Raw genomic sequence first — 56,523 nt, forward strand, 5'->3', positions numbered from 1 at the left:
CCCGTTAAAAACACGCGGAGCAAGGTTCAAAACATGGGTCAATTCTCGATGACAATATCCGGCAATGCCGGGTCACTTCTCAGTGCAAATCAACAGCAATAGCATTGTCTCAAGTGACATGCTTCACCGCTTGAACAGGCTGCATTCATGGGCGATGAATGATCCTGCGAAACACCCCGCTGTTACCGTACAAGGAGACACTGTTCGCCTTTGTATAAGACAAATTCCGAGGCTGTACGGCGACCTCAGAGCAAGCCTAAAAGTGTCGGGCGATGGGGTGACGAAAACATTCTCGATCATGTGACGAGATCGGGGGAGCCAGAGCAAAAATTCCAATCTAGGAAATCGTTGGTGTCGTAGACGGCGTTAGCGATTTTTGTTTTTTTGTCCAGAAGCTAACGCCGTTCTGTCCAGAAGGTGCCGCCGCGCCACAGAAATGTGATCGTACGGGCTATCGAGTGCGAAGATACGGGCGCGGACCGCAACCTTACAATTTCAGCTACCGAAAACGGTGTCTATTTTGAAAACCGCATAGGCGGGACAGTAGAGTTACGTGTGCAGGTTATGGATATGATGGGAACATAGTGACCATCTCGGCAGCTACTGATGGCATCTACTTCGAGAACAGCGTGAGTGGTAGCGTTACCATTAACTTTGAAGCGACCACTCAAATACGAACATAACTCATTCTTCCAGTGGTCAGAAAGCCAAACATCACGGTCTATGCGTCGAGTATTGACAATATCGTTAGAAGAGAATTCACCAAGCATTATTGTAGGTTCCTATCTATTTCGGTGTAGCCGCCGAGATCTGCTCGGCAATCAATGCATCAAAACTCGGTAGGGTCGGTGTCAACATACGCTGGGTTAGAACCCAATTTCGTTGTTGGGCTTCGGTCTGCACGTTGCGTGTACCGGTTCGAATCACGTGATCAAGCGCTTTTTCCCATGATTGTGGATTGCCTTCTACAAGAGTGAGAAATGGCGCTTCAATCCGATACTGCGGCAGATCAGACGCGACAATGGGTAAGCCCAAAGCGGAATATTCCAGTACTTTCAGATCGCTTTTGCATCGATTGAAATGATTGTCGACTAACGGTGCTATAGCGAAGTCACATCGCGAAGCAATTTCGCGCAACCAAGGAACAAAACTAATGTATGGCTTTATTCTTGAGGGCGGGTCAATCTGCTCGATCCAAGGAATCTGGCGGATCAGATCAGTGTTCTGACTTATGCCAACTACGGTTAGCCTAAATGTCGGATACCGCTTGCTGATATTTGCAAGTGCCGGCAATATCATTTCAAGGTCGGCATCATGGGTTGGTGTTCCCATGTACAATGCTCGGATAAATCCATCATTGCGGCGGGGCAACGGGGCTGCGTTCCAGAGATTGCTGCTAAGCATGTTGGGAACGATTTCAATCCTTCCAGCTATGCCGTCATAAATATTGGACAACTGTTCGGTGGATACTGTCACTACGCTCGCAGACTGCAACAGCGCTTCGATAGGGGCCTTATATGTCTCATAGTTTATCGCACTGTCGGAGCGTTGAGCATGGCCGAGTAGGTCATCGTCAATATCATAGATGAATGGAATGCAAGACGATCTCAGCGCATCGATGACGCTGTCCGTCATTTCGGGTGGGATCGCTGTTCGTTGGATAATGGCTGCATCAATTGCTCCGCAGTTAGCTGCCGCCAACAACGTTTCTGGTAACATGCGAATGTAAAGCATCGATCGATCTAAAGTGTTCTGAGTTCTCTCCCAAACACGAATGTATGTAGAAGCATTAGCAATGTTTAAGTTTGGTGCACTTGGACACACCACTGCGACGCACTTCGATCGCTCAGAATGTACCGAAGGTTTTCTGTTATTTAAAACATCGCGATATATATCATAGTACTTCGATGCCATTACCCTCACGGTATTGGCTTTGCCATCGCCTGCTTGCCACCGCGCAAGCGCCGTTCGAACTTTATGCTGTTCCGATTGATCAAGCGTTACTCGGATAATCTCGCGGTAAAGATTGTCTATATCAAAATGACTCAATACCCACCCGCAACCGCTATCGGTCACGCGTTCTGCAAGCGTCGGAAAATCGAATACAATTGAAGGTAAACCAACACTCCACAGTTCCGTAAGGGTATGGCAGTAAGTTTCATCCCAGATGGAAAAAACAGCGCCGAGGTGTGGTTTTATTTCGGCCGCTTTTGCCGCGAATGACTCTCTCGCATAACGACCATGGTTGATCAGCCTTGGATGAGACCTACCCAGATGATCTTGAATTCCGCCGAGAACATGAAATTCGATCTTACCATCTGTATCTTTGTCGAGAAGGCTGTAAATTACGTCCAGGCCTTTAGCAGTGTTTATGTTGCCAGGGACCAGTATTCGGATTGGGGAGTCGTGGTGCGCATGTTGGCTAATATTCAGAAATTCTCGGAAATCTCTTCCATGAGGGATAACGAAAAACTTATCGCCGTCAAGCTCTGGCATTTTATCTAGAATTAGCGATCGAGCATGTGACGATGTCGTGACGAATGCATCTGAGGCAGACAGCGCTTTCGCAAATTTTCTGCGCCACGTGTCTAACCAAGTTCCCGTTGGCAACGGCATTGAGTCGATAGGCCACAGCGATTCACGATTGGCGGCCCCTGCCGTTGTAAAGGTCTCTCCAAGGAATTTACCTTCATCGTCAAGAAGCTTGATTGTAGGCGATATCGCATAGTAATCGTGAAACGAGGTAATTGTCTTACGCCCTAGCTTCTTCGCTAATGTTGGCAATGAAAGGCTGTGCCACGCAAGGTGGCGGATGTGAACCAGATCAATGTCGAATTCGAAAAGCCAACTGAAGACTACAGCATCATACTCTGCCGAGAAATGAGATACCGGGCTAACAGCGGTTTGAAGTCGGTGCGAGCGAACCACTTTGAATTCACCATCCACCAAATGGCTTAGTTCGATGATTTTGCGGTCGCAGCGAAGGAGCCAAGCATCTATAGAACCATTGACACCGGTAATTAGGTCCCTGTTGGTCTGAGGTGTGCCACCTGTTGTAGTGGAGATTACGAACATTACTCGCGGTAAGGAAATCTGGCCATCTAAGCTCTTTTTTTGCGCGATATAACCGTTGAACCGGGCAATACGGATTTTCTCGCTGGAACCAAAAACAGCAATGGACGCTTTGTATTCTGGGTAGCGTTCGCGAAGTACCGCGGCTCCCTCTTCGAGCAATTGGTGTTTATTTTCTCCGAAACTCTTGGACCTATCGTGGAATACATAAGTTCTATCGTCAATAATATGTTTCCAACCGGCATGCAGCGCACGCATGCAAAAGTCGTTCTCCTCACCGTAGCCGCGCGGAAACGCTTCGGAATCTAAATTACCGACCTCATCGATGCAGGCTCTTTTGATAAACAAACAAAAACCATTGCCTGTGGGAACTACAGGGTAAACACCAGAACTAGTTCTTCTAAATGATTTGGCGAATGCAATCTCATCCACTCCCACCGGCAATTCGTTATCGTTGCCAATCTTTGGAGCTGAAAATGCACCAGCTCTATCGGACATTGGTGTCACTGTCGCAACGCGCGGCGACGATGCCGCAGCCATAAGCAGACCGTCAAGCCAACCGGGGGTGACTCTCGCATCGGAGTTAAGCAGTATCACGTCGTCTCTGCCGGCTTCCAATATCCCTCTGTTTGACGTTTTCGTAAAACCTAAGTTTGCTTCGTTGCGAAGTATGGTAACGCGCGCATTGTTTTTTTGTCTGTCCAGAATAATTCCTATTTCTGGATCTGGCGATTTGTCATCAATGATAAGAATTTTGGCGTATTCTGGTGTCCACCTGAGAAGTCGATCTATGCATATCTCCAAATCCCTTGGTGCATTGTAAACAGGTACGACTATAGTAATTCCGTTGCGCACAAGATCATCGGGGTGGATGCTATACGATCGCCGACGTTCTTCATTCTTTAGCACGACCTCATCTGATCGGCTTCCGTCTGGAAACTGGAAGCAAATCTGATAGGAGCCTTCCCCCATAAGATGTATTGGGTTATCGATATTAAAGCCGCCCAATCCAGAAGATATTCCTTTTGCCTGAAGGTCGCTTCTGGCATTGTCGGACAAGTAATCACCGAAAACAGAATCATTAATTAGCAGCGTCAATTTGACAGCCGTCGAGATGTTCGCTTCATCGACGCACCAACCTCTAATATGTGATGGTGAGATTGAATCGATAACGAGACGATACCGATTTTGTATGATCTGCGGCTCTAGCTCTACGGCTGGGGTCGGGTCCTGGGCCGCAACGCTAGTTGCCTCGGTATTTTGAACGGGCGCGTAGCTACGCCCTTCACTCCTACCCCACATAATATAATGAAGCAGGGGGTTCGCCCCAGTCGTTGCAACATCGGGATTTGCATCCAAATAGCCCAAAGAACTAAAGCCAGGGCTAGGATCGCGACCTTCGAGGCCCCCAAATTGTAGATAATGAGAAGCTGCGCTGACCCCAGATGCCTTAACGTCTGGATATGTCTCTAAATACCAGGCTTCATCAAAAAAGTGGTCATTTCGAATGGTTTTTGCATTTTTCCAAGTGCGGTATACGGCAATGTTTCTCGGAAGAAAAGTGAGGTGAGATTTTATGTACCTTAACATATGAAATTGTAGCCCCGCACACCATAAGAATTACGACTAATTTAGGGCAGTCATAGCAGCCAAAATTGGCTAGTCAATGATACGAAGGGTGAAATATCCTAGGTTGTATTGAGATTGCCATAAAACCAAATTAGCTAGTGCTAAATTGCCGGCATGGATAGGTGTGCAACTATTGCATCAGCACATAGTTGGGTTGAAGTATAGAGATTGCTTAAAAAAAGATAATCATAGAAATTAAAATATAAGCTATCACAAATAGATTGACGCCCGCGTTAAGCGTGACCGTCGGTGTCCTTTTCAATATATTCCGAGTGACCTGATGTATTTTTATGTCGGCTCTTCCGAGCACTACAGAGGCCAATGTGGCAGCGCCTACGCATAGAAAGTAAGTAATTTCCGGCCATTTGAAACTTGGTAAATGACGAACGACCAATAGTATTACGGGCACATGGATCAGATACATTGCGTAACTCCAATCCCCTAAGCTCTTCAGTGCGCGGGCAGAAGCACCCCGAAAAACCGGCGCTGTAGTCTGTAGCGCAGCTACAATTAGAAACGCAGAACCGACTCCCGAAGTGATGCGGGCGAAGTATGCTGGTACAAAGAACGTTAAAGGAATGCTCAAACAGAAGCCCGCGATCATGAGCATAGGAGTTCGCGGGATACGGCTCAAAATGACGGGAACGATCAAACCTGCCGCAAATCCTGCATTCGCCGTCATAAAGAACATTTCCGCTATATTGGCCCGCCCAATTCGTGGCATGGGGGCGCCATATCTTGCCAATAATAACGCAATCCAACATGCGGCAAATAAAGGAAGGAATTTCCGGAGGTTTAAACTTATAAAGCCGAAAACCAAGAGGTAAAAAAACATCTCGTGAACAAGTGTCCATTCAACATTTAACACATAGAAAATAGGTCCTGCCGGAACGAGGGTTATGGATACCCAATTGAATTTTTCAATTAATCGGAACGGATCTGAAATTAGTGCAAAAAGGGTAGCAATTAACAAGGCTGGATAGATGCGAATTATTCGAGCTGCCAAGAAGGCATGTGCATTTTGCCTGCTTGATAATTCCACCATAAGATAACCTGAGAGGGCGAAGAAAATCGCCACGCCATACAGGCCTAAGAAATGATGGAAAACGTCATAAAGTCCAGCGCCTAGGTGTGCATGCACATAATGTGCTGCATGATACAGCATTACGGACATAGCAGCGAATGCGCGAATATATTGTAGATTTTCATTGAATTTGAGCGGGGTGTCGGTTCGCGCTACGGAATTAAAATTCATATCGCCGCTCTTGCTGGAATGTGTTTTCTTCTTAGCGGGCTACAACGTGGCTACAGGTAGGTCAATTGTGACAATTTGTTTCTGGACTTTATGCATGCGCCTGTTGCCGAATGCCAAAATTGCCGCGGTTTCTCTATCATCTGCGATTCATAACAAATGTTAAAAGAGCCAGTCCGCCCACCGCCGCAATCCCCAATGCCGCAATCGATAAAAGAACATTAAACCATACCATAGCTGCCCCGCGTTCATGACGCGGGCTAATTAATCCAAACACACCTATCAATGCAAGCCGCCAATTGAGGCGGTTTTTCTTTGCCGAAAGGACAAAAGAAAACCCCGGACTAGCCGGGGTTATAGCTATTGCCGCCGTCTGGTGTCCCAGAAAAGCATTGAAATGACACAAAGCAGCGCAGCGAGGATCGTACCTTCAATTAGAAAATACCAGTCCATCGTTCTGCCTCATACCGGAACGCGGCCACCGCCATTGCCATGCGAGGTCATCCACGGCATAGCAGCCTCTGGATTTTCGAGAATGTTGCGTTTTCGAGCGAAGCCTTCAAAGGCGTTTTGCGCCACGATTAGCGGTTTCTGCCCGCTGTGAGCGTCACAACAGGCGCTCCATGCCACTTCATAGATAATATCGCGATCATCCTGTGGCCATTCATAAAGAAAATCGATTGCGTCAATAGGGCCTGCGATTTCCCTGATCAGAAATTTGCCGTCCTTTACAAAAACTGGACTGTCAAACAAACGGTCGCTCATCGAAACCTCCATTTGATCGAACGAAGTGTGTTGGAATGACGGCTCCGATTTAGTGATGCTGCACCGCGTTTCAAGGCTCTGAGAATGAAAATTTTTAGTGTCGGCGAACGCTCGCAATAACCCTCGGCAGTCCTAGGGCTGCCGGCCATCCAAAAGATAAACAGCCCATGAAATTCGTTTCCGACTGGAAGCGGGTGCTCGCGCGTGCGTGGAGCATCCGTCTGCTTGTGCTCGCCGGAATTTTGTCCGGCCTTGAAGTCGTGTTGCCGTTGATCGGTGACGCTCTCCCCATCCCAACCGGCGCGTTTGCTGCTCTGTCGCTGATCATCACGGCAGGGGCCTTTGTTGCGCGCATCGTTTCACAGAAGGAATTCAGAAATGAAGAGTAGATTGAAGAAGTCTGGCGCCGTCATGGCGGCGGCGGTCGCCCTTGTTGGAGCATGGGAAGGCGTGAAACTTGCCGCCTATCCCGACAAGTTTGCAAACGGCCTGCCTACTGTCTGCTTCGGTGAGACGCGAGGCGTAAAGCTTGGCGACCGATATACGATGGATCAGTGCAAGGCGATGCTCGGCAACGCTCTGGTTGACTTCGAAGCTGGTATGCGCAAATGCCTGACTGCGCCGGACAAAGTGCCGGACAAGCCCTATGTCGCCTTTCTCTCGCTGTCCTACAATATCGGCACCGGAGCATTCTGTCGCTCATCCGTGGCTCGATATGCCAATGCTGGCGACTATCGGCGGGCCTGTGATGCGATCTCGCTTTATAACAAAGCAGGCGGTCGAGTTGTGAACGGGTTGGTCAATCGCCGCTCCGACGAGCGCAAGCTCTGCCTTGAAGGGCTGAACTGATGCTCGGCCTTCTGGATTATCTCAAGATCGGGGCAGGGCTGGCGGCGGGTATCGTGCTGATGCTCGGCTTCAACGCCTTGATCCATGATCCGATGATCGAGCGCGAGGCGCGGCAGGGTTACGTTCAGGAGGCGCAAGTCATCGCCGCCGAAGCAAAAGCCGCAGAAATGCAGCGCCAGATCAAGGCAGGCGAATATGTCATCTCGGCCTATCAGGAACAGCTTTCCAATGCACGCGCGGCAGAAACAGCCAGAGCAGAACAATCAGAACAGGAGATAGCAGCCTATGAGAAACGGCTTGCTGATGAAGGCCGCTCTTGTCGGCTTGATAGCGCTGACATTGACTGGCTGCTCAAGCCTTGATCGCCAGTTGAAACAGGCGGCAACTGTGCAGGGCGTGGCACAGGCTCGCGTCACGCTCCCGGCCTATCCAGAAGACTGCCGAACGAAAGAGCCTCATGCGGAACTCAACGAAGGCACAGAAATCCGCTCGATCCTGAAACGAGAACGCGATGCGCTCGACCGGCAGAACGCAAGAACTGATCGTTGTGCAGGGTTTTATGACGAACTGGCGAGGGGAATGAAATGAGTGAGGACTTGAAATGGCTCATGGGAACTGCAGTCACTCTGATTGTCTTCTTCAGTGGCGCGCTGATCGCGGCCTTTCGCTCTCTTTCCAATTCTCAGAAGGCGGGAGACGATCAACTTCATGACAGGGTGAACCGGGTTCGAGATGAATATGTCCGGCGCGTCGATCTTGATGACCACGTGAAGCAGTTGCGCGACGGCATGAAGGAGATGCGCGACGAAACCCGGGAAGGGCTGAAAGAGACGAATAAGCGTCTTGACCAGGTGTTGGCTGTGTTGGCCTCAGATAAAAAGGTCTGATCAAAAAGAACCCCGCAGCGAAAACCGTGCGGGGTTAAGGCTACTGAGCCCTTCTCTCCCAAGGGCAACAAAAATTTACCCATCCGGTCAAAAAAGTAAACCCCGGTCAGTGTGCATGCAAAGACCGGGGCTGCGCAAGTTGGGTTTCCATCGGTTTGAAAAGCTTGCGCTCAAATTATGATATGCAAACAAAGCCTTACGTCAAGCGCGTGTCGGTGCAGAATTATCACTTCCCTTGCCAGATCATTGCAAGTGCAATCAGTGCTAAAATAGACGTAGATACGGCTTCGACTAAGATGATCCAACTCATTTGCGTTCCCCATACACAATTGAATGATCTTTGGCTCAATCATGTTGGCGAGACATGCCAAACTCCCCCGGAGCCAATGAAGCGGTTCTTATAATGAATACTTAAAAAAGTGTAAACCCGTTGACCTTTCACAAAGTCAACGGGTTTACATGCTTCCATGCGGTTTAAAAGGACCCTGCCCCTACGGTGTAACGGGGGCAGGGTAGGCGCCAATTTCCCAAGCTTGGTATATGGTCATTGACACCAACGGCTTATAACTGCGTGCTCAGGGTAAAGTTCCTTCTTCATCGTTCGAATTGGCATGCAGTGCAGTCACATCGTGGCGAACGAAAAATTTCTGATGAGCTAGCCTTGCGGCAAGTTCGGAAAGCTTGGCCTTATCGCGAAGACCGTTTCGGTAGAGCATGAGTATGCAAGACGCGAGTTCACTGCCCGAATAATTCTGGTCACTTTCTTCCAGCAGAACGGCTGCGTTCGTAAAGCAGCTGCGCAGAAAATCGACTTCGGCAGGTGTATATATGCGGCTCGCTTCGTTGAAAAACGGCATGTCAGCCTCCCTATACTAAGGTGGTAAGCATACCCAGTTAAAAATAACCAAAAAGCCAATCCATATCAATAAGCGTTATGTCACTCAGGCACCATGCAATAATGAACCCGCCATTATTTTAGCTGACGGGGTATGTGCATGAAGAAGCGAGCCGCGCCGTTAATAGACGCACGGGCATTGCCTGAATGGGCAACAGAACCGGCGAAGCGAGGGGAATATTCCAATTTGCGGATCCGTGGTTATTCCTCCGGGTCCGTCCCTGTCACGCTGCGGTGCATGTTCTCAGCAACTATCCTGATCGCTGTCGCCGCTTCCTCCTCCGACCATCCGGCTTCTACAGCGTCCTGGATGAGTTCGGGCACGCCGATCACCTGAGTGCGGGCTATGGCCGCAGTGACCTCGGCGTCTCTGGCGCCCGAAACTACTGCTCGCTCGACCAGTTCTGCGATTCCTTGCGAAACTGCCTCTTGGCAGTCGATTTCACGTTCTGGATAATCACCGGGCTGTTTTGGTCCAAACATCAAATCCTCCCTCGATTAGTTCTAGGAAGGTAGGGCGCTTTTCGCTACCGTCCACAGCATCCATGGTGTGAAGGACGGTTAAAATTACATAATAGAATCAATGCGCAGTTATTCCGCCACACCTTTCGCTTAACCGATTGTTTTAATTGCATAAACATCAAAATATTGCAGTCCTGCCGGGATCGCCACTTCTTCTCAACTTCCTTTCCGTTCATTTTGGCGTCCGCGATCATTTCGCAGGAATTATGCCTTGCATTTCGCACGTCCGGACCTGCGAGCCAGTCTGTGGGCGTCAGAACTTGGAATACCTCGAAGGTGAGAATCGCGCTTAAAAGCGCCGGTATTCTCATCGGAAAGGGTTGTTATGAGAGTTTTATTTCCAGTTATTTCGCTCGCTATCATTATTTTCACGCCCGTGGCTTATGCAGCGACCGACGCACAAGCCGATGGATGTGTTATCGCTCGTCCGCAGAAATGTTGTCCCAATCCAGAAAAGCCTGACTCGCTTATTTGTTTTCCATATACCGGTAGAACTTGAGCCAGGCTCAATACCGGCGGCGGCAGTAAATCCGGCGATATTCGGTGGATATAGTCCGATTTTCTTTCTTGTTTGCAGCTTTTGCGCGTATTTCAGCAAAGCTTAAATAAATGGAAGAGGAGAGGGCATGCGTTATATTCCAACGGCGGTGGCCGGGTTTGTCGGTCTGGTCTTGCTCAGCTTTGTTCTGGGTTCGTGGTACACGATCGACGAAGGTGAACGCGGTGTTATTCTGCGCTATGGCGCTGTGGCTGGTGTCGCGCAGCCTGGGCTGGGGTTCAAGATTCCCATGATCGATTCCATCGTGCGCGTTTCGGTACAGTCGAAAGCCGCGATCTATAATCAGATGGAAGCCTATAGCCGTGACCAACAACCGGCTACCATGAACCTGTCGGTCAATTATCGTATTCCGCCGGATCGCGTGGAGGAAGTCTACGCCAATTACGGCGGTGAGGATGGTCTGCTTTCGCGTCTGGTGGAGCGTCGCGTCTTCGAGGAAAGCAAGACGGTGTTCGGCAAGTTCAATGCCGTGACCGCCATTCAGGAGCGCAGCCGTCTCAATCAGGAGATCGCAGAAGCCATCCAGAACAGTGTGCGCGGACCGGTGGTTGTCGATAGTGTTCAGATCGAGAATATCGATTTCTCGGACGCCTATGAACAGTCCATCGAGCAGCGCATGCTGGCAGAGGTGGAAGTGCAGCGCTTGCGCCAGAACGCCGAGCGCGAAAAGGTGCAGGCGGAAATCACTGTGACGCAGGCCAAGGCGCAAGCCGATGCGCGCCGCGCGGAAGCCGAAGCTCAGGCCGATGCTGTGCGTCTTCAGGCTGAAGCCGAATCCGAAGCCATTCGCCTGCGCGGTGAGGCGGAAGCAACCGCTATCAAGGCACGCGGCGATGCGCTGCGTGACAATCCGGGTCTGGTGTCGCTGACCCAGGCCGAACGGTGGAACGGGCAACTGCCTTCGACCATGTTGCCGAACAGCTCGATCCCGATGCTGAATCTCACGCCGCAGACGGTATCTGAATAAACGAAGAATGGCGGGGTTTTGCCCCGCCATTTTCTTGACCTGTTCGTCACATTATCGCGGTTCGTTGCCGCGCGGACGTATATAGGCACGCGGGCCGCCATAGCCGCCGGGACGACCGCCGTGCCAGCCGGGACGATCCCAGTTTCGGTTACGATAGCGATAATCCGGACGTCCTCCCCAGTGGCCGCGACGATAATAGTAATCATCGCGATCGTTGAGCGCTGAGCCGATTGCCACGCCCGCGATCAGCGGGATACCGATCAGGGCGGCATTGCGTCCGAAATCATCCGAATAACCGCTGCCGACTGTTCCTTCCCGGAACGCGATATAGCGTGACGCAGACCAGCCATAGGTCGAGCCATAGCTCACCTGACACCAGCCGTAACCCGAGGTGCAACCATGCACCGTCACGGGCGCGCCGCCCGGAATAGCGCCCATGGAAGGATAGCTGGTGCTTGGCCCTGTACGGATATTGAGATTGGCAGTGGAGATTGCATTTGCGGCCTGCGCCGCGCCTGCCGATAAGACTCCCACTACAACGAGAGCAGCTTTCAAAGCGAGTTTCATCGAACATCTCCCTGAATGATCACGATGAATGACTGTATTCTTTTATAAAACGAAGGTGTCGGACGAAAGTTCCTCTTCTGAACTTGGTAAATAATTGAAGGTCAAGGTGCCGAAGGAGAGGACCAATTTGCATCGCAAATAAAAAGCGCCGGATTATCCGGCGCTTCTGAATGCGATTTTTTCGTTCGTCTTGGCTTAACGTCTGCAACGCGCAACGTAAATCTGGCCATGACGGTTGCGATATTGGCAATTGCCATTACGCAGTTCGCGCACCAGCAGACCGCCGAGGGCGCCAGCACCCGCACCGATCAGGGCGCCACGTCCGCCACCGGCAATGCCGCCGATGATGGCGCCTGCGCCAGTGCCTATTGTAAGATCTTTTTCAGTGGTGGTGCAGCCCGAAATTGCCATCAGCGCCACCAGCCCAAGTGCTACTTTCCGCATTTCTCTCTCCTCCATGAACCCGATAATGCAATAAGAACGATTCGCATTGAAATCGGTTGCTTGAAATTAAAGGAGAATTTGCAGGGAAAACAGTCACTAGCGGCGATAGCGCAAAATGACTGCAATCGCCAGAACGGCGAGCCCGATGGCGATGAAACCCTGAATAATGAAAACCGCATTCATCATGATGTTATCCTTCGGCGCTGGCTGCGTTTTAAAAACCAAGCCACCGCGCATAGTGTGCCATTGGCAGCGCTTTCAGCAAAGTCTGAAGCGCTGCCAATTGTTCAGATGGCTGCAAAGCCCTTTTCAAGATCGGCGATGATATCCGCGACATCTTCCAGACCGATCTGGAGGCGGATGACCGGACCCGGATAATTGCCCTTGGCAATCAGACGGTCGGCAACGCGCACCTGCAACGCAAGGCTCTCATAACCACCCCATGAATAGCCGAGGCCGAAAATCTCCAGCGCATTGAGGAAAGCATGGGCTTCCGCCTGTCCGCCTTCTTTCAACACGAAGGAAAAGATACCTGACGAGCCTGTGAAGTCGCGCTTCCAGATATCATGGCCGGGATGGCTTTCGAGCGCCGGGTGCAGAACCTGCGCCACCGCAGGATGGCTTTCCAGCCAATGGGCGACTTCCAGAGCGCTCTTGCGGTGATGTTCCAGACGAACGCCCATGGTGCGCATGCCGCGCAGGATCTGATAGGTGTCGTCGGGACTGGCGCAAAGTCCAAGCGTGCCGTGGGTTTCCAGAAGCTGCGGCCAGCACTTTTCATTGGCGGACACGGTGCCGAACAGAATGTCGGAATGGCCGGATGGATATTTGGTGGAGGCGTGAATGGTAACGTCCACGCCAAAATCGAGCGCCTTGAAATAGACCGCCGTTGCCCATGTATTGTCCATCATCACGATGGCGCCGCCCTTATGGGCGACATCCACGATGGCCGGAATGTCCTGCATCTCGAACGTGTTGGAGCCGGGTGATTCCGTGAAGACGACCTTGGTATTGGGCCGCATCAACGCTGCGATGCCCGCTCCGATTTCCGGGTCATAATATTCGACATCCACGCCCATGCGCTTCAGGATCGTATCGGCAAAGTGACGGGTCGGATTATAGATCGAATCGACCAGCAAAGCGTGATCGCCGGGAGACAGAAATGCCAGCAGCGACACGGTGACAGCTGCCAGGCCGGATGGCACACAGATTGTTCCGGCAGAGCCTTCCAGTGCGTTGATTGCTTCGCAAAGCGCATCGCTGGTTGGCGTCCCGCGCGTGCCATAAGTGTATTTCTGGTCGCCGGTCACCATGCTCTGGGCATCCGGGAAAAGCACGGTCGAGGCGCGGACAACGGGTGGGTTGACGAAGCCGTGATAGTCGCGTGGCTGATAGCCATCATGCGCCAGTCGTGTGTTTATCCCCAGTTTCGCCGTCTTATCTTGCTGCTTAGCCACGAAATTGCCTCCAGACCATGTTGCATGCGTTCCGCCGGTTCTCTTTTGGAGAATGCTGCATGGTCGTACCGACTACCGGATGCGGCCAGATGCGGTTGGCAGAAAGATCATCGATTCCGTCTGTTGCGGAATATTTAGAAGTTCATTCGATAAGCCGCGTCAGGGCTGGATGCAACCCCGCGTTCAGTGCTTGAAACGCAAGACGCGATGCGAAAAGGGAATAATGGAATGTCATCACCGGATTTGAAAAATGCGCTTCTCAATCCGGTATATGCGGCCATTGAACTTATTCGCGCTTGTCTGAGACCGGCCTACAAGGGCGCGCCGTCTTCCTGGACGATGCAGATGACTGCAATCGTCGTGCTGCTGCCGTTCATCATCCTGATTCTGCATCTGTGGGATGCCGATATCGTCCGTGCGGCGGCTGGAAGCAGCAATATCATCATGGAAGTTCTGCGGACTGTCACCGATGCCATTCGCACGGTCGTCTGGCTGGCTGTCGCGCTCGTCGTCTGGGTGGTCACGGCCTTTGTTCTGTCGCCCACCTATCGGGGTCAGATGCGCAACGTGCTCACGCGGTGGCATGGCTGGGCCACGCTGGTTCTGGCATCCATCGTGGTAGGCAGCATCCCGTCGGAAATCGGCAAGCTGGCGATCGGGCGCGCGCGTCCGTTTTTGCTCGACCAATATGGCGCTGCCTATTTTTCTCCTTTCAAGGGCGAGTTCCTTTATGAAAGCTTCCCATCCGGTCATTCGATGATGGCCGGTATCATGATGATGTCACTGAGTATTTTCCTGCCACGCTGGCGCTTACCGATCATTGTCGTGGGCCTGTTGTTTTGCATCAGCCGGCTTGCAGCCGGAGCGCATTTCCCGACCGACATTGTGGCAGGTTGTACCATAGGATTGCTCGCAACCTGGTGGGTAGCGCGCTACATGGCGACGCGAAATATTATTTTTTCTCTGGAAGACGGGCGAGCCCTCCCGAGGGTGTGATTCTGACCCATTTTGTCTGGTCTTCGGACCATTTTAGCAAAATGTAATTCATTTAAACATTTGTTATTACTATGTTTTCCTTGGGATAATTCTGGCAGGCGTCAATTATTGCGTTTGGTTGGCCGCGCTCCCCAGAAATTGGGAAACCGTGTAAAAAAAATCGGCTCGCTTCCGAACTTTTCCACGAAACGCTGATTTTGCTGCCGATATTAACTTGACCATTGCCCAATTATCGCCTTCGATAAGGCGGTGAAGGCGACAGGCGTCACTATGCTCAGACATAAATAGAAGACCGGATAACCGGTCTCGGGCGAGGGGCGGTCTGCTAATGCAGTATGGGTTGGGGAGGAGCGCACGGCTTTTCCGGAAAGACCTATGCAACAAACAACGAGAGAAACGCGTGGTGTGTTTACGCCCATCGTTTCCAGGGAACAAAAAGGTTGCAGGCCAGATGAAAAATACAATTTTGATGGGGGTACTGGGTGCAGCAGCGCTTTTTGGCGCGGCTTCGGGGGCATCCGCCGACACACTTTCCGACGTTAAGGCAAAGGGCTTCGTGCAATGTGGTGTGAACACCGGTCTTCTCGGTTTTGCTTCCACGAACGACAAGGGCGAATGGTCCGGCTTTGACGTCGATTATTGCCGCGCGGTTGCATCGGCGATCTTCGGCGATCCGACCAAGGTGAAGTTTACGCCGCTGAATGCGAAAGAGCGCTTCACGGCGCTGCAATCAGGTGAAGTGGACGTTCTGATCCGCAACACGACCTGGACCATTAGCCGTGATACTTCGCTCGGCCTTGATTTTCCGGGCGTCAACTATTTTGACGGTCAGGGCTTCATGATCAACTCGAAGAAGCTCTCCGGCATCAACTCGGCGCTTCAGCTTTCGGGCGCTTCCATCTGCGTGCAGGCAGGCACGACGACCGAGCTGAACATGGCCGATTATTTCCGTTCCAATAAAATGGAATATAATCCGGTCGTCTTCGAAAAGGTCGACGAAGCCAACGCAGCCTATGATTCTGGTCGTTGCGATGCTTACACCACCGACCAGTCCGGCCTCTATGCAATTCGTCTGACGCTCGCCAATCCGGATGATCACGTCATCCTGCCGGAAATCATTTCCAAGGAACCGCTTGGACCAGCTGTCCGACAGGGCGATTCGAAGTGGGCTGACGTCGTCCGCTGGACGCATTTCGCGCTGTTGAATGCTGAGGAATTCGGTATCACCAAGGCGAATGTCGACGAGATGAAGAACTCTGACAATCCGGAAATCAAGCGTTTGCTTGGCACGGAGGCCGATACCAAGATTGGTACCGATCTCGGCCTCGATAACGACTGGGTCGTCAAGATCATCAAGGGCGTCGGAAATTACGGCGAATTGTTCGATCGTAACCTGGGTAGCGGTAGCCCGCTCAAGATCGCACGCGGTCTCAATGCCCAGTGGTCGAAGGGTGGCCTGCAATACGGCATGCCGATCCGCTAAGGGCGACAGCTTTTGCATCTGACATGAGGTGGGGGCACTGGCATCCGCCTCATGCCGGATTTATCGGCTCTCTGTTTCGTTGAAGCAGTTTCCCGCAAAGATCATCGGGATCTGATAGCAGCACAAGCATTTGAAATTGGGGCGATTGCCCGCAAGAGCTCATAGCATTTCGCTGGCCAGACAATTGAACCGGCCCGTCGCAAAAAATAATGGTTCGGCTGCATTGTCGTTTCGAGAATGACGCTCCGGTTTTTGGGGCGCTGTTTCCGTTCCGAAAATTTTGCGCCTGACCAAAGGTACAGGAAACATATGGCTTCCTATTCTGCAACCGAACGCCATGATAGCGGTGGAACCTCACTTCTGTACGATCCGCGCGTTCGCGGCATCTTCTACCAGATTTTAGTGTTCGTCGCGGTCGTGGGCGCGATCTACTGGATCGTCGGAAACACGGTCACCAACCTGCAGCGCGCGAATATCGCCTCGGGCTTCGGCTTTTTGAAAGGCCGCGCGGGCTTCGATGTCAGTCAGACACTGATTTCGTATAACAGCGATTCGACTTATGCCAGGGCCTTCCTGGTGGGTCTGGTCAACACGCTCTATGTTGCAGGTTTGGGCGTTATCACAGCCTCGATCATCGGATTTCTCGTCGGTATCGGTCGTTTGTCCCGCAACTGGCTGATCCGCAAGCTCTGCACGGTCTATGTTGAAATTTTTCGCAACATTCCGCCGCTGCTGGTCATTTTCTTCTGGTATTTCGGCATTTTGTCCACCTTGCCGAATGTGCGCGAAAGCATCAGCGGACCGTTGCACACCTATATCAACACCCGCGGCTTCTTCATGCCCGCACCCGTCTGGGGTGAGAAGGCGTGGCTTATTCCGGTGGCGCTTGTTCTGGGCATTGTCGCGTCTTTCGTGGTGGCGCGCTGGGCCAGACGCAGGCAGATGGCGACAGGTCAGCCCTTCCATACGATCCGTGCGACGATTGCACTGATTATCGGTCTGCCACTGCTTGCCTTCATCGCGACCGGCTTTCCGGTTTCCTTCGACATTCCGAAACTCGGTACCTTCAATCTGACGGGCGGCGCTCAGATCAAGCCGGAATTTCTGGCCCTTTTCCTCGCCTTGTCCTTCTACACAGCCTCGTTCATTGCCGAAACGGTTCGCGCGGGCATTCTCGGCGTCAACAAGGGGCAGACGGAAGCGGCTTACGCGGTTGGTATGCGCCCTGGGCCGACGATGCGTCTCATCATTGTGCCGCAGGCGCTACGCATTATCATCCCGCCTCTGTCGAGCCAGTATCTGAACCTCATCAAGAACTCCTCGCTGGCAATTGCCATCGGCTATCCGGATCTCGTCGCCGTCGGCGGCACGGTTCTCAATCAGACCGGACAGTCGGTTGAAGTCGTGGCAATCTGGATGGTGATCTATCTGGGCATCAGCCTGGTCACGTCCGCCATCATGAACTGGTTCAATGCCAAAATGGCGTTGGTGGAGAGATGACCATGGAAAAAGCCGATCTCCAATATATCCGCACGGAAATGGTCGATGGCGAAAAGCCGCCGCGTTCGGTACAGGGCTTTTCGCACTGGCTGCGCGTCAATCTCTTCGCTTCTCCAACCGATGCGGCTCTGACAATCTTCGCCCTGTTCCTTCTGGTCTGGTTTCTGCCGTCCGCCATTCAGTGGCTCTTCGTCAACGCGGTGTGGAGCGGAACCGACCGCACGGCCTGCCTGACCGTCGCACAGGGCGGCGCACAGCCGGACGGCTGGTCCGGCGCTTGCTGGGCTTTCGTTCAGGCCAAGTATGAGCAGTTCATCTATGGACGCTATCCGATCGATCAGCGCTGGCGGGTCAATCTGACGGCTCTGCTCTTCGTCATCCTTCTTGTGCCGCTTATGATACCGAAGGTGCCGCAGAAGGCGCTCAACGCCATTCTGTTCTTCTTCGTCTTTCCATTTGTGGCATTCTTCCTGCTGGTTGGCGGCTGGTTCGGTCTGCCCTTCGTGGAAACGCCACTCTGGGGCGGCCTTCTGGTAACGCTGGTTCTGTCCTTCGTGGGCATTGCGGTCTCTTTGCCGCTCGGCATTCTGCTGGCGCTTGGCCGTCGTTCGCATCTGCCCGTCATCAAGACATTCAGCATCATTTTCATCGAAATGGTGCGTGGTGTTCCCCTCGTGACGGTGTTGTTCATGGCGAGTGTGATGCTTCCGCTGTTCCTGCCGCCGGGCGTGACCTTCGACAAATTGCTGCGTGCCCTGATCGGCGTGGCGCTGTTCGCATCGGCCTATATGGCGGAAGTTGTGCGCGGCGGACTTCAGGCGATCTCACGCGGGCAATATGAAGGCGCGGATGCGCTCGGCCTCAGCTACTGGCAGAAGACGGGACTCATCATCCTGCCCCAAGCGCTCAAACTGGTGATTCCGGGTATCGTGAACACCTTCATCGGGCTCTTCAAGGATACGAGCCTTGTCTACATCATCGGCATGTTTGATCTTCTGGGCATCGTGCGCCAGAGTTTCTCCGATGCCAACTGGGCTTCTCCACAGACGCCTGCTACCGGCCTCATCTTTGCGGGCTTCGTTTTCTGGATTTTCTGTTTCGCTATGTCGCGATACTCTATATTCATGGAACGACGGCTCGACACGGGTCACAAACGATAAAAAGAACAAAAGGGAATAATGGTATGAGTGCACAAAGCGCCCTCCCGCAATCAGAGCTCGGTGTCGAGGTCGACGGCTCGAAGATGCAGGTATCCAAAACCGATGTCGCCATCGAAATCACCAACATGCATAAGTGGTATGGTGAGTTTCATGTTCTGCGCGACATCAATCTGAAGGTGATGCGCGGTGAGCGCATCGTCGTTGCCGGTCCGTCGGGCTCGGGCAAATCGACGATGATCCGCTGCATCAACCGTCTGGAGGAACATCAGAAGGGCAAGATCGTCGTTGACGGTATCGAGCTGACCAACGACCTGAAGAAGATCGATGAAGTGCGCCGCGAAGTCGGCATGGTGTTCCAGCACTTCAACCTCTTCCCGCATCTGACCATTCTGGAAAACTGCACGCTGGCGCCGATCTGGGTGCGCAAGATGCCAAAGAAGCAGGCGGAAGAAATCGCCATGCATTATCTGGCCCGCGTGAAAATTCCGGAACAGGCCAATAAATATCCGGGCCAGCTTTCCGGTGGTCAGCAGCAGCGCGTGGCGATTGCCCGTGCACTGTGCATGAACCCGAAGGTCATGCTTTTCGACGAACCGACCTCGGCGCTTGATCCGGAAATGGTCAAGGAAGTGCTCGATACGATGGTGAGCCTTGCTGCCGAAGGCATGACCATGATCTGCGTGACGCACGAAATGGGCTTCGCCCGTCAGGTCGCCAATCGTGTGATCTTCATGGATCAGGGCCAGATCGTTGAACAGAATTCACCAAACGAGTTCTTCGACAATCCGCAGCACGAACGCACCAAGCTGTTCCTCAGCCAGATCTTGCACTGATCCGGTTGAGTGCCTTGAATTGAGAACACCCGCCAGTCACGCTGGCGGGTGTTTTTATTGGTGGGGTCGTTTCGACCAAGCCGCCGCTTACTCTGCGTGCGGCCCTTCGCAAAATTGGATGCGGTTGCCGAAAGGATCAATCACGCTCATCACGCGCCCCCAGGATTGGGTCTCAATACCGGGGCGCATGAAGCGATAACCGCGCGAAGTGACTTCCTTGTGCAAGGCATCGATGCCCTGCATGCGCACAAAAATGTTGGCGCCGGGACTGCCATCGCCGTGATGTTCGCTCAGATGCAGGATCAGGCCTTCGCGCGACACCTGCATATAAAACGGCATATCCTCCGCAAATCGGTGCTCCCAGTCGAGGGTGAACCCCAGAAAGCCGATATAGAACTCCTTGGCCTTTTCGATGTCGAAAATCCTGAAGATGGGGCAGGTTTGTTCAAAGTGGATTGTCATGTTGCGGAGCCTTTGCGACTGATAGGCTATTGAAATCGGAGAGGCATTTCGTGACGGATTTTCAATGGGCAGGGAAGCTGACGCCTGAGCAATATCGCGAGTTTCACGCATTTTATAGCAAGGAATGGTGGACGCGTGAGCGAAGCTTCGAAGATGTCATCCATATGCTCGACAATTGCGACGTGCTTGTCTTCTGCTTCGACGATGCAGGCAATATTGCTGGCTTCGCACGGGTGTTGAGCGATTTCACCTTCAAGGCGACGATCTTCGATGTGATCGTTTCCGATCACCATCGCGGACAAGGGCTCGGACAAGCCATCGTCAAGCGCGTGTTGGCCCACGAAAAGCTGCAACGTGTGAAGAGCTTCGAGCTTTATTGCCCGGACCGGCTGGTGCCATTCTATGAGAAACTCGGTTTCGTCAAAGGCACATCGGCGCTGCTCTTCAACCAGCCATAGTTCAATCTTCCACGAAGTGGCGCAGGCGCTGCAAGGCATCGTCCCACTGGGTCGAAACGGCCGCGAGATAGGCGTGGGCATCGACAAGCGGAGCAGGATGCAGGCGGAAATGACTTTCCCGCCCGATCTTTTCGCGATGCACAAGCCCGACCTGTTCGAGAACCGACAGGTGCTTGGTTACGGCTTGCCGCGTGATGCTGCCATTCTGTGACAGCACCACGATAGAACGGCTCTCACCGTCACTCAATGTCTCGATGAGAGCGAGTCTCGTCGGGTCGGCAAGCGCCCCGAAAATAGCGGAAATCTCCATGGCGTGACTGACCGGACTTGCGCTCATTTTTCGACATGGGCCTTGATATTGCCGACCTGCTCCTGCCAGCCACCATCGTTCATGCGCAACGCCAAAGGCTGGCGTTCGGCGGGCAGGGCGTCGAAACCGCTTTCAACAACTGTCAGGCGCGTGCCGCTTTCGATCGGTTCAAGCTTGAACTCCACCAGCGTCGGCGGCTCCTTGGAATAATCCACGTCCGGCTCGACGGCATAAGGATGCCATGTAAAGGCGAAATAGTTCGGCGCCTTCATATCCTTGACGACGGATTCCCACCGCACATGCTCAAATCCCGGATAGGTGATGTGACCGGTCGAAGCTGCGCCGACGATGAACGGGCCATCGAGCTTGACGCGAAACCAGCTTCCAAACTCGTCATGGTCGGTCAAGGCGCGCCAAACGCGGTCAATACCAGCGCGAATGTCGACGGTCTTCTCAATGCGATCTGTCTTGTTTGCAACGGTCATGGTGTATCTCCTCCGTAATTGGCAACTCAATGGTTGCTAATTTAACGGCGCTGACAAAATAAGCAACCAAAAAGTTGCATATTTATTCCGGCAGAGGTGCCTTGTCGGGTAAAGGGAAGAGCGTGCGCAGTTTTTCCGCCAAAATACGATCCCCTTTGACTGTCAGCAAATTGGCTTCCTCAAGCGCTGCCAATGGCTGTCCACCATAGATGGTTGCGGCGAGCATACGCGGCGCGCCCTGGAGTGAAAGATCGTATCGTTCCGGCACGCCGCGAGCGATATCCAGCGCCTCATCATGCAGGCGGGCGGTGAAATCTTCTCCATCCAGTCGCAGGTGAATGATGGCATTCATCCCATGGGCGCATCCGCTATCCAGCATAGTCCGCAGAGAAAGCAGGAACGAAACCGTTGAAATCGGCAGGTTCGGATCGTGCATTGGCGAACGCGCAGCCCAACGACCGAGCGCTTGCAGGATCGGTTCGCTTTCATAGCCCCATTCGGTGAGTTCATAGACCTGCACCGAGGCCGGCGGCGGCAATTTGGTCTTGTGTAGAATGCCGGCTAGTTCCAGCCCCTCGAGCCTTTGGGTGAGCACATTCGCGCTCACGCCCGGCAGATCGGCGCGCAAATCACTGAAGCGCTTCGGGCCCAGCAGCAGTTCTCGCATGACCAGCAGCGCCCAGCGTTCTCCAATTAAATCAAGGCCATGCGCGGCCGCGCATGCATCATCGTAGCTGCGCTTCGCGGCCTGTTTATCGCCTTTAGTTATTTTTTCTAACTTCATGGTTGCCTAATATAACTTATCTGTCATTATGTTCAAGCAAACTTAATCCGGACATCGCCAGAACACGCGAAAAATGTCTGGTGCTGCGGCGGGGCGCAGCGGCGACAAACAATAATAATGGATACAGGGCCGCGCCCTGCCAATGGAGGAAATGTCATGCCGAAAATGATTTTCGTGAATTTAGCCGTGAAAGACGTCGCGCGCTCGACGAGCTTCTATGAAGCCATTGGCGCAAAGAAGAATCCGATGTTCTCGGACGAAACCGCATCCTGCATGGTTTTCTCCGATACGATCCACGCGATGATCCTGGATCATGACAAGTTCAGCCAGTTCACGCCGAAGAAAATCGCCGATGCCAGTGCGGTGAGCGAAGTGCTGATCTGCCTATCCGCCGACAGCAAGGCCGAGGTGGATGACACGGTTGAAAAGGCCGCGAAAGCTGGCGGTCGCGCTGATCCGGCGGCCAAGCAGGACTATGGTTTCATGTATGGGCGCAGCTTTGAAGATCTGGACGGTCATATCTGGGAGCTGATGTGGATGGACATGGAAGAAGCCGCCAAGGTTATGGGCTGAGCGCAAAAACTGGATAAACAGGGAGGAATTGACCATGTCAGGTCTCACCATTTGCCTGTGGTTCGACGGGCAGGCGGAAGAAGCCGCCAATCATTATGTCTCGATCTTTCGCGCCTGCGGGCGACCGGCTTCAATTGATGGTTTCATCCGCTTCAAGCATGGCAACCAGCAAAACGAAGAACAGGCTGTCACCGCGAATTTCACGCTTGATGGACAGAAAATCTGTGGCCTCAACGGAGGTCCGCATTTCAAGTTTACGCCAGCGGCATCGTTGATTGTTCGCTGCAAGGATCAGGCGGAAGTGGATGCTTTCTGGGAAAAGCTTCTGGAAGGCGGGACGCCGATGGAATGCAGCTGGCTGACCGATAAATATGGCTTCGCATGGCAGATCGTACCCGACATGTTGCTCGATACCATGGAAAATGGTGCGCCTGATGTCCGCCAGCGCGTGGCGGACGCCATGATGAAGATGGTCAAAATCGATGTTGCGACATTGGAAGCTGCGCGCGACGCGGCGTAACTTTTGACCGACTATCCGCGTATGGCCGCAACGGCATCATAGCCATAAAGCCAGTCCAGATCCTTCAGGAAAGTATCCGGGCGACGCAGGGCAAACAGCATGTTGCGGCCAAGCGCCATCGGTCCGGTGGCGTGATAGGCAAAGCGGTTAAGCTGACCGCGCTTGGCGACCGCTGCGAGCCTTTCCTTGCGAACGGTTTCGAAGCGGCGCAGCCCCGCCGACTGATCGGCGGCATCAAGCGCTTCGGCAAGGGCGGCCGCATCTTCAATCGCCATCGCAGCGCCTTGCGCGGCAAATGGCGTGACGGCATGGGACGCATCGCCCAGAAATATGGTGCGGTTCGGCCCCAGAAGCTGCGGTTCTGCCATTTCGAAAAGCGGCCAATAGGTCCAGTCGTCGGCGGTCGCCAATACATCACGAACCGGCTTGGCCCAGCTTCTATAGTTGGCTTGCAGTTTTGTGCGGTCGCCGGTTTTCGACCAGCTTTCGCCGGGATTTTCGCCCGCAGTAATGGCGACAAAATTGAAAAATGCCCCGGCTTTGACGGGATAGGCGATGAAGTGAATGGCGGGGCCGAGCCAGGCGGATACGGCCTTGCGTTCTGGAAGAGCGCTCAGGAACGAGGCGGGCAGGGCATTGGTCGCCAATGTTGCACGCCACGCAATATGGCCGCTGAACTGCGCCTTGTCGTAATCGGCAAGCGCACGCTGCGCAGACCAGACCCCGTCGCAGGCGATCAGATAGTCGGCTTCAACGGTATTCGTCCCGCTTCCGCTTTTGACGGTCGCCACGATGCCATTGTCGCGGGCGGTATGATCGAGGATTTCACTGCCGAGGTTGATCTGGATCGCTGGATTTCCCTCGCAGGCTTGCAAAAGCGCCGATTGCAGATCGGCGCGGTGACAAACCACATAAGAATGGCGCCAGCGCAGACGAGCCTTGTCGCCCAGTTCCATGGCGAGCAGGGGACGCGCCTTGCGTCCGTCAACAAGATAGAGTTTTTCAGGCGTTACAGTGTGAGGAGCAAGACTGTCGGCGACGCCGAGGTGCTCAAGGTGACGCATTGCGTTCGGGGCCAGTTGCAAGCCCGCGCCGACTTCAGAAAGAGCGGATGCTTTCTCGATGAGCTGGATTGTCCAGCCCCGTGCTGCAAGTTCCAGCGCCGCGCTCAATCCCGCGACACCGGCTCCTGCTATCAATATGCGGCCTTTGCCCATATCGGTCTTCTTGCCCAATGCTGTGATAAGATGGGCTTAAATAATCGCTGATCAGGCCGCTTTATCGGCTGGAGCGTCATAGGTGCAGCCTGCCGGAAGAGTTTCGTCGGCATGCAGCTTGGCATTGTAGCGATAAAGGGTCGAGCAATAGGGGCAGACCACTTCGCTTTCGTCGCCCATGTCGAGGAAGACATGCGGATGATCGAAAGGCGGGTTTGCGCCGACGCACATGAATTCCTTCACACCGATTTCAATGGCACTGTGACCGGCGTCGTTCTGGAAATGAGGAATGATGTGATCGGACATAATACGCTCCGGGCTGTCGTTCGCGGTATATAGCACGCTTCAGACCAGCGCGCTCAAAACTCTGCTTGCGTTTACCGCGAAACTCTTGTTTCCGGAAGCGTTTTCATCAATTCTAGGGATATTTAAGTGATTTGCTATCAAACTGTCATGCGACAGCCATAGGCTTTACGATGCGCCGGTTCTTTCCGGCAGATGCCGGATTAGGAAAAATGAACGAAAACAGTGCGTTGGCGAGCGAAACCCAGAGCGGGGCCCATGATATGACAGCTGAACCAGCCAGCACCTCCGAAATCGGTTCGGACATGCAAAACGCACCTGATGCTCACAAAGCTTTGAATGAGGACAAGATCGCGGAGCTGATGAGCAGCGCGGATCGCTTCGTCAATCGTGAGTTTTCCTGGCTCCAGTTCAACCGCCGCGTTCTGGATGAAGCCGCAAATATGCGCCAGCCTTTGCTGGAGCGTCTGCGTTTCCTGTCTATCTCGGCCACCAATCTCGATGAATTCTTCATGGTGCGCATTGCCGGTCTTGCCGCGCAGGTCCGCGCCGGTGTGGCGCTGCGCAGTGCCGATGGCCGCACGCCACAAGAACAGCTCGATTTCGTTCTGGATGAAGTGAGCCGATTGCAGGCCGAGCAGCAGGGACGTTTCCGCATCTTGCGTGACGAGCTGGTGCAGGAAAATATTGAAATCGTTCGCCCATCGGGTTTGTCGGAACCGGAGAAGGACTGGCTGGAAAGTCATTTTCTCGAAACGATTTTCCCGGTTTTGACGCCGCTTTCCATCGATCCGGCGCATCCGTTCCCGTTCATTCCGAATCTGGGCTTTTCGATTGCCTTGCAGCTGGCGCGCCGCGCGGACAATCACCCGATGACCGCGCTGTTGCGCATTCCGGTGGCTCTGAAGCGGTTCATCCAGCTGCCGACGGATCAGCAGAATGTCTATCGCTTCATCACCATCGAGGATGCGGTGAGCCTGTTTATCGGGCGACTGTTCCCCGGCTATGAGGTGCGCGGGGCAGGTACGTTCCGTATCATTCGCGACAGCGATATTGAAGTGGAAGAAGAAGCCGAAGACCTCGTGCGTCTCTTCGAAACGGCGCTGAAGCGCCGCCGCCGCGGTCAGGTTATCCGCATTGAATTTGATGGCGAAATGCCGGAAGCCTTGCGCGTCTTCGTGGCGACTGAACTTGGCGTGTCCGAGAATCGTGTCAGCGTGCATGAAGGGCTTCTGGCGCTTAACATGATCTCGGAGATCGTCTCTATTCCGCGTGATGACCTGAAATTCGTATCCTACAATCCGCGTTTCCCGGAGCGTATCCGCGAACATGGCGGCGATTGCTTCGCCGCGATTCGTGAAAAGGACATTGTGGTTCATCACCCTTATGAGTCGTTCGACGTTGTGGTGCAGTTTCTGCGTCAGGCGGCGGCGGACCCGGATGTGCTGGCCATCAAGCAGACGCTCTATCGCACCTCCAACGACAGCCCGATCGTTCGTGCACTGGTTGATGCGGCGGAAGCGGGCAAATCGGTGACTGCGCTGGTCGAGCTGAAGGCGCGTTTCGATGAAGAAGCCAATATTCGCTGGGCACGCGATCTCGAACGCGCTGGTGTGCAGGTGGTTTTCGGCTTCATCGAGTTGAAAACCCACGCGAAAATGTCACTCGTCGTGCGCCGCGAAGACCAGAAGCTGCGCTCCTATGTGCATCTGGGTACGGGCAATTATCACCCGATCACCGCGCGTATTTATACGGATCTTTCCTTCTTCACCTCGGATGCTGATATTGCCCGTGATGTGGCGCATATCTTCAATTTCATCACCGGTTATGCCCAACCGGCGGAAGAGATGAAGATCGCCATTTCGCCTTTCACCTTGCGGGCGCGCATTATCAAGCACATCGAGAATGAAGTGGCGCATGCCAAGGCAGGGCGACCGGCGGCGATCTGGATGAAGATGAATTCGCTGGTCGATCCACAGATTATTGATGCGCTCTACAAGGCAAGCCAGGCGGGCGTTCACATCGAGCTGGTGGTGCGCGGCATCTGCTGTCTGCGCCCGGGCGTGCCGGGCCTCTCCGACAATATTCGCGCCAAGTCGATTGTCGGGCGTTTTCTCGAGCATAGCCGCGTTTTCTGCTTTGGAAACGGGCATGATCTGCCGTCCGACAAGGCGATTGTCTATATCGGTTCTGCCGACATGATGCCGCGTAATCTCGACCGTCGCGTGGAGACGCTGGTGCCCATCACAAATGCCACAGTGCACCAGCAAATCCTGTCTCAGATCATGTTTGCCAACATAATTGATAACCAACAGAGCTATCAGCTACTTGCGGACGGCACCTCTCGCCGGATAGAAAAAGAAGAAGGAGAGGAAGCTTTCAACGCGCAGGAATATTTCATGACCAATCCCAGCCTGTCGGGTCGCGGAAAGTCGCTGAAGTCTTCGGCCCCCCGTCTGATCGCACATCGTAAGCGTGCGCAGGCGGAAAGAAAAACGACTGCATGAGTCCAGCTATAGCACAAGGCCGTCTGAAGGGTCTCAAGCCCATCGGGGTCATTGACATCGGCTCGAATTCGATCCGTCTCGTCATTTACGAAGGTATCGTCCGTTCACCGACGGTATTGTTCAACGAAAAACTCCTTTGCGGTCTCGGCAAGGGGCTGGCCAAGACAGGCCGGCTCAACGACAAGTCTGTCGATATCGCCTTGCGCGCCTTGCGGCGCTTTCGTGCGCTTGCCGAACAGGCGGGCGCGGTTTCCGTGCATGCGCTGGCGACTGCTGCCGCGCGAGAAGCGAAGAACGGCCCTGATTTCATCGCGCAGGCCGAGGCCATTCTCGGGCGTCACATTGAAGTGCTGTCCGGCAAGGAAGAAGCCTATTATTCGGCGCTTGGTATCATTTCCGGCTTCCACAAGCCTTGCGGCGTCGCGGGCGATCTGGGCGGTGGCAGCCTCGAGCTGGTGGCCGTCAACGATCACGACATCGGCGAGGGCATCACCTTGCCGCTTGGCGGCTTGCGTCTTCAGGACATGTCCGACGAAAAGCTGACCGAAGCTGCGAAGATCACGCGCACTGAACTTGCAAAGGCCTCACTCCTTGAAATGCATCAGGGACAGGTCTTCTACGCGGTTGGCGGTACATGGCGTAACCTTGCCAAGCTGCATATGACGGCCAAGCATTATCCGCTGCATGTCATGCACGGATATGAGATGGACCCGGTCGAGGCGCAGAGTTTTCTCAAGCGCGTTGCCAAGGGCAATATCGACACGATGCGCGGCATCGAGGCAGTGTCGAAGAACCGTCGCCAGCTTCTGTCCTATGGCGCAACCGTGATGCTGGAAACCATCCGCCGCATGAAGCCGTCGAAGATTGTCTTCTCGGCTTTGGGCGTGCGTGAAGGGTATCTCTATTCGCTGTTGCCCAAGAACGAGCAGAAACTCGACCCATTGCTTGCTTCTGCGGAAGAACTGGCGATCCTGCGGTCGCGCTCGCCGCGCCATGCGCGCGAACTGGCCGTTTGGACGACGCTTTCTCTGCCGCTGCTCGGCTATGACGAGACCGAGGACGAGGGGCGTTATCGAGAAGCTGCCTGTCTCGTGGCGGATATAAGCTGGCGTGCGCATCCGGATTATCGTGGTTCGCAGGCATTGAATATCATCGCGCACGGCTCGTTCGGCGGCATCGATCATCCGGGCCGCTCTTATATGGCGCTTGCCAATTATTACCGCCATGAAGGGCTGATCGAAGACGAAATCGCTCCGGAAATCGTGCAGCTTGCCACGCTGCGCCTGCGCGACAGGGCCAAGCTCCTCGGCGCATTGCTACGCGTCGTCTATCTGTTGTCGGCATCCATGCCGGGGGTCATTCCGCGCCTTTACTGGCGTGAGGAAGTAAACGGCATCGCGCTGGTTGTGCCAAGCGATCTGGCCGATCTCGTATCGGATCGCCCAGAAGGCCGCTTGCAGCAGCTTGCCAAATTGACGGGAAAGAACCTCTATTTTGCGATAGGCGAAAAGGGAGGGGAATAAGGGAGTAAGGGAATAGGGGAGTATGTTTTTACAACCCTTTTCACCTATTCCCCTACTGCCTTATTCCCTTACTCCCCTAATTCCACCGCCCGGATACGACGGTTCTCGAACTTGATGCCGATCTTGCCGTCGATCAGGTCCAGTGCCTTCTGACCGAATACTTCGCGACGCCAACCCTGCAAGGCTGGCACTTTCGCTTCATCACCTTCTGCTGCAATCTTGTCGATATCGTCCGAGTTGGCGACGATCTTGGCGGCAACTCCATGTTCTTCGGTAACAAGCTTCAGCAGAACCTTCAGAAGATCGGCTGCGGCGGCGCTGCCTTCCGGCGAATGCGACGGCTTGGGCAGCTTCGGCAGGTCTTCCTTCGGAATAGCAAGCGCTGACTGGATTGCAGCCACCAGACCGGCAGCCTGTGCCGAGCGCTCCCAGCCTTTCGGGATCGAGCGCAGGCGACCGAGCGCCTCGGCATCGCGCGGCTGCTGCTGCGCGATCTCGGCAATCGTGTCGTCCTTGATGATACGGCCGCGCGGCACGTTGCGTTCACGCGCTTCCCGTTCGCGCCAAGCCGCGACGGACTGCATGATGGCAAGCTCAATGGGCTTGCGCACGCGGGCTTTCACGCGCCGCCATGCATCATCCGGATGCAGATCATAGGTTTCGCGGGCGGTCAGTACCGCCATTTCCTCATTCACCCACTCGCTGCGACCTTCCTTCTGAAGCTCTTCCTTGAGGTAGAGATAGATGTCGCGCAGATAGGTGACGTCAGCCAGCGCATAGTCGAGTTGCTTGTCTGAAAGCGGGCGTCTGCGCCAGTCGGTAAAGCGGGACGATTTGTCGAGGTGCTTGCCGGTGACTTTCTGGACGAGCTGGTCATAGGAAATCGCATCGCCGAAGCCGCAGACCATGGCCGCAACCTGACTGTCGAAGACCGGCGAGGGGATGAGGTCGCCGAGATGGAACACGATTTCGATATCCTGCCGCGCGGCATGGAAAACCTTGACGATCTTCTCGTCGGCCATCAGGCGGAAGAAAGGGGCAAGGTCGAGACCGGGCGCGAGAGCATCCACCAGTGCGGTGTGATCCGGCGAAGCCATCTGGATAAGGCACAATTCCGGCCAGAAAGTCGTTTCACGGATGAACTCCGTGTCGACAGTGACGAAATCTGACTTGGACAGGGCGGATACGGCCTCTTCGAGGGCCTCTGTGGTCGTGATGAGTTGCATGGTTTTCTTTTAGACAAAGCGACGCTGGTTGTCCCGAAAGAATGCGCAAAAGCGATAGCATAACAAGTGCAAATCGTGTTTTTTGTCGATACGTTACGTCATGCGGTCTGAACCGCGACACTTGTAGAGAGTGCAGACTTGACAAAACCCGGTCAAAATGCGCTTTTCCGCCAGAATTTGCAGCGCTTTGCCTGCACTGACTTATCTTACCAAAAGGCAGAAATCATGCACCGTTACCGCAGCCATACCTGCGCAGCCCTCCGTAAGACGGACGTCGGTTCGAACGTTCGTCTGTCCGGCTGGGTTCACCGCGTCCGTGACCATGGCGGCATTCTCTTCATCGATCTTCGCGATCATTACGGCATTACCCAGATTGTGGCCGATCCCGATTCGCCCGCTTTCAAGGTTGCCGAAACGGTTCGCGGCGAGTGGGTTATCCGCGTCGATGGTGAAGTGAAGGCCCGCGCAGGTGATGCGGTCAATACGAACCTGCCGACCGGCGAAGTCGAAATCTTCGCAACCGAGATCGAAGTTCTGGCCGCAGCCAAGGAACTGCCGCTGCCTGTCTTCGGCGAGCCGGATTATCCGGAAGATATCCGCTTGAAGTATCGCTTCCTCGATCTGCGCCGCGAAACGCTGCACAAGAACATCATGAGCCGCACCAAGATCATTGCCGCGATGCGTCGCCGCATGACCGAAATCGGCTTCAACGAGTTCACCACGCCGATCCTGACGGCCTCGTCGCCGGAAGGCGCACGCGACTTCCTGGTGCCGAGCCGTATCCATGAAGGCAAGTTCTATGCGCTGCCGCAGGCGCCGCAGCAGTACAAGCAGCTTCTGATGGTTGCCGGTTTCGACCGCTACTTCCAGATCGCGCCTTGCTTCCGCGATGAAGACCCGCGCGCTGATCGCCTGCCGGGCGAATTCTACCAGCTCGACCTTGAAATGAGCTTCGTGACCCAGGAAGAAATCTGGGAAACGATGGAACCGGTCATGCGCGGCATTTTCGAAGAGTTTGCCGAAGGCAAGCCGGTCACGCAGACCTTCCGCCGTATCGCCTATGACGATGCGATCCGCACCTATGGTTCGGACAAGCCGGATCTTCGCAACCCGATTGAAATGCAGGCTGTGACTGATCATTTCGCCGGTTCGGGCTTCAAGGTCTTCGCGAACATGATCGCCAACGACCCGAAGGTGGAAGTCTGGGCCATTCCGGCCAAGACCGGCGGTTCCAGAGCATTCTGCGACCGCATGAATTCCTGGGCGCAGAGCGAAGGTCAGCCGGGTCTCGGCTATATCTTCTGGCGCAAGGAAGGCGACAAGCTTGAAGGCGCAGGCCCGATTGCGAAGAACATCGGTGAAGAACGCACCGAAGCAATTCGCGTGCAGATGGGCCTCGACGATGGCGACGCCTGCTTCTTCGTGGCTGGTCAGCCGTCGAAGTTCTACAAGTTCGCCGGCGATGCACGCACCCGTGCAGGCGAAGAGCTGAACCTTGTGGATCGCGACCGTTTCGAACTGGCCTGGATCATCGACTTCCCGTTCTACGAATGGGACGAAGACAACAAGAAGCTCGACTTCGCACACAATCCGTTCTCCATGCCGCAGGGCGGTCTGGATGCGCTGGAAAATCAGGACCCGCTCGCAATCAAGGCCTATCAGTACGATCTCGTCTGCAACGGCTTTGAAATTGCTTCGGGCTCGATCCGTAACCAGCTGCCGGATGTCATGGTCAAGGCCTTTGAAAAGGTCGGCCTGAGCCAGCAGGACGTGGAAGAGCGTTTCGGCGGCCTCTATCGTGCGTTCCAGTACGGCGCGCCTCCGCATGGCGGCATGGCTGCCGGTATCGATCGCGTCATCATGCTGCTGGTCGGTGCAAAGAACCTGCGTGAAATCTCGCTGTTCCCGATGAACCAGCAGGCGCTTGATCTTCTGATGAACGCGCCTTCGGAAGTATCGCCAGCCCAGCTGCGCGATCTGCATATCCGCTTGGCTCCTCCGACTCAGAAAAGCTAAGCGCTTTTTCCGAGAATAAAAAACCCGGCCTTGAGCCGGGTTTTTTGTTGGTGCGAATCTAAAAGAAAGCCCGGTGATGACACCGGGCTTTTTCGATTTTAGTTGTTGGCGTCGACGCCAACCTTCAGGAGCTGGATGATCTTCGTCGGATCGAGCGATGCGGTCGCAACGATCGATGCGAAGGTCACCGGCTGGTCAGGCGAGGCGCTGAGCGTCAGAGACTTCGGATCGGTGAAATACTTGTCCGATGCCGCCTTCAGCTGCTGTGCAAAATCCGGGTTCTTCAGCTGTGTGGCCATCAGTGGGACCATCATCTTCAGCTGTTCGCCAAGCGCCTTGGCGTCCGAACCCTGCTGCTTGGCATAATAGGTCAGCAGCTTTTCCGTCAGCGATGCATCATCGAAGCGGATCGTCAGGTTCTTGAGGTTCAGCTGTTCTGCAAGGCCGAGAATGGCAAGACCGGCGGCGTCCTTGTCGGCGTCCGACTTGGTCATTGCTTCCTGCGTCTTCTGCACGGCTTCGACAAAAGCCAGATCGTAGCCGCCAAGGCTGCCGGTGATGTTGATCTTGCCGAGGTCCTGCGCATCAACTTCCATCTGGTCGAGCGTGGCATCGCCCGACTTCGGCGACCACTGGCCCTTCATGTTGACGGCGGCCTGAAGGCTCTTCATGCCGAGTGGCTCAAGCGGGTTCTGGCCTTCCTTGCCAAAGGTGGCGTCGATGCTGGCAACCGAAGCGGTGTAGCCGATCTTCTCGGCCTTGTTCGACGTGTCGAGAGAGACGTCGACGCCCTTTACCGTGGCGCCATCCGTGCCTGGCTTGCCGAAAGCCAGTTCGTCGATCTTCATCTTGTCGTAGAGGATCATGCTGTCGAGCGGACCCTTGGCAGATTCCGATGGAATATGCAGGTTCAGCATCGACATGCCCTTGATGGCGGCCTGATCGTTCTTGCCGTCGGTGCTGTCGAGCGTGAGGTCAGGAACAGCAACCTGTCCGATGGTGAAACCGCCATCCGGTGCGTCCTGAACGTCTTCCAGCGTCACGTCGCCGATTTCCACATCCTTGGGAGACAGTGTGGCGAGCTTGACCTTGGTGCCTTCGAGCACGATGTTCGAACCGTCAGCCTTCACATTGGCGAAGCTCAGTTCGCCGCCCTGTTTCGCATAAAGGGCCTTGAGGCGCTCGGCGACGGCATTGGCATCCGCAGCCATGGCGGCGCTGCCGAAAATCAGCGAAAGTGCTGTGCTTGCAGCAAAAATGCGCGCCGCTGGCTTGATATTGACGAAAACCTGCATTCGAAGCTCCTGCCTAATCTCTTGATTTTAGTGCGGCATTCATAGGCTTAAATCTTCTGATTTAACAACCTGATTTGCTTAACCTGTGCTTGCAACATAGGAAAACCTGTTTCCAATTGCTCTATAGTGCGTAAATGGCGGCAGATTTGCGACTGAGGCCTGCCTGCACTCCCTAATTCTGATTTGTGCAACTATGCAGTGGATTTCAAGCGCTGCCACGCTCTTTGCGTGCCATATTTGGCGCAGCACACTGTAATGTACTGGTTTAGTTCTCCTGAACGCTTGCTGACGATTCGCGCACTTGGTACTGGGAAGCATGGGAAAAAGTCTGATTCCGCCGGGCGACGGCGAAGAACACATCGAACGGGTCGATCTTAAGTCGGCCCTCGAGGAACGTTACCTCGCTTATGCGCTGTCCACGATCATGCATCGTGCGCTGCCAGACGTGCGCGACGGTCTGAAGCCGGTGCATCGGCGCATCATGCACGCCATGCGTCTGCTGCGTCTCAATCCCGATCAGGCTTATGCGAAATGCGCGCGTATCGTCGGCGACGTGATGGGTAAGTTCCACCCGCATGGCGACGCTTCGATCTACGATGCGCTGGTGCGTCTGGCGCAGGATTTCGCGGTGCGTTATCCGCTGGTCGACGGGCAGGGCAATTTCGGCAATATCGACGGCGATAACGCCGCCGCCATGCGTTATACCGAAGCGCGCATGACCGAAGTGGCGACGTTGCTGCTCGAAGGCATCACCGAAAACGCCATCGATTTCCGTCCGACCTATAATGAGGAAGACGAGGAACCGATCGTTCTGCCGGGTGCATTCCCGAACCTGCTGGCCAATGGCTCGGCAGGCATCGCGGTTGGCATGGCAACGAATATTCCGCCGCATAACGTGGCGGAGCTGTGTTCCTCGGCGCTTTACCTGATCAATCATCCCGATGCGGGCGTGGAAGAACTCATCACCTCGCCGGAGCAATGGGAAGAGCTGAAGCGTGAGGCGGAAACCGATCCGTCCGCACTTCTGAAAGCCAAGGTGCGCGGCCCGGATTTCCCGACGGGCGGCGTTCTGGTTGAAGAACACGGCAATATTGTCGAAGCCTATCGCACGGGTCGCGGCGCTTTTCGTGTCCGCGCGCGTTGGGAAAAGGAAGAGGGCAATCGCGGCACCTGGGTGATCGTTGTCACTGAAATTCCGTATCAGGTGCAGAAGTCGCGCCTGATCGAGAAGATTGCCGAATTGCTGTTGGCCAAGAAGCTGCCGCTGCTTGACGATATTCGCGATGAATCTGCGGAAGATATCCGCATTGTTCTGGAACCGAAGAACCGCACCGTCGACCCGGAATTGTTGATGGAATCGCTGTTCAAGCTGACCGAGCTTGAAAGCCGCGTTTCGCTCAACATGAATGTGCTGTCGCACGGCAAGGTGCCGAATGTGCTGTCGCTGGGCGGCGTGCTGCGCGAATGGCTGGAACACCGCAAGGAAGTTCTGGTCCGTCGCTCGCAATATCGTCTGGCCGAGATCGAACGGCGTCTGGAAATCCTCGGCGGCTTCCTGATTGCCTATCTCAATCTGGATGAAGTCATCCGCATTATCCGCGAGGAGGACGAGCCGAAGCAGGAATTGATGCGGACATTCGAACTGACGGATGTTCAGGCCGAGTCGATCCTCAATATGCGCCTGCGTTCGTTGCGCAAGCTCGAGGAATTCGAGATCCGCAAGGAATTTGACGCCCTGACGGTTGAAAAGGCCGATATCGAAGGACTGCTCGCTTCCGGCACACGCCAGTGGAAGAAGATCAGCGCCGAGATCAAGGCGGTGCGTGAGAAGTTCGGTCTCGCAACCAAGCTCGGTAAGCGCCGCACGAATTTCGCCGAAGCGCCGACACACGATCTGGAAGACATCCACAATGCGATGATCGAGCGCGAGCCGGTCACGATTGTCGTGTCGGAAAAGGGCTGGCTGCGTGCGATGAAGGGCCATATGGCCGACTTCTCGACACTCTCCTTCAAGGAAGGCGACAAGCTCAAGTTGGCTTTCCATGCGGAAACCACTGACAAGCTTCTATTCTTCACGACCGGCGGCAAGTTCTTCACCATCGGCGCCAATACGCTGCCGGGCGGTCGCGGCCATGGCGAGCCGATCCGCATTCTGGTCGATATGGAAAACGATCAGGACATTCTGACGGCCTTCGTTCACGATCCATCGGCAAAGCTGCTGCTGGTTTCGCATGAGGGCAATGGTTTCATCGTTCCGGAGAACGAAGCCGTCGCCAATACCCGCAAGGGCAAGCAGGTGATGAATGTGAAGGCGCCGGACGAGGCGAAGATTTGCACGCGTGTCTCCGGCGATCATATCGCGGTCGTTGGCGAAAATCGCAAGATGGTTGTCTTCCCGCTTGCGGAAATCCCGGAAATGACACGCGGCAAGGGTGTTCGTCTGCAAAAATACAAGGATGGCGGCATTTCCGACATTCGCACATTTGCGATGGCCGAAGGTCTCTCCTGGCAGGATTCGGCAGAACGGACCTTTACGCGCAACAAGGAAGAACTCGTCGAGTGGATTGGCGCTCGCGCTTCCGCCGGGCGCGTTGTTCCGAAGGGGTTTCCGCGTTCGGGCAAATTCTGACGCGCCCGTCAAAACAATAAGAAAAGGCGGCTTCTGCCGCCTTTTTCATGTCTATCCCTCAAACCGCTGCCAGCCACGAGGGCCGAGATGTTCCTGCGGGGTGAAGCGGATTTTATACTGCATCTTGCGCGATCCCTCGACCCAATAGCCGAGATAGACATGCGGCAAGCCTGCGGCTCGCGCCCGTTCGATATGGTCGAGAATCATATAGGTGCCAAGCGAACGGTCATGCATATGCGGCGAGAAGAACGAGTAGACCATAGACAGGCCGTCGGCCATCACATCGGTCAGCGCCACGGCTATCAACTCGCCGTCGCCCTTGGGATCGATAAAACTGTCAGGGCCGCGACGGCGATACTCGATGATCTGCGTGTTGACGTGGGTATCTTCAACCATCATCGCATAATCGAGCACGGTCATGTCCGACATGCCGCCTGAACGGTGGCGCGCATCGAGATAATCGCGAAACAGCGCATATTGTTCGGTACTGGGCTGCGCCTTGTGCACGCGACCGACCAGATCACGATTCTGGTTCCAGACGCGGCGCATATTGCGCGTCATCTCGAACTCTCCCGCCAGAATGCGCACGGAAACGCAGGCGCGGCAAAGCTCGCAGGCCGGACGATAGGCGATGTTCTGGGAGCGACGGAAGCCGCCTTGTGTCAGGAGATCGTTGATCTCGTTGGCTTTATCGCCCACGAGATGCGTAAAGACTTTGCGCTCCATCTGCCCGTCGAGATACGGACAGGGCGACGGGGCCGTCAAAAAGAACTGCGGAGACTGTTGCGGTTGATGGGTCATTCAATATCCACGAAATGGCAATACCGAAACCATCACGATATCTGACAAGGATCGAACCGACGGCGCAAAACGTCAAGTGGCATTTTGCGCAGCCGGCTCTGAATTTTTTTGATCTTAGAGCGCATGCCGAAAAGTGCGAAGCGGTTTTCGGGACAAAATGCGCGTCAAAGAAATGATTTAATTGAAGTGTGTTTCCCTACACATCGGTTGGTGTCGGGAAACACGAAACTGTCTTTGAGCGCGATCTTAACGATCCGAACGGATGACCGCCGTGCCTAGCAGAAGATCGTGCACCGTGCGCTTGCGGTCGAGGACCAGCGTTGCCAGCAGGATCAGCGGCGTCAGCACGACATTAAGACCCCAGAACAGCACCGAGTGAACGATAGCGAGCATCGGGTCGACCATGCCGCCTTCAAGCCGGACGAGCTTGAGGTTCATCATCTGCATGCCCTTTGTGGCCTGCTGCGGGCCGCCCATGGTGCGCGACACATAGATCAGCGCCACGATGGGGAACATGATGCCGTAAAGCATCCAGCCGATGCCAAGCGTCAGTATGCCGAACAGCGCAATGATGATTGCGGCCGGGATACACAGCAGAAAGACGATGAGATAATCGATGAGAAAAGCCATCATCCGGCGCGTACGCACGCCTTCGAAGAAAGCCCGGCTGTCGTAACGCGGAGCCATGATCTCGCCGTGCAGAATATGGTCGGACATTTTTCCTTCCAGTCGTTTAAAAAGACAACCGGAGACAAGACAACGTCCGGCGTCGCTCCGCCTTCCGGGCGGAACGTTACCAACATGGTAAATGAAGTGGGCCGTTTCAAGGAAGCTGCCAGAGAAAGCACGGGCAACCTGTCGGTGTCTGACATAAAAGACGCTATGCCAGGGCTACGAAGGGCCCTTTGCTCTTTATTCTGACCCTCAGATTAACCGCGCTGTTTCAGCTTTTCGGCGACCTCAATTGCGAAATAGGTGAGGATGCCGTCGCAACCGGCGCGCTTGAAAGCCAGAAGGCTTTCCATCATCACCTTTTCTTCGTCGATCCAGCCATTAATACCGGCGGCCTTGATCATCGCGTATTCACCCGACACCTGATAGGCAAAGGTGGGCAGGCGGAATTCGCTTTTCAGCCGGTGGATGATGTCGAGATAGGGCATGCCAGGCTTGACCATCAGCATGTCCGCGCCCTCGGCAATATCCTGCTCGGCTTCGCGCACCGCTTCTTCCGGGTTTGCCGGATCGAGATAATAGGTTTTCTTGTCGCCTTTCAGCAGGCCTTGCGTGCCAATGGCTTCGCGATAAGGACCGTAGAAAGCCGATGCGAATTTCGTCGCATAGGACATGATCGGGATATGGTGATAGCCGTTCTCGTCCAGCGCCTGACGGATCGCGCCGATACGGCCGTCCATCATGTCGGATGGCGCGATAATATCGGCACCTGCTTCAGCCTGCGAAAGCGCGCCGCGCACAACCATGGCCACGGATTCGTCATTGACGATCTCGCCATCGCGCAAAATGCCGTCATGGCCGTGCGTGGTGAAGGGATCGAGCGCGGCATCGGTGATGATACCAATCTCCGGCACTTCCTTCTTGATCGCGCGCACGGCACGGTTGATCAGATTGTCGGGGCTGGCGACAAAGGCACCGTCATCCGTCTTCACTTCCGCCTTTTCACGCGGGAAGGGGGCAATGGCAGGAATGCCAAGCTTGGCGGCTTTCTCGGCCATGCGCACCGCCATATCGACCGAATAGCGCTCCACGCCGGGCATTGCTTCCACAGGTTCGGAAACGCCGTTTCCGTAGGTGAGGAAGAATGGCAGGATCAGATCGTCCACCGTCAGTTGCGTTTCCTGCACCAGCCTGCGCGACCAGTCGGCCTTGCGCATACGGCGCAAACGGCGGCTGCCGGTCACGTCATCGACATGTCTGCCGATATGAGGGGGGAGATATTTGGATTGACGGTCGCTCATTGAATTATTCCCGAGAATGGAAGCCGCGATGCCTATGCTTTGATATGCAATCAAGGGCTGACTTCGGATGCGCACCGTTTATCACGGGAAAAGTGGTGAAACCAAGAAGATTGGCCGGTACGCGCCTGTGTGGGATTGACGCGGGGCGTCTCACTTTCTACCCATTTGTTGGAACGGGAGACGAGATATGCAGATTGACTTTGGCGGTGGCGGCGAAATCAGCTTTGAACGCAAGGGAAAAGCCGGTCTGGTAAAGCTGACGCGGACCGCAGCGCTTAACGCGCTGACGCATAAGATGATTCTGGCGCTCGACCGCGCATTGCAGGCCTGGGAAGACGATCCGGAAGTCGCCTGCGTGATTCTCGAAGGTGAGGGCCGGGCATTCTGCGCTGGCGGCGATGTCGTCGCGGCGTACAAGGCTGGCCGGGAGGGAACGCCCGCTTACGAGTTCTTCCGTGACGAATATCGGCTCAATGCCCGCATAGGCCGGTTTCCCAAGCCTTATATCTCGTTGATCAACGGGATTATCATGGGCGGCGGCGCTGGCATTTCGGTGCATGGCTCGCACCGTATCGTGACCGAAAACACCATGTTCGCCATGCCGGAAACGGGAATCGGCTTCTTTCCCGATGTCGGCGGAAGCGCGTTCCTGCCGCATCTCCACGACAATTTCGGATATTATCTTGCCTTGACGGGCAACCGCATTCGCTGGGGCGATTGTCTCCAGAGCGGAATTGCCACCCACGCAGTTGCGGCCAGCGACCTGCACGACCTGCGCGATGATCTCATCGCGACTGCGGATATCGATGCGGCCCTGACGCGCAGCCAGTACCCGGATTTCGAAACATCCGCCGATACGCGGCATGTGATCAATGAGTGCTTTTCCGGCGCGACGCTCGCCGATTGCCTGCACTTGCTGGACAAGGCCGCAGCTTCGGGCAGCAAACCGGCGACGGATATTTTGAATGTGATCGCAACGCGGTCGCCGACCAGCGTGGCAGTGACCTTCCGGCAAATCGCCGACGGGCGTCCGCTCGACCTCGATGATTGCATGCGGATGGAATATCGCATCGCCAGCCGGATGCTTGAAGCACACGACTTCTATGAAGGCGTGCGGGCGTTGCTGATCGACAAGGATGGCGCGCCGTCCTGGCAACCGGCTTCCATCGAGGATGTGAAACCGGAACAGGTAAACGCCTATTTCGTCAATCTTGGCGAAAAGGAACTGACGTTCTCATGAGGAATTGCTGATGCATATGGATGAGCTGCGCCAGCACGCGCAACCGACCGGCCTCGAATGGACATTTACCTGGTTCATTCGATTGCTGGCGCTTACTGCGCTGGCGAGCGGCGTTCTCTATTGGGTGCGGCTCATCGGTATTCATCCGGGATTGCTGTGGCGGTTCGATCTGATGCCATGGATGTGGCAGACCGCCGTTGTCGCGCTGGCAGTGTTAATGCCTGTTGCTGCAACGGGTCTCTGGATGCGGGCAACCTGGGGCCCGGTGCTCTGGTTCGTCGCCGCAATCGGCGAGATCAGCATCTATTCGGTTTTCGAGCGAAACTTTGAAAGCAGACCGCTGACGGTTACGTTCAATGCGCTGTGCATCGTCATTTATATCGTGTTCCGCGTCCTGCTGGTTCTGGAAAAGCGGCGGCAGGCAAAGGCCAGCATTTCCGCCTGATCGCGGGAGCAGGTAAGTAAACATTAAGCCTGAATTTGCATTCCTCTCGGTAAGCTACTGTTAAGTCTGACTTTTAAGTCGAATTTTATGCATCTCCCCTAAAGTCCTCTCAAGACAGCGAGAAACATCGCTGCATAAAACAGGAAGAGAGCAGCATCGAGGATTTCCCGAATGCGGCTCCGACAGAGAGGCAAAGACAATGATGAATGCTCAGCGCAAGATCGACGCTCCGCTCTATGCTCCGGAAGCCGCACTCCGCAGCCTGTATCTGGAAGCCCTTCAGCTGGTAGAGCGTCTGCACCGCCGCCTGCTCGATGTTGTGAAAGATGAGTTCGACCGCAACGGTCAGCTTGACATCAACGCAACGCAGGCGCTGTTGCTCTTCAACATTGGCAATTCGGAACTGACCGCCGGTGAACTGCGTTCGCGTGGTTACTATCTCGGCTCGAATGTTTCCTACAACCTCAAGAAGCTTGTCGAAATGGGCTTCATTCATCACCAGCGTTCGCGTGTTGACCGCCGTTCGGTGCGTGTCAGCCTGACCGACAAGGGCAATGAAATCGCTAATCAGGTTGCTGCTCTTTATGAACGTCACGTCCTGTCCATCGAACAGGTCGGCGGAATTCAGGTTGAAGAATTCATGGCTATGAACAAGTCTCTGCAGCGCCTCGACCGCTTCTGGAACGACAGCATCGCTTATCGTCTCTGATAAATCGACCAGTGTTCCGGGAAGTTTGTTGCAGAACGGACACAACAGACCTGCATTTGCTGAAGCGGATGGGCAATTATGCTTCGATCTTGATGCGCGTGGCTTGCAAACTGGGCCGCGCGACATGATTAAGCCATAAAAACCGACATAAGCAGTTCTCAAGACTGCACGGGCAAGAATGTGCCATCTTCCAACAGGTCGGGAGATATAAGCGGGCGCGCATGTTTGCGGGTCGCCTATCGCCTTGACACCCTGTTGCTGATATTCTCGGACGACTGCCGCCGACATTAAGCTATGAGCGGCGCGCCTTTTTGGGACCAAGCAAATGACCAAAACTGACAAGAATGCCGAAGCTTTCAAAGTGGACCGCCGTCGCTTCCTGCGCGGTGCTGCAACAGCCGGCCTTTCCGTGGCAGCCTCGGCTTTTGCAACCTCGTCCTTTGCGCAACAGGCTTTTAACGATGTGCTCGCGTCGCCGCGGCGCGGTAACTGGGATGACCAGTTCGATGCGCGCGCGACAGGCGGACAGAAGGTTGCGACCAACCAGCCGGTTCTGAGCCAGCAGACCATCGGCAATATTCAGGGCGCTATCGCGCAATATACCGACATTGCCGGTCGTGGCGGCTGGCCGACGGTTCCGGGCAATGCAAAGCTTCAGCTCGGCGCGAACGACCAGTCGGTCCAGTATCTGCGCAAGCGCCTGATGGTTTCCGGCGATCTGCCGCAGGGCGCTGGTCTTTCCAATGCGTTCGACACCTATGTCGATGCTGCAGTGAAGCGTTTCCAGTCGCGTCACGGTCTGCCTGCAGACGGCGTGATGGGCCAGTTCACCTATGCAGCGATGAATGTGGACGCCAATACGCGTCTCGGCCAGCTCCAGACCAATTTGCAGCGCCTGTCGCCGCTGGTCAGCGCCGGTATGCAGGAACAGCGCTTCGTGATGGTGAATATTCCCGCCGCACGGATTGAAGCCGTTGAAAACGGCGGCGTCATGCAGCGTCACACCGCCGTTGTCGGCAAGATCGACCGCCAGACCCCGATTCTCAATTCGAAGATTCACGAAGTCATTCTCAATCCTTACTGGACGGCGCCGAAGTCGATCATCCAGAAGGACATCATTCCGTTGATGCGGAAGGACCCGCAATATCTGGCCAAGAACAAGATCCGTCTTTACGATCAGTCGGGTCAGGAAGTTGCGCCGGAAACCATCGACTGGAACACGGATGATGCTGTGAAGCTGATGTTCCGTCAGGACCCGGGCAAGATCAACGCCATGTCCTCGACCAAGATCAACTTCCACAACCAGTATGCCGTCTACATGCACGATACGCCGCAGAAGAGCTATTTCAATAAGCTCATGCGTTTCGACTCGTCGGGCTGCGTGCGCGTGCAGAATGTTCGCGATCTGGACGTATGGCTGCTGAAGAACACGGCTGGCTGGGATCGTCAGAACATCGAAGAAACGATCCGTTCGGGCAACAATACGCCTATTCAGGTTGTTGACCCTGTGCCGGTGCACTTCGTTTATATCTCGGCCTGGTCAACTGGCGACGGTGTCGTGCAGTTTCGCGATGACATCTACAAGATGGACGGTGCGGCATCGCTGGCGCTTGGCACCGACACCTGATTATTCGGTATTTCTTGCTGAGCAAGAGCCGCCTCGAACATTCGGGGCGGCTTTTTTAGTTCTAAAACCTATATCAAATCGGTTTGCCGCATTTTGGAACATGCTTTTCGCTTTGCGGCCATTGGCCTAGGGCATTCAAGTGTGATAATGCGCCTCATCCAATAGCTTTTACCGGCTGACCCGGAGGGTGTGAAAATGTCTCAAGCCAACGCCGCCGCCAAGAATGCGTTTTCCGACGCTTTCTTCAATGCAAGCCTCGAGGACATCGATTCCGAAATTTTCGGTGCAATTCGCAACGAACTCGGTCGTCAGCGCCATGAAATCGAGCTGATCGCTTCGGAAAACATCGTCTCGCGCGCTGTTCTTGAAGCGCAGGGCTCCATCCTCACCAACAAATATGCCGAAGGCTATCCAGGCAAGCGCTATTATGGCGGCTGCCAGTATGTGGACGTGGTGGAAGAACTGGCGATCGAACGCGCCAAGAAGCTCTTCGGCTGCGAATTCGCCAATGTTCAGCCGAATTCCGGCAGCCAGATGAACCAGGCCGTGTTCCTGGCTCTGCTTCAGCCCGGCGACACCTTTATGGGTCTCGACCTCAATTCGGGTGGTCACCTGACGCACGGTTCGCCGGTCAACATGTCGGGCAAGTGGTTCAATGTCGTGTCTTATGGCGTCCGTCAGGATGACCATCTGCTGGATATGGACGAAGTGGCTCGTCTCGCCCGCGAAAACAAGCCAAAGCTGATTCTCGCTGGCGGCACTGCCTATTCGCGCGTCTGGGACTGGAAGCGTTTCCGTGAAATCGCCGATGAAGTCGGCGCTTATCTCATGGTCGATATGGCGCATATTGCCGGTCTGGTTGCCGGTGGCCAGCACCCGTCGCCAATCCCGCATGCCCATGTCTGCACGACGACGACGCACAAGTCCCTGCGCGGCCCGCGCGGCGGCATGATCCTGACCAACGACGCCGATCTGGCGAAGAAGTTCAATTCGGCTGTATTCCCCGGTCTTCAGGGTGGCCCGCTGATGCACGTCATCGCTGCCAAGGCGGTTGCCTTCGGTGAAGCGCTGAAGCCTGAATTCAAGCTTTATGCAAAGAATGTCGTCGACAATGCGCGCGCTCTCTCGGAAGAACTGAAGTCGCATGGCCTCGATATCGTTTCCGGCGGTACTGACAACCATCTGATGCTGGTTGATCTGCGTCCGAAGAATGCAACGGGCAAGCGTGCGGAAGCCGCTCTTGGCCGCGCCAATATCACCTGCAACAAGAACGGCATTCCGTTCGACCCTGAAAAGCCGTTCGTCACCTCCGGCGTTCGCCTCGGCACGCCAGCCGGTACCACGCGCGGCTTCGGTGTAACCGAATTCAAGGAAATCGGCTCGCTGATCGCTGAAGTTCTCGACGGTCTGAAGGTTGCCAATTCCGACGAAGGCAACGCGGCTGTCGAACAGGCTGTGAAAGAGAAGGTCGTCGCTCTGACCGACCGTTTCCCGATGTATGGCTATCAGGGATAATCATTCCCTGAAAGAAGAGTATCAAAAGCCCCGTTCAACCTTGTTGAGCGGGGCTTTTTTGCCCGTCATATCCGGTGCGTCGCATTCGGTAGGTTGATTGGCGCAGATCAGCTATGATCTATAGGAATCAGTCTTCGAAGAGTTAAGTGAAAGAGTTCTATGCGTTGTCCCTATTGCCAATCTGAAGATACGCAAGTGAAGGATTCCCGTCCTGCGGAGGACGGTGCGGTTATTCGCAGGCGTCGTGTCTGTTCGGTCTGCGGCGGGCGCTTTACGACATTCGAACGCGTTCAGCTTCGTGACCTGATGGTCGTGAAGAAAAGCGGACGCCGCGTGCCTTTCGATCGTGACAAGCTGACCCGCTCTATTGAAGTGGCGCTGCGCAAGCGTGATGTTGACAGCGAGCGTATCGAGCGCGCGATTTCGGGTATTGTGCGCCAGCTCGAAAGTTCGGGTGAGGCGGAAGTGACGTCCGACGAGATCGGCCGTCTGGCAATGGATGCCCTCAAGGGTGTGGACGACATTGCCTATATCCGGTTTGCATCAGTCTACCGCAATTTCAGCAAGGCCGTCGATTTCCATAACGTGATCGATGAGCTGGGAGCCCCCGATTCCGAGGACGATCTGGACAGATAGGCATGACCGCACTGGAACTACCGCATTCGCAGGTGACCTCGGATGATATCCGCTTCATGGAAGCGACAATCCGCTATGCCCGCCGTCACAAGGGACTGACGGGAACAAATCCATCTGTCGGTACGCTGATCGTCAAGGACGGCGTCATTATCGGGCGCGGCGTCACGGCAGTTGGCGGCAGGCCGCATGCCGAACCGCAGGCACTTGCCGATGCGGGCGAGGCGGCGCGTGGCGCAACGGCCTATGTCACGCTGGAACCTTGCGCTCATCATGGTCGCACGCCGCCTTGTGCCGAAGCGCTGGTGCGTGCCGGTGTGGCCCGTGTTGTCGTAGCGGCCACCGATCCGGACGACCGGGTCAGCGGCAAAGGCTTTGCCATCCTGCGCGAAGCGGGCATTGAAGTGGTGCCGGGCGTCCTCGCCGAAAAGGCTGCCAATGATCTCGCAGGCTACTTGAATCGATCTTCCAGAAAACGCCCGGAAGTGATTCTGAAACTTGCACTTTCCGTCGATGGCATGATCGGAAAAAAGGGCGAAGGGCAGGTGCCGATCACAGGTCCCGTGTCGCGCGCGCAGTCGCACATCTTACGGTCGCAAACCGATGTTATCCTGATTGGTATCGAAACAGCACTCGCTGACGATCCGGTTTTGAACTGTCGTCTGCCGGGGCTGGAACAACGCTCACCCATAAGGGTTGTGCTGGATGGCGGGCTTCGTTTGCCCCTGTCATCCAAGCTGGTTCAATCGGCAGATGCGCAGCCACTCTGGATCGCTTGCAGCGAAGAAGCGTCGCCAGAACGGCGCTATGAACTGAAGGCGGCGGGGTGCCGCATTCTGGCAACCGAGACGGATGACTGCCGGATTGCGTTGCCGGAGTTGATGGATGATCTCGCCGCGCAGGGGATTGGTTCTGTTCTTGTGGAAGGCGGCGCGGGCGTCGCAAAGAGCTTTCTGGATGAAAAGCTGGTCGACCGCCTGATCACCTTTCGCTCACCAATAGAAATTGGTACTGCCGATGGGGTTGCCGTGCCCGGTCTTGAAACCCATATCGCAGAAGAATTCAAAATTCTCAGACAGGCGCGTTACGGTGACGATGCCTTTGCGGAATATGTAAGGAAGACTTGATGTTCACAGGCATTATTACCGATATCGGCAAGGTTGACCGGATCAAGCCGCTGAATGAAGGCGTGCTGCTGCGTATCGAAACCGTCTATGATCCAGAAACGATTGAGCTTGGCGCTTCGATTGCTTGTTCCGGTGTTTGCCTGACTGTCGTTGCACTGCCGGAAAAGGGCACCAATGCCCGCTGGTTCGAGGTCGAGGCATGGGAAGAAGCCCTGCGTCTGACCACAATCTCCACCTGGGAGAATGGAACCAATATCAATCTGGAACGCTCGCTGAAGCTTGGAGACGAAATGGGCGGACATCTCGTTTCCGGCCATGTCGACGGACAGGCTGAAATCGTTGAACGCAAGGACGAGGGCGACGCGGTGCGCTTCACCTTGCGCGCGCCGGAAGAGCTGGCGCCATTCATCGCCCAGAAGGGTTCGGTCGCACTGGACGGCACGTCGCTGACGGTCAACGGTGTGAAAGGCAATGAATTTGACGTTTTGCTCATCCGCCATTCGCTGGAAGTCACCACCTGGGGACAGCGAAAAGCGGGCGACAAGGTGAATATCGAGATCGACCAGCTCGCACGCTATGCGGCAAGGCTTGCGCAATATCGGAAATAGGCTTACAGCCTAAAATTCCAGGCTGTAAAAGCATATCCCGATTTGAGCGTTGACCGCAGGTGTTGCGGTCCGCAAAATTTGTCATGGAGTTTCTCATGTCCGATCACGAGGCGCATGCGCCGCATTTGCTTATTGTTGAAGCGCGTTTCTACGACGATCTAGCCGATGCGCTTCTTGATGGCGCAAAGGCAGCCCTTGACGACGCTGGCGCGACCTATGACGTCGTGACCGTACCGGGCGCGCTGGAAATTCCGGCAACCATTTCCTTCGCCCTCGACGGCGCAGACAATGGCGGCACCGACTATGACGGCTATGTCGCTCTTGGCACGGTTATCCGTGGCGAAACCTATCATTTCGACATTGTTGCAAACGAATCCTGCCGTGCGCTGACTGATCTCGCCGTTGAAGAAAGCCTTGCCATCGGCAATGGCATTCTGACCGTCGAAAATGACGAGCAGGCATGGGCGCGTGCGCGCCGTACTGACAAGGACAAGGGCGGTTTTGCTGCCCGCGCCGCACTGACCATGATTGACCTGCGTAAGAAATTCGGAGCCTGAATATTATGAGTTCTTCCGCAGAAGGTCGCCCGACACCAAACCTGCCGCGTACGGCGAACAAGCGTGGCGTTGCCCGCCTTGCCGCCGTGCAGGCGCTCTACCAGATGGACGTTGCCGGTACGGGCGTGATGGAAGTGGTCGCAGAATACGAAGCCTTCCGCCTCGGCAAGGAAGTGGACGGCACGCAATATCTCGATGCCGATCCGCAGTGGTTCCGCGCTATCGTTGCCGGTGTTGTGGACAGCCAGCTGAAGCTCGATCCGATGATCCATCAGGCGCTGACCGAAGACTGGCCGCTGTCGCGTCTTGATTCCACGCTGCGCGCGATCCTGCGCGCCGGTGCATGGGAACTGACGTCGCGCAACGATGTGCCGACTGCCGTGATTGTCTCGGAATATGTCGATATCGCCAAGGCTTTCTACACTGAAGACGAGCCAAAGCTTGTGAATGCTGTGCTCGACCGCCTTGCCTTTGTCATTCGCGGCGAAAGCCGTGGGGCCAAGCCACGCCATTAGAGCGTGTTTCGATCTGATCGACGCTCAAACTGTTTGTTATAACGCGCATCTTTTCCGAAAACCGTTTCACACTTTTCGGGATGCGCTTTAATACCGGCTTATAGATCAGGATAAGAATAGAAAGGGCTGTGAGAAATCACAGCCCTTCTTTCATTGTATGCTGGCAAAGAACGGCTTGACGTTTGTTCAACCGTTTCGCATGTTGGTCATGCGGCATTGAGAATGACCGACTACAAGGGAACTTTCTAATTATTTGATTTCAAGGTGTTAAGTTCCTGATGAACTATACCGTTGAAGCCCGGTAAGACGTGGTGGCTTCAGGCACTTTCCATGCCGCTCTAATCGGCCCGGGGAGGGGTTTTCGGGCCTTCATGCGCATATGCCTGCCGTTAATTACCCAGTATCGGATGTTTATCTGAGGTCGATCTGACGGTAGCCGGCGCAAACTCAATAGGAGTTGGCCTTTATGCAAATGGGAGTGGCAGTTTTACTTCTCGTTATTGCCTGCGGCGTGGTTTCCGTTCTTTTCGCCTTCTGGTCGATCCGTTCGATCCTGGCGGCTGATCAGGGAACGCCGCGTATGCAGGAAATCGCTGGCGCCATCCGCGAAGGTGCGTCGGCCTATCTCACACGACAATATTCCACGATTGCGATTGTCGGTGTCGTTGTGTTTCTCGCCGCATGGTATTTGCTGTCGCTGAGCGCCGCCATCGGCTTTCTCATCGGCGCAATTCTGTCCGGCGTCACAGGCTTTATCGGGATGCATGTTTCGGTGCGCGCCAATGTGCGCACAGCACAGGCCGCTTCCTTGAGTCTGGCAGGCGGGCTTGAAATGGCTTTCAAGTCCGGTGCCGTTACCGGCCTTCTGGTGGCCGGTCTCGCGTTGCTGGGCGTATCCGTCTACTATTTCATTCTCACCGTCTGGTTGGGTTATGCGCCCGCCGACCGCACGGTTATTGATGCACTGGTGGCGCTCGGCTTTGGCGCATCGCTGATTTCGATCTTTGCCCGTCTCGGCGGTGGTATCTTCACCAAGGGTGCGGATGTCGGCGGCGATCTGGTCGGCAAGGTTGAAGCGGGTATTCCGGAGGACGATCCGCGCAATCCGGCAACCATCGCCGACAATGTGGGCGATAATGTCGGCGACTGCGCCGGTATGGCGGCCGATCTGTTCGAGACTTACGCCGTTACCTTGGTTGCGACCATGGTTCTGGGTGCAATTTTCTTCAACGGTTCGGACGTGCTGCCAAGCGTCATGCTCTATCCGCTGCTGATCTGCGGAGCCTGCGTGATCACGTCGATTGCCGGTACGTTCTTCGTCAAGCTTGGCGTCAACGGCTCGATCATGGGCGCGCTTTATAAGGGCCTGATCGTAACGGGTCTCTTGTCCATAATCGGGCTTGGGGTTGCCAACACGCTGACGATTGGCTGGGGCGAAATCGGCACCGTGGCCGGAAAGAGCATTACCGGCACCAATCTGTTCATCTGCGGTCTGATCGGTCTCATCGTGACGGGCCTGATCGTGGTGATCACCGAATATTATACCGGCACCAACAAGCGCCCGGTGAATTCCATCGCGCAGGCTTCCGTGACGGGGCATGGCACGAATGTCATTCAGGGCCTTGCCGTTTCGCTGGAATCAACCGCATTGCCTGCCATCGTGATCGTTGGCGGCATTATCAGCACCTATCAGCTTGCAGGTCTCTTCGGCACGGCCATTGCGGTCACGGCCATGCTGGGCATTGCCGGGATGATCGTGGCGCTTGATGCTTTCGGGCCGGTGACAGACAATGCCGGTGGTATTGCGGAAATGGCCGGTCTTGATCCGGAAGTGCGCAAGTCCACGGATGCGCTGGATGCCGTGGGCAACACGACCAAGGCTGTGACCAAGGGCTACGCCATCGGTTCGGCAGGTCTGGGCGCTTTGGTGCTGTTCGCAGCCTATTCCAATGATCTTGCTTACTTCGCGGCCAACGGCCAGACCTACCCGTATTTCGCGGATATGGGACCGGTATCGTTCGATCTGTCCAATCCCTATGTGGTGGCAGGTCTGATCTTCGGCGGCCTGATTCCCTATCTGTTTGGCGGCATGGCCATGACGGCTGTGGGTCGCGCAGGCGGGGCGGTGGTGCAGGAAGTTCGTCGCCAGTTCAAGGAAAAGCCGGGCATCATGACCGGCAAGGAACGCCCGGACTATGCGCGCGCGGTTGATCTTCTGACCAAAGCGGCAATCCGTGAGATGATTATTCCGTCGCTTCTGCCGGTGCTGGCGCCACTTGTGGTGTATTTCGGCGTGCTGCTGATTTCAGGCTCCAAGGCGGCTGCTTTTGCAGCGCTTGGCGCATCGTTGCTCGGCGTCATCGTTAACGGGCTTTTCGTGGCCATTTCCATGACTTCCGGCGGCGGAGCATGGGACAATGCCAAGAAGAGCTTCGAGGATGGCTTTACCGACGCCGATGGTGTGAAGCACCTGAAGGGTTCGGAAGCGCACAAGGCTTCGGTAACGGGCGATACGGTCGGCGATCCCTATAAGGACACCGCTGGTCCGGCCGTCAATCCGGCGATCAAGATCACCAATATCGTCGCACTTCTGCTGCTTGCAGTGCTGGCGCATATGGCTTGATCGGGTTCTGAAAGGTTCAAAAATAAAAAACCCGCCGAGAGGCGGGTTTTCTTTTGAATTCGATCTTGCAGTGATTAGCTGCCGCCAGGTCCGCCTGCGCCAGCACCTGGCACGGAGGTCGGGGCCTTGGAAACGCCCTGAATAACCTGACCGAGGAAGGTCTGGTCCTTGCCGCCGGTTGGCGTGGTGCGCGATACGAAATCGAACAGCTTGCCGTCCTTCATGCCATAATTGGCAATGTGCTGAACCTTGCCGTCCTTGTCGAAATAGATCGCAAGAATCTGACGGTCGACCAGCTTCGGCTTCATGAACTGCGCCATGCGGTGGCGCTTCTGCGAAATGTAGTAGAACACTTCATTATCGAAGGTTGCGGTGGTCGATGGCGTGCCGAGCGCCAGCAGAACCTGCTCGCGGCTGGAGCCGACCGGCACCGAATCAAGCGCCTGCTGGTCGAGCACATAGCCCTCAGTCAGCGTTTCTGAAGGGTTCAGCGTGGATGCGGTGTTGCATCCGACCAGGGCGGCCGAAAACAGAATTGCCGTACCAGCCAGAAGAGCACGCTGCTTGCGTGCACCTGATGATGCGCCGGAACGCACAGTTGAGAAAATCCGCTGCAACAAAGACCTCTCCATAATTCTATTATCAGCGCGGCACTTTCGCCGTCGGGAGAACTTCGGTAAACCACCTTGCTTCTATATGCAACTGGAACGGTCGTACAGGGATGATTCTCCAACTTTTCCGCCGCAAATCGAAGGCCAATGAGGCTATCGTGCTCCGCGTGTACGAGGCGATCGTGGCAGCGGCGCGGCAAAAACGGTTTTATGCACAATTTCATGTGCCGGATACGCCACTTGGCCGGTATGAGATGTTGTCGGTGCATATTTTCCTGACACTGCACCGTATGCGCGGTGACAATCAGGCTCTGATGGCGCTTGCTCAGGAAGTGGCCGACGAGTTTTTCAAGGATGTCGACCACTCGCTGCGCGAACTGGGAATCGGCGATCAGGGCGTTCCAAAACGCATGAAAAAACTTGCCCGCATGTTTTATGGCCGTGTGGCCACTTATGGTGCGGCGCTCGATACCGATGATGCCGAGGCGCTTGCCGCCGCATTGACGCGAAATATTAGGCCCGATCTGGAATTCTGGCCACAAGCTCGCCATTTAGGCGAATATGTTCTGCGTTGTCGCGACCGATTACGGGCAATCGACGATAGTACACTGGTGGCTGGCGAGATTTCCTTTATGGATGCCGACGATCTGGCGCTGACGCATGACAATACCGAAGAGGCAAAACAAAATGACTGATAAACCGGCGCTGAGCTATCCCGTTCCGGTTCTGCACCTGCCCCAGAAGGGCGTGACAGTAACAATCGGCACCGATGAGAAAGAGCGCGCTCAGCTCGCCGCCAGCCATGCGCTTGAGGCGGTGAATTCGTTTTCGGCTGAATTTCTGCTGACACCATGGAAGAAGGACGGCATCCGCGTGCGCGGACGCATCGATGCGGAGATCGTGCAGGCCTGCGTCACCACGCTGGAACCGTTGACCAACGTGATTGCAGAAGAAGTCGACACGATTTTCGTTCCGGAAAATTCGCGTCTGGCCCGCGTTCAGCTCGATGAGAGCGGCGAAATGCTGCTCGATGCCGAAGGTGCCGATAGTCCGGAAACCTTTGTCGGTGACCGGATCGACGTCGGTGCGGTTGCGGAAGAGTTTTTCGAATTGGCAATCGATCCTTATCCGCGCAAGCCCGGTCTGCCGGACGATGCCGAACCCCAGGTTTTTGGGGATGCGGATGATGAGGATGACAAGCCAGAGTCGCCCTTCGCAAAGCTGTCTGAATGGCACAAGAAGCCGTGATCAACGGTGATTTGCGACGAGTTTGAGAAAATATTGTTGTACGGCAACGTAAAACCACTATTTTCGCCAAAAAAGCCCTGCCGCGTCTTGAGCGCGGCCCGGGAGCAGGGATCGAACAGGAATAATCAAGAGTGGTAAAAATATCGATTGACGCGATGGGCGGTGATTTCGGTCCTGAAGTGGTCGTCCCCGGCGCGGCAAAGGCGCTTGAGCGCCATCCCGACATGCGTTTTATCTTTTTCGGTCTGGCCGGACAGGTTGAGCCGGTGTTGGCGCGCTTTCCGAAGTTGCAGGCCGCATCCGAGTTTCGTGCCTGTGAAGTTTCCATTGGTATGGACGACAAGCCCAGCCAGGCTCTGCGCAACGGGCGCGGCAAGTCCACGATGTGGAAGGCCATTGAGGCCGTGAAGACCGGCGAAGCCGATGCCTGCGTTTCTGCGGGCAATACGGGCGCACTCATGGCCATGTCGAAATTCTGCCTGCGGATGATGTCGGATGTTGAACGTCCGGCGCTTGCGGGCATCTGGCCGACGTTGCGCGGTGAAAGCATTGTGCTGGATGTCGGCGCGACGATCGGCGCCGATGCGCGCCAGCTGGTCGATTACGCTGTGATGGGCGCTGGTATGGCACGGGCGCTGTTTGAAGTGCGCAAGCCGACGGTTGGCCTGCTGAATGTCGGCACGGAAGAGGTCAAGGGTCTCGACGAGATCAAGGAAGCCGGTCAGATCCTGCGCGATACACCGCTGGACGGTCTGGCATATTCCGGCTTCGTGGAAGGCAACGACATTGGCAAAGGTAGCGTCGATGTCGTGGTGACCGAAGGTTTCACCGGCAATATCGCTCTTAAAGCCGCCGAAGGCACGGCGCGTCAGATGGCGACATTGCTCCGCCAGGCCATGACCCGCACTTTGCTGGCCAAGATCGGCTATGTTTTTGCCAAGGGCGCTTTTGATCGCCTGCGCGAAAAAATGGACCCGAACAAGGTCAATGGCGGTGTGTTCCTTGGCTTGAGCGGCATCGTCATCAAGAGCCATGGCGGCGCGAATGCTGAAGGCTTCTGCTCGGCGGTTGAAGTGGGCTACGACATGGTGCGCAATCGTCTTCTGGAGAAGATTGAAGCCGATTTGGCGCATTTTCACCACAGTCACCCGCATGTTTCGTCCAGAGAAGGCGGCGAAGCGGCCAAATAATTATTTGCCCCTCCAGTGGGCGCGGATTTCGACGGTGCGGGCAACAGCCTCGTTCCGTTCGTATATGAGGACAGGAATAAAAAATGATACGATCTGTCGTGCGGGGTATCGGTTCGGCATTGCCGAAGCGGGTCATGAAAAACACCGACTTTGAGGGTGTCATAGAGACCTCGGACGAATGGATCGTGCAGCGCACGGGCATTCGCGAACGCCATATTGCCGGCGATGACGAAACCACGGTTTCGCTGGGCGCAGCCGCCGCGCGTGCGGCAATCGAAAATGCAGGATTGCAGCCATCGGATATCGATCTTGTTCTGGTCGCCACCTCGACGCCGAACAACACATTCCCGGCCAGCGCTGTGGAAATCCAGCGTGAGCTTGGCATCACCTCGGGCTTTGCTTTCGACATGCAGGCTGTGTGCAGCGGCTTTATCTATGCCATCACGACAGCCGATCTTTATATTCGCGGCGGCATGGCCGAGCGCGTTCTGGTCATCGGCGCGGAAACTTTCTCGCGTATTCTCGACTGGACCGACCGCACGACCTGCGTTCTGTTTGGCGACGGCGCAGGCGCCGTGGTGCTGGAAGCTGCCGAAGGCAAGGGTCTGACCTCGGACCGTGGCGTTCTGGCTGCAAATTTGCGCTCGGATGGCAGCCACAAGGAAAAGCTCTATGTGGATGGCGGCCCTTCGACGACGCAAACCGTTGGCCATCTGCGCATGGAAGGCCGTGAAGTCTTCAAGCACGCTGTGGGCATGATCACCGACGTTATTGAAGCTTCTTTCGCGGAAACGGGCCTTACAGCGGACGATATCGACTGGTTTGTGCCGCATCAGGCCAACAAGCGCATCATCGACGCTTCGGCCAAGAAGCTGAATATCGCCGAGAGCAAGGTCGTCATTACTGTTGACCGGCACGGCAACACTTCAGCTGCATCGGTGCCGCTGGCGCTGGCGACAGCTGTTGCGGATGGCCGGATCAAGAAGGGCGATCTGGTCCTTCTCGAAGCCATGGGTGGCGGATTTACATGGGGTGCGGTTTTGCTGCGCTGGTAAGCCAATTGCCCCAAAATGAGGGCGCTCTGTCACGTTGGAAATCGGATCAGAAAAGAAAAGCAATAAAATTGATCCGCTGCGAGGGAACTCGCGGCTTGACCGAGCCGCTTTTATTTGTGTAACGTCCTGTCACGTAAGGATATTATCTGTTCAAACGCTAACCAGGTGGGTTCGGTTATGGGAGGTAAAACGGTCACGCGGGCTGATCTGGCAGAGGCTGTTTACCGTAAGGTCGGTCTTTCCAGAACGGAGTCGGCGGCTTTGGTCGAGATGATTCTCGACGAGGTCTGTGACGCAATCGTCAATGGCGAAACAGTGAAGCTGTCGTCATTTGCCACTTTTCAGGTCCGCGACAAGAACGAGCGTATCGGTCGCAATCCGAAGACCGGCGAAGAAGTACCAATTCTTCCGCGACGCGTGATGACCTTCAAGGCTTCCAATGTTCTCAAGCAGCGTATTCTGCAGGAACATCAGAAGCGCGAAACCAAGAGCAAATAATACGGATCGATGCCGCCCCAGTTTCCTCGGGCGGCATTTGTTTTTTCAGCTCAGGTGCAAAAGGTAGCGGTTTGCGCGTTCTGGCGCATGGCGCGTAATGACGGGTTCACGCTGCCGTCTCACTCCACTTACATCGCGGTTCGGTGGTCTGCTTCGCTGCAAAGTGGAGCGGCTGTGCGCATTTAAATTCGGCTGAGCCGTATTTAAGGACTGGCTACTGTGCCTCACCCATGTGAAGGGATGCGTATAAAGCTCTGATATTATATAATGGATATAGTGGAACGAATCATTTCGCTAATATTCGAATCCGAGAGCGCATAGGCTTTTCGGAAAGAGTTTCAGCGTGAAACGCCATCGGGTTTCAATCGGCGTTCGGACAGTATAAGTAGGCCACGGTTTTTGAAAAACTGGTGGCATTCCGCCTTATTGTCACTGTCTGCGTATCGTGCGGACCGCAAGTGGAATTTCAAAGCCTATACGGGTCGCTCGGTGAGCGGGCCGTTGCTGCTGGAAAGGGCAGGTGGATGGACAAGAGCCCTGATGCATTCAGGACGATCAGTGAAGTTGCGGAGGATCTCGATCTTCCCCAGCATGTGCTGCGTTTCTGGGAAACGCGCTTTACACAGATCAAGCCGATGAAGCGTGGCGGCGGTCGCCGCTATTATCGTCCAATCGATGTCGAGCTGCTCAAGGGCATTCGCCATCTGCTCTACGATCAAGGCTATACGATCAAGGGTGTGCAGCGTCTACTGCGCGAAAACAATCCACAGTTCATCATTGCTCTCGGCAATGGCGATGTGCAGGCCATTGAAGTCATTACGCGCCAGAAACAGGCTGCGGCTGACAAGCGTGCGGCGGAAGAGGCTGCCGATAGTGAAATGGCCCTGCCAAGCGGCATCAAGGCCCCGCAGCCCTCGCGCAAGCTGTTCGGTTTGCTGAAGGGCGAAGATGACGGCCCCATTGGCGCCGATGGCAAGCGCCCGTCCAAGGACAATCGCTCGCTTTTGCAGGAAGCGCTGTTCGATCTTCTGGAATGCAAGCGATTGCTGGATCAGGTGCGCTAGAGCATTTCCAGCAAAAGTGCGAAGCGGTTTTGCGTAGGATAATGCGTGAAAACAAATGGATAGAGCGGTTCCGACGATTCTGTTAAAACAGGAACCGCTCTGAGCTAAGCGGAAAGTGAAAAGGGAGGCTGGAGCCTCCCTTCTTTTTATCGTCAGCTGGATGAGAGTTTCAGTCCGATGATGCCCGCGAGGATGAGCATAACGCTTGCAACACGGAAGAAGCTTGCAGCTTCCCCAAGAATGAAGATGCCGACGACGAAAGCGCCGACCGCGCCGATGCCGGTCCAGATTGCATAGGCCGTGCCAAGAGGCAGGCTGCGCATGGCGATTGAAAGCAGC

At 55.1% G+C, this 56,523-nt stretch carries 56 protein-coding genes (1 of these 56 only partly in view); 35 read left to right on the forward strand and 21 right to left on the reverse strand.

What is annotated here, in order from left to right; all coding sequences use genetic code 11:
• Positions 1–786: 786 nt before the first annotated feature.
• From FHW00_RS06385 to FHW00_RS06395, 3 genes are all read right to left on the reverse strand, one after another.
• Positions 787–4,662, reverse strand: a complete 3,876-nt coding sequence (locus FHW00_RS06385) for a glycosyltransferase (RefSeq protein ID WP_078340462.1) — start codon at positions 4,660–4,662, stop codon at positions 787–789.
• 211 nt (positions 4,663–4,873) lie between these two features.
• Positions 4,874–5,956, reverse strand: coding sequence for an acyltransferase family protein (locus FHW00_RS06390; RefSeq protein ID WP_078340463.1), 1,083 nt, complete (start codon positions 5,954–5,956; stop codon positions 4,874–4,876).
• Between the two features lie 459 nt (positions 5,957–6,415).
• Positions 6,416–6,718: a DUF982 domain-containing protein gene (locus FHW00_RS06395; protein WP_078340464.1), complete on the reverse strand. Its 303-nt coding sequence runs from the start codon at positions 6,716–6,718 to the stop codon at positions 6,416–6,418.
• Between the two features lie 167 nt (positions 6,719–6,885).
• Between FHW00_RS06395 and FHW00_RS06400 the strand changes: the two genes are divergently transcribed.
• The 5 genes from FHW00_RS06400 to FHW00_RS06420 are packed head-to-tail and all read left to right on the forward strand — an operon-like array spanning position 6,886 to position 8,454.
• Positions 6,886–7,107 carry a DUF7940 domain-containing protein gene (locus tag FHW00_RS06400; RefSeq protein ID WP_078340465.1) on the forward strand — a complete coding sequence of 74 codons (222 nt, stop codon included), beginning with the start codon at positions 6,886–6,888 and terminating at the stop codon, positions 7,105–7,107.
• Positions 7,097–7,567: a lysozyme gene (locus FHW00_RS06405; RefSeq protein WP_445557987.1), complete on the forward strand. Its 471-nt coding sequence runs from the start codon at positions 7,097–7,099 to the stop codon at positions 7,565–7,567. Before FHW00_RS06400 ends, FHW00_RS06405 begins: the two co-directional genes overlap by 11 nt.
• Positions 7,567–7,929 carry a hypothetical protein gene (locus tag FHW00_RS06410; RefSeq protein WP_078340466.1) on the forward strand — a complete coding sequence of 121 codons (363 nt, stop codon included), beginning with the start codon at positions 7,567–7,569 and terminating at the stop codon, positions 7,927–7,929. Before FHW00_RS06405 ends, FHW00_RS06410 begins: the two co-directional genes overlap by 1 nt.
• Positions 7,907–8,155 (forward strand): hypothetical protein, encoded by a 249-nt coding sequence (locus tag FHW00_RS06415; RefSeq protein WP_078340467.1) that lies wholly within the window; start codon positions 7,907–7,909, stop codon positions 8,153–8,155. The genes FHW00_RS06410 and FHW00_RS06415 overlap by 23 nt, the downstream gene beginning before the upstream one ends.
• Positions 8,152–8,454, forward strand: a complete 303-nt coding sequence (locus FHW00_RS06420; protein ID WP_078340468.1) for a hypothetical protein — start codon at positions 8,152–8,154, stop codon at positions 8,452–8,454. The genes FHW00_RS06415 and FHW00_RS06420 overlap by 4 nt, the downstream gene beginning before the upstream one ends.
• Positions 8,455–9,029: 575 nt before the next feature.
• Here FHW00_RS06420 and FHW00_RS06425 read toward each other — a convergent pair.
• Both FHW00_RS06425 and FHW00_RS06430 read right to left on the reverse strand, forming a co-directional pair.
• Positions 9,030–9,311 carry a hypothetical protein gene (locus FHW00_RS06425; protein ID WP_078340470.1) on the reverse strand — a complete coding sequence of 94 codons (282 nt, stop codon included), beginning with the start codon at positions 9,309–9,311 and terminating at the stop codon, positions 9,030–9,032.
• 239 nt (positions 9,312–9,550) lie between these two features.
• The gene (locus tag FHW00_RS06430) at positions 9,551–9,832 is read right to left on the reverse strand and encodes a hypothetical protein (protein WP_078340471.1); all 282 of its coding nucleotides are present in this window, start codon (positions 9,830–9,832) and stop codon (positions 9,551–9,553) included.
• Positions 9,833–10,497: 665 nt separating this feature from the next.
• Here FHW00_RS06430 and FHW00_RS06435 point away from each other — a divergent pair.
• On the forward strand, positions 10,498–11,397 hold the full coding sequence (locus FHW00_RS06435; protein ID WP_078340472.1) for a prohibitin family protein: 900 nt from the start codon (positions 10,498–10,500) through the stop codon (positions 11,395–11,397).
• 51 nt (positions 11,398–11,448) lie between these two features.
• Here FHW00_RS06435 and FHW00_RS06440 read toward each other — a convergent pair whose 3' ends face one another.
• From FHW00_RS06440 to FHW00_RS06450, 3 genes are all read right to left on the reverse strand, one after another.
• The gene (locus FHW00_RS06440; protein WP_078340473.1) at positions 11,449–11,964 is read right to left on the reverse strand and encodes an SH3 domain-containing protein; all 516 of its coding nucleotides are present in this window, start codon (positions 11,962–11,964) and stop codon (positions 11,449–11,451) included.
• Between the two features lie 195 nt (positions 11,965–12,159).
• The gene (locus tag FHW00_RS06445) at positions 12,160–12,408 is read right to left on the reverse strand and encodes a YMGG-like glycine zipper-containing protein (RefSeq protein WP_078340474.1); all 249 of its coding nucleotides are present in this window, start codon (positions 12,406–12,408) and stop codon (positions 12,160–12,162) included.
• A 287-nt stretch (positions 12,409–12,695) separates the two neighbouring features.
• Positions 12,696–13,865 carry a cystathionine beta-lyase gene (locus tag FHW00_RS06450; RefSeq protein ID WP_078340475.1) on the reverse strand — a complete coding sequence of 390 codons (1,170 nt, stop codon included), beginning with the start codon at positions 13,863–13,865 and terminating at the stop codon, positions 12,696–12,698.
• Between the two features lie 228 nt (positions 13,866–14,093).
• Here FHW00_RS06450 and lpxE point away from each other — a divergent pair, with 228 nt between their 5' ends.
• The 5 genes from lpxE to FHW00_RS06475 all read left to right on the forward strand — a co-directional run bounded on the left by lpxE (position 14,094) and on the right by FHW00_RS06475 (position 19,837).
• Positions 14,094–14,861, forward strand: coding sequence for a lipid A 1-phosphatase LpxE (gene lpxE, locus FHW00_RS06455; RefSeq protein ID WP_078340476.1), 768 nt, complete (start codon positions 14,094–14,096; stop codon positions 14,859–14,861).
• A gap of 451 nt (positions 14,862–15,312) precedes the next feature.
• Positions 15,313–16,344, forward strand: a complete 1,032-nt coding sequence (locus FHW00_RS06460; protein WP_078340477.1) for an amino acid ABC transporter substrate-binding protein — start codon at positions 15,313–15,315, stop codon at positions 16,342–16,344.
• A gap of 309 nt (positions 16,345–16,653) precedes the next feature.
• Positions 16,654–17,844, forward strand: a complete 1,191-nt coding sequence (locus tag FHW00_RS06465; protein ID WP_078340478.1) for an amino acid ABC transporter permease — start codon at positions 16,654–16,656, stop codon at positions 17,842–17,844.
• 2 nt (positions 17,845–17,846) lie between these two features.
• A complete protein-coding gene (locus FHW00_RS06470) occupies positions 17,847–19,004 on the forward strand; it encodes an amino acid ABC transporter permease (RefSeq protein ID WP_078340479.1) in 1,158 nt (385 codons plus the stop codon).
• Positions 19,005–19,027: 23 nt separating this feature from the next.
• The gene (locus FHW00_RS06475) at positions 19,028–19,837 is read left to right on the forward strand and encodes an amino acid ABC transporter ATP-binding protein (RefSeq protein WP_078340480.1); all 810 of its coding nucleotides are present in this window, start codon (positions 19,028–19,030) and stop codon (positions 19,835–19,837) included.
• Between the two features lie 87 nt (positions 19,838–19,924).
• Here FHW00_RS06475 and FHW00_RS06480 read toward each other — a convergent pair whose 3' ends face one another.
• Positions 19,925–20,299 carry a glyoxalase superfamily protein gene (locus FHW00_RS06480; protein WP_078340481.1) on the reverse strand — a complete coding sequence of 125 codons (375 nt, stop codon included), beginning with the start codon at positions 20,297–20,299 and terminating at the stop codon, positions 19,925–19,927.
• A gap of 50 nt (positions 20,300–20,349) precedes the next feature.
• Here FHW00_RS06480 and FHW00_RS06485 point away from each other — a divergent pair, with 50 nt between their 5' ends.
• The gene (locus FHW00_RS06485) at positions 20,350–20,757 is read left to right on the forward strand and encodes a GNAT family N-acetyltransferase (RefSeq protein ID WP_078340482.1); all 408 of its coding nucleotides are present in this window, start codon (positions 20,350–20,352) and stop codon (positions 20,755–20,757) included.
• Position 20,758: 1 nt separating this feature from the next.
• Here the strand turns inward: FHW00_RS06485 and FHW00_RS06490 are convergent, their stop codons facing one another.
• The 3 genes from FHW00_RS06490 to FHW00_RS06500 form a co-directional block, all read right to left on the reverse strand.
• Positions 20,759–21,094, reverse strand: a complete 336-nt coding sequence (locus tag FHW00_RS06490) for an ArsR/SmtB family transcription factor (RefSeq protein ID WP_445557989.1) — start codon at positions 21,092–21,094, stop codon at positions 20,759–20,761.
• Complete coding sequence (locus tag FHW00_RS06495; protein ID WP_078340483.1) at positions 21,091–21,552, reverse strand: SRPBCC family protein; 462 nt, start codon at positions 21,550–21,552, stop codon at positions 21,091–21,093. Before FHW00_RS06495 ends, FHW00_RS06490 begins: the two co-directional genes overlap by 4 nt.
• Positions 21,553–21,634: 82 nt before the next feature.
• Entirely contained in the window at positions 21,635–22,336 is a 702-nt protein-coding gene (locus FHW00_RS06500; RefSeq protein WP_078340484.1) for a winged helix-turn-helix transcriptional regulator, read from the reverse strand.
• Positions 22,337–22,492: 156 nt separating this feature from the next.
• Between FHW00_RS06500 and FHW00_RS06505 the strand changes: the two genes are divergently transcribed.
• The gene (locus FHW00_RS06505) at positions 22,493–22,909 is read left to right on the forward strand and encodes a VOC family protein (protein WP_078340485.1); all 417 of its coding nucleotides are present in this window, start codon (positions 22,493–22,495) and stop codon (positions 22,907–22,909) included.
• A 34-nt stretch (positions 22,910–22,943) separates the two neighbouring features.
• Positions 22,944–23,429, forward strand: a complete 486-nt coding sequence (locus FHW00_RS06510) for a VOC family protein (protein WP_078340486.1) — start codon at positions 22,944–22,946, stop codon at positions 23,427–23,429.
• Positions 23,430–23,440: 11 nt separating this feature from the next.
• Here the strand turns inward: FHW00_RS06510 and FHW00_RS06515 are convergent, their stop codons facing one another.
• Both FHW00_RS06515 and FHW00_RS06520 read right to left on the reverse strand, forming a co-directional pair.
• Positions 23,441–24,646 (reverse strand): FAD-binding protein, encoded by a 1,206-nt coding sequence (locus FHW00_RS06515; protein WP_078340487.1) that lies wholly within the window; start codon positions 24,644–24,646, stop codon positions 23,441–23,443.
• A gap of 51 nt (positions 24,647–24,697) precedes the next feature.
• Complete coding sequence (locus tag FHW00_RS06520; RefSeq protein WP_078340488.1) at positions 24,698–24,952, reverse strand: zinc-finger domain-containing protein; 255 nt, start codon at positions 24,950–24,952, stop codon at positions 24,698–24,700.
• Between the two features lie 260 nt (positions 24,953–25,212).
• Between FHW00_RS06520 and FHW00_RS06525 the strand changes: the two genes are divergently transcribed.
• A complete protein-coding gene (locus tag FHW00_RS06525) occupies positions 25,213–27,456 on the forward strand; it encodes an RNA degradosome polyphosphate kinase (protein WP_078340543.1) in 2,244 nt (747 codons plus the stop codon).
• Positions 27,453–28,979 carry an exopolyphosphatase gene (gene ppx, locus FHW00_RS06530; RefSeq protein WP_078340489.1) on the forward strand — a complete coding sequence of 509 codons (1,527 nt, stop codon included), beginning with the start codon at positions 27,453–27,455 and terminating at the stop codon, positions 28,977–28,979. Before FHW00_RS06525 ends, ppx begins: the two co-directional genes overlap by 4 nt.
• Before the next feature lie 68 nt (positions 28,980–29,047).
• Here the strand turns inward: ppx and rnd are convergent, their stop codons facing one another.
• A complete protein-coding gene (gene rnd / locus FHW00_RS06535; protein WP_078340490.1) occupies positions 29,048–30,205 on the reverse strand; it encodes a ribonuclease D in 1,158 nt (385 codons plus the stop codon).
• Positions 30,206–30,430: 225 nt separating this feature from the next.
• Between rnd and aspS the strand changes: the two genes are divergently transcribed.
• Positions 30,431–32,221: an aspartate--tRNA ligase gene (gene aspS, locus FHW00_RS06540; protein WP_078340491.1), complete on the forward strand. Its 1,791-nt coding sequence runs from the start codon at positions 30,431–30,433 to the stop codon at positions 32,219–32,221.
• Positions 32,222–32,319: 98 nt separating this feature from the next.
• Here aspS and FHW00_RS06545 read toward each other — a convergent pair whose 3' ends face one another.
• Entirely contained in the window at positions 32,320–33,516 is a 1,197-nt protein-coding gene (locus tag FHW00_RS06545; protein WP_078340492.1) for a hypothetical protein, read from the reverse strand.
• Between the two features lie 316 nt (positions 33,517–33,832).
• On the opposite strand from FHW00_RS06545, the gene FHW00_RS06550 reads away from it, so the two are divergent.
• Positions 33,833–36,145 (forward strand): DNA topoisomerase IV subunit A, encoded by a 2,313-nt coding sequence (locus tag FHW00_RS06550; RefSeq protein ID WP_078340493.1) that lies wholly within the window; start codon positions 33,833–33,835, stop codon positions 36,143–36,145.
• Positions 36,146–36,196: 51 nt separating this feature from the next.
• Here FHW00_RS06550 and FHW00_RS06555 read toward each other — a convergent pair whose 3' ends face one another.
• From FHW00_RS06555 to hemB, 3 genes are all read right to left on the reverse strand, one after another.
• On the reverse strand, positions 36,197–36,946 hold the full coding sequence (locus FHW00_RS06555) for an arginyltransferase (RefSeq protein WP_078340494.1): 750 nt from the start codon (positions 36,944–36,946) through the stop codon (positions 36,197–36,199).
• A 246-nt stretch (positions 36,947–37,192) separates the two neighbouring features.
• Positions 37,193–37,663 carry an RDD family protein gene (locus FHW00_RS06560; protein ID WP_078340495.1) on the reverse strand — a complete coding sequence of 157 codons (471 nt, stop codon included), beginning with the start codon at positions 37,661–37,663 and terminating at the stop codon, positions 37,193–37,195.
• A 212-nt stretch (positions 37,664–37,875) separates the two neighbouring features.
• Positions 37,876–38,919 carry a porphobilinogen synthase gene (gene hemB, locus FHW00_RS06565; RefSeq protein WP_078340496.1) on the reverse strand — a complete coding sequence of 348 codons (1,044 nt, stop codon included), beginning with the start codon at positions 38,917–38,919 and terminating at the stop codon, positions 37,876–37,878.
• Positions 38,920–39,106: 187 nt separating this feature from the next.
• Here hemB and FHW00_RS06570 point away from each other — a divergent pair, with 187 nt between their 5' ends.
• From FHW00_RS06570 to FHW00_RS06620, 11 genes are all read left to right on the forward strand, one after another.
• A complete protein-coding gene (locus FHW00_RS06570) occupies positions 39,107–40,159 on the forward strand; it encodes an enoyl-CoA hydratase/isomerase family protein (protein ID WP_078340497.1) in 1,053 nt (350 codons plus the stop codon).
• Positions 40,160–40,169: 10 nt separating this feature from the next.
• On the forward strand, positions 40,170–40,604 hold the full coding sequence (locus FHW00_RS06575) for a DUF6163 family protein (protein WP_078340498.1): 435 nt from the start codon (positions 40,170–40,172) through the stop codon (positions 40,602–40,604).
• A 199-nt stretch (positions 40,605–40,803) separates the two neighbouring features.
• Complete coding sequence (gene ldtR, locus FHW00_RS06580) at positions 40,804–41,313, forward strand: transcriptional regulator LdtR (RefSeq protein WP_078340499.1); 510 nt, start codon at positions 40,804–40,806, stop codon at positions 41,311–41,313.
• Between the two features lie 325 nt (positions 41,314–41,638).
• The gene (locus FHW00_RS06585; RefSeq protein WP_078340500.1) at positions 41,639–42,940 is read left to right on the forward strand and encodes a L,D-transpeptidase family protein; all 1,302 of its coding nucleotides are present in this window, start codon (positions 41,639–41,641) and stop codon (positions 42,938–42,940) included.
• 195 nt (positions 42,941–43,135) lie between these two features.
• Positions 43,136–44,455, forward strand: coding sequence for a serine hydroxymethyltransferase (gene glyA, locus FHW00_RS06590; RefSeq protein WP_078340501.1), 1,320 nt, complete (start codon positions 43,136–43,138; stop codon positions 44,453–44,455).
• A 159-nt stretch (positions 44,456–44,614) separates the two neighbouring features.
• Positions 44,615–45,091: a transcriptional regulator NrdR gene (gene nrdR / locus FHW00_RS06595; protein WP_078340502.1), complete on the forward strand. Its 477-nt coding sequence runs from the start codon at positions 44,615–44,617 to the stop codon at positions 45,089–45,091.
• Positions 45,092–45,093: 2 nt separating this feature from the next.
• Complete coding sequence (ribD, locus tag FHW00_RS06600) at positions 45,094–46,215, forward strand: bifunctional diaminohydroxyphosphoribosylaminopyrimidine deaminase/5-amino-6-(5-phosphoribosylamino)uracil reductase RibD (protein WP_078340503.1); 1,122 nt, start codon at positions 45,094–45,096, stop codon at positions 46,213–46,215.
• On the forward strand, positions 46,215–46,823 hold the full coding sequence (locus FHW00_RS06605) for a riboflavin synthase (RefSeq protein WP_078340504.1): 609 nt from the start codon (positions 46,215–46,217) through the stop codon (positions 46,821–46,823). The genes ribD and FHW00_RS06605 overlap by 1 nt, the downstream gene beginning before the upstream one ends.
• 95 nt (positions 46,824–46,918) lie before the next feature.
• Positions 46,919–47,380: a 6,7-dimethyl-8-ribityllumazine synthase gene (locus FHW00_RS06610; protein WP_078340544.1), complete on the forward strand. Its 462-nt coding sequence runs from the start codon at positions 46,919–46,921 to the stop codon at positions 47,378–47,380.
• 5 nt (positions 47,381–47,385) lie between these two features.
• Entirely contained in the window at positions 47,386–47,895 is a 510-nt protein-coding gene (nusB, locus tag FHW00_RS06615) for a transcription antitermination factor NusB (protein WP_078340505.1), read from the forward strand.
• Between the two features lie 466 nt (positions 47,896–48,361).
• Positions 48,362–50,518, forward strand: coding sequence for a sodium-translocating pyrophosphatase (locus FHW00_RS06620; protein ID WP_078340506.1), 2,157 nt, complete (start codon positions 48,362–48,364; stop codon positions 50,516–50,518).
• A 74-nt stretch (positions 50,519–50,592) separates the two neighbouring features.
• On the opposite strand, the gene FHW00_RS06625 is transcribed toward FHW00_RS06620, so the two are convergent.
• Positions 50,593–51,150, reverse strand: coding sequence for an outer membrane protein assembly factor BamE (locus FHW00_RS06625; RefSeq protein WP_078340507.1), 558 nt, complete (start codon positions 51,148–51,150; stop codon positions 50,593–50,595).
• Between the two features lie 89 nt (positions 51,151–51,239).
• Between FHW00_RS06625 and FHW00_RS06630 the strand changes: the two genes are divergently transcribed.
• From FHW00_RS06630 to FHW00_RS06655, 6 genes are all read left to right on the forward strand, one after another.
• Positions 51,240–51,824 carry a ubiquinol-cytochrome C chaperone family protein gene (locus FHW00_RS06630; protein ID WP_078340508.1) on the forward strand — a complete coding sequence of 195 codons (585 nt, stop codon included), beginning with the start codon at positions 51,240–51,242 and terminating at the stop codon, positions 51,822–51,824.
• Complete coding sequence (locus FHW00_RS06635) at positions 51,817–52,377, forward strand: YceD family protein (RefSeq protein WP_078340509.1); 561 nt, start codon at positions 51,817–51,819, stop codon at positions 52,375–52,377. The genes FHW00_RS06630 and FHW00_RS06635 overlap by 8 nt, the downstream gene beginning before the upstream one ends.
• A gap of 131 nt (positions 52,378–52,508) precedes the next feature.
• Positions 52,509–53,567 (forward strand): phosphate acyltransferase PlsX, encoded by a 1,059-nt coding sequence (gene plsX, locus FHW00_RS06640; protein WP_078340510.1) that lies wholly within the window; start codon positions 52,509–52,511, stop codon positions 53,565–53,567.
• Positions 53,568–53,650: 83 nt separating this feature from the next.
• Entirely contained in the window at positions 53,651–54,622 is a 972-nt protein-coding gene (locus tag FHW00_RS06645) for a beta-ketoacyl-ACP synthase III (RefSeq protein ID WP_078340511.1), read from the forward strand.
• A gap of 177 nt (positions 54,623–54,799) precedes the next feature.
• Positions 54,800–55,120 carry an integration host factor subunit alpha gene (locus tag FHW00_RS06650; RefSeq protein ID WP_078340512.1) on the forward strand — a complete coding sequence of 107 codons (321 nt, stop codon included), beginning with the start codon at positions 54,800–54,802 and terminating at the stop codon, positions 55,118–55,120.
• Positions 55,121–55,644: 524 nt separating this feature from the next.
• Positions 55,645–56,184, forward strand: a complete 540-nt coding sequence (locus FHW00_RS06655) for a MerR family transcriptional regulator (protein ID WP_078340513.1) — start codon at positions 55,645–55,647, stop codon at positions 56,182–56,184.
• Between the two features lie 152 nt (positions 56,185–56,336).
• On the opposite strand, the gene sugE is transcribed toward FHW00_RS06655, so the two are convergent.
• Positions 56,337–56,523 carry the 3' portion of a quaternary ammonium compound efflux SMR transporter SugE gene (sugE, locus tag FHW00_RS06660; protein WP_078340514.1) on the reverse strand. It continues 131 nt past the right edge of the window, so the window shows 187 of its 318 coding nt (coding positions 132–318); its start codon lies off the right edge, out of view; its stop codon occupies positions 56,337–56,339.

This window comes from Ochrobactrum sp. P6BSIII, from assembly GCF_014138065.1.
Classification (GTDB): domain Bacteria; phylum Pseudomonadota; class Alphaproteobacteria; order Rhizobiales; family Rhizobiaceae; genus Brucella.

Coding starts and splice junctions, on each gene's coding strand:
- FHW00_RS06635 (WP_078340509.1), top strand. CDS start 51,817: ATGACTGATAAACCGGCGCTGAGCTATCCCGTTCCGGTTCTGCACCTG.
- FHW00_RS06545 (WP_078340492.1), bottom strand. CDS start 33,516: ATGCAGGTTTTCGTCAATATCAAGCCAGCGGCGCGCATTTTTGCTGCA.
- FHW00_RS06435 (WP_078340472.1), top strand. CDS start 10,498: ATGCGTTATATTCCAACGGCGGTGGCCGGGTTTGTCGGTCTGGTCTTG.
- FHW00_RS06470 (WP_078340479.1), top strand. CDS start 17,847: ATGGAAAAAGCCGATCTCCAATATATCCGCACGGAAATGGTCGATGGC.
- FHW00_RS06560 (WP_078340495.1), bottom strand. CDS start 37,663: ATGTCCGACCATATTCTGCACGGCGAGATCATGGCTCCGCGTTACGAC.
- FHW00_RS06620 (WP_078340506.1), top strand. CDS start 48,362: ATGCAAATGGGAGTGGCAGTTTTACTTCTCGTTATTGCCTGCGGCGTG.
- FHW00_RS06495 (WP_078340483.1), bottom strand. CDS start 21,552: ATGACCGTTGCAAACAAGACAGATCGCATTGAGAAGACCGTCGACATT.
- FHW00_RS06550 (WP_078340493.1), top strand. CDS start 33,833: ATGGGAAAAAGTCTGATTCCGCCGGGCGACGGCGAAGAACACATCGAA.
- FHW00_RS06610 (WP_078340544.1), top strand. CDS start 46,919: ATGTCCGATCACGAGGCGCATGCGCCGCATTTGCTTATTGTTGAAGCG.
- FHW00_RS06605 (WP_078340504.1), top strand. CDS start 46,215: ATGTTCACAGGCATTATTACCGATATCGGCAAGGTTGACCGGATCAAG.
- ppx (WP_078340489.1), top strand. CDS start 27,453: ATGAGTCCAGCTATAGCACAAGGCCGTCTGAAGGGTCTCAAGCCCATC.
- FHW00_RS06570 (WP_078340497.1), top strand. CDS start 39,107: ATGCAGATTGACTTTGGCGGTGGCGGCGAAATCAGCTTTGAACGCAAG.
- glyA (WP_078340501.1), top strand. CDS start 43,136: ATGTCTCAAGCCAACGCCGCCGCCAAGAATGCGTTTTCCGACGCTTTC.
- hemB (WP_078340496.1), bottom strand. CDS start 38,919: ATGAGCGACCGTCAATCCAAATATCTCCCCCCTCATATCGGCAGACAT.
- FHW00_RS06625 (WP_078340507.1), bottom strand. CDS start 51,150: ATGGAGAGGTCTTTGTTGCAGCGGATTTTCTCAACTGTGCGTTCCGGC.
- FHW00_RS06650 (WP_078340512.1), top strand. CDS start 54,800: ATGGGAGGTAAAACGGTCACGCGGGCTGATCTGGCAGAGGCTGTTTAC.
- FHW00_RS06520 (WP_078340488.1), bottom strand. CDS start 24,952: ATGTCCGATCACATCATTCCTCATTTCCAGAACGACGCCGGTCACAGT.
- FHW00_RS06585 (WP_078340500.1), top strand. CDS start 41,639: ATGACCAAAACTGACAAGAATGCCGAAGCTTTCAAAGTGGACCGCCGT.
- FHW00_RS06420 (WP_078340468.1), top strand. CDS start 8,152: ATGAGTGAGGACTTGAAATGGCTCATGGGAACTGCAGTCACTCTGATT.
- FHW00_RS06515 (WP_078340487.1), bottom strand. CDS start 24,646: ATGGGCAAAGGCCGCATATTGATAGCAGGAGCCGGTGTCGCGGGATTG.
- FHW00_RS06490 (WP_445557989.1), bottom strand. CDS start 21,094: ATGAGCGCAAGTCCGGTCAGTCACGCCATGGAGATTTCCGCTATTTTC.
- FHW00_RS06575 (WP_078340498.1), top strand. CDS start 40,170: ATGCATATGGATGAGCTGCGCCAGCACGCGCAACCGACCGGCCTCGAA.
- nrdR (WP_078340502.1), top strand. CDS start 44,615: ATGCGTTGTCCCTATTGCCAATCTGAAGATACGCAAGTGAAGGATTCC.
- FHW00_RS06500 (WP_078340484.1), bottom strand. CDS start 22,336: ATGAAGTTAGAAAAAATAACTAAAGGCGATAAACAGGCCGCGAAGCGC.
- FHW00_RS06440 (WP_078340473.1), bottom strand. CDS start 11,964: ATGAAACTCGCTTTGAAAGCTGCTCTCGTTGTAGTGGGAGTCTTATCG.
- FHW00_RS06555 (WP_078340494.1), bottom strand. CDS start 36,946: ATGACCCATCAACCGCAACAGTCTCCGCAGTTCTTTTTGACGGCCCCG.
- ribD (WP_078340503.1), top strand. CDS start 45,094: ATGACCGCACTGGAACTACCGCATTCGCAGGTGACCTCGGATGATATC.
- FHW00_RS06505 (WP_078340485.1), top strand. CDS start 22,493: ATGCCGAAAATGATTTTCGTGAATTTAGCCGTGAAAGACGTCGCGCGC.
- FHW00_RS06630 (WP_078340508.1), top strand. CDS start 51,240: ATGATTCTCCAACTTTTCCGCCGCAAATCGAAGGCCAATGAGGCTATC.
- nusB (WP_078340505.1), top strand. CDS start 47,386: ATGAGTTCTTCCGCAGAAGGTCGCCCGACACCAAACCTGCCGCGTACG.
- FHW00_RS06405 (WP_445557987.1), top strand. CDS start 7,097: ATGAAGAGTAGATTGAAGAAGTCTGGCGCCGTCATGGCGGCGGCGGTC.
- FHW00_RS06385 (WP_078340462.1), bottom strand. CDS start 4,662: ATGTTAAGGTACATAAAATCTCACCTCACTTTTCTTCCGAGAAACATT.
- FHW00_RS06465 (WP_078340478.1), top strand. CDS start 16,654: ATGGCTTCCTATTCTGCAACCGAACGCCATGATAGCGGTGGAACCTCA.
- aspS (WP_078340491.1), top strand. CDS start 30,431: ATGCACCGTTACCGCAGCCATACCTGCGCAGCCCTCCGTAAGACGGAC.
- FHW00_RS06390 (WP_078340463.1), bottom strand. CDS start 5,956: ATGAATTTTAATTCCGTAGCGCGAACCGACACCCCGCTCAAATTCAAT.
- FHW00_RS06480 (WP_078340481.1), bottom strand. CDS start 20,299: ATGACAATCCACTTTGAACAAACCTGCCCCATCTTCAGGATTTTCGAC.
- FHW00_RS06410 (WP_078340466.1), top strand. CDS start 7,567: ATGCTCGGCCTTCTGGATTATCTCAAGATCGGGGCAGGGCTGGCGGCG.
- FHW00_RS06525 (WP_078340543.1), top strand. CDS start 25,213: ATGACAGCTGAACCAGCCAGCACCTCCGAAATCGGTTCGGACATGCAA.
- FHW00_RS06425 (WP_078340470.1), bottom strand. CDS start 9,311: ATGCCGTTTTTCAACGAAGCGAGCCGCATATATACACCTGCCGAAGTC.
- FHW00_RS06445 (WP_078340474.1), bottom strand. CDS start 12,408: ATGCGGAAAGTAGCACTTGGGCTGGTGGCGCTGATGGCAATTTCGGGC.
- FHW00_RS06460 (WP_078340477.1), top strand. CDS start 15,313: ATGAAAAATACAATTTTGATGGGGGTACTGGGTGCAGCAGCGCTTTTT.
- FHW00_RS06400 (WP_078340465.1), top strand. CDS start 6,886: ATGAAATTCGTTTCCGACTGGAAGCGGGTGCTCGCGCGTGCGTGGAGC.
- ldtR (WP_078340499.1), top strand. CDS start 40,804: ATGATGAATGCTCAGCGCAAGATCGACGCTCCGCTCTATGCTCCGGAA.
- FHW00_RS06430 (WP_078340471.1), bottom strand. CDS start 9,832: ATGTTTGGACCAAAACAGCCCGGTGATTATCCAGAACGTGAAATCGAC.
- FHW00_RS06510 (WP_078340486.1), top strand. CDS start 22,944: ATGTCAGGTCTCACCATTTGCCTGTGGTTCGACGGGCAGGCGGAAGAA.
- FHW00_RS06395 (WP_078340464.1), bottom strand. CDS start 6,718: ATGAGCGACCGTTTGTTTGACAGTCCAGTTTTTGTAAAGGACGGCAAA.
- FHW00_RS06655 (WP_078340513.1), top strand. CDS start 55,645: ATGGACAAGAGCCCTGATGCATTCAGGACGATCAGTGAAGTTGCGGAG.
- FHW00_RS06475 (WP_078340480.1), top strand. CDS start 19,028: ATGAGTGCACAAAGCGCCCTCCCGCAATCAGAGCTCGGTGTCGAGGTC.
- lpxE (WP_078340476.1), top strand. CDS start 14,094: ATGTCATCACCGGATTTGAAAAATGCGCTTCTCAATCCGGTATATGCG.
- rnd (WP_078340490.1), bottom strand. CDS start 30,205: ATGCAACTCATCACGACCACAGAGGCCCTCGAAGAGGCCGTATCCGCC.
- FHW00_RS06645 (WP_078340511.1), top strand. CDS start 53,651: ATGATACGATCTGTCGTGCGGGGTATCGGTTCGGCATTGCCGAAGCGG.